Here is a 56,710-nt window from a genome sequence, read left to right on the forward strand (position 1 = left end):
GGCTAACACCGAAGTGACGCTGCATGTCGGCTTCGGCGGGGGGCCGTCCGAACATGTGCGAGTAGGTATAGATGAAAGCCAGATAATGGCCCTGCTTCTCGGTAAAGCGTGCGCCTGATTTTTGACTCATGGATCGATTCGTCCGGAGCCTCCGACAGGGAGGCGAACGATGAATGTACGGTACCGGGTTGAATTGAGCCAAGCCGAGCGAGAGGAACTGACGGCGATGCTGAGCGGCGGCAAGCATGCCGCTCGCAAACTCAAGCGGGCCCAGATTTTGCTGGCGGCCGACATCGGCAGCCGCGACGAGGAGATTGTCCGGACCGTCAGAGTAAGCGCCTCCACCGTCTATCGGACCAAACGCCGCTTGGTGGAAGGCAATCTCGATCGGGCCTTGAGTGAGGAGCCGCGTCCCGGTGCGGAGCGCAAGCTGACCGGCAAGGAGGAAGCCCTGCTGGTGGCGACCGCATGCGCCAAGCCGCCCGCTGGCCGGAGGCGCTGGACGCTGGCGCTGCTGGCCGACGTGATGGTCAAGCTCACCGATCATGACAGCCTGTCGGGCGAGACCGTGCGCCGCCGGCTGGCCGATAATGACCTCAAGCCGTGGCGCAGGGACATGTGGTGCATTCCCCATGTCGATGGCGAATACGTCGCCCGCATGGAAGATGTGCTCGATCTCTACGCTGAAGCGCCTGATCCCGAGCGGCCGCTGGTCTGCTTCGACGAAACCCCCGTCCAGCTCATCGGCGAAGTGCGCCAGCCGATCCCACCCGAGCCGGGAAAGCGCGAGCGTTACGATTACGAGTACCGCCGCAACGGCACCGTCAATCTCTTTGTCGCCCTCGATCCGCATCGGGCCTGGCGTAACGTCAAAGTCACCGAACGGCGCACCGCCGTGGATTATGCTCACTGCATGCGCGAACTCGTCGATGTCCATTACCCCAAGGCCGCCTGCATCCGTGTCGTGCAGGACAATCTGTCGATCCATGCCCCCGGCGCCCTCTACCAGGCCTTTGCCCCCGCCGAGGCCCGCCGCATCCTGCGCCGCCTCGAGTTCCACTACACCCCGAAACACGCCAGTTGGCTCAATATGGTCGAGATCGAGATCGGCGTGCTCCAAGGGCAGTGTCTCGGCCGCCGGATCGACGATCCAAAACGCCTTAGAAACGAGATCGCAGCATGGGAGCGGCAGCGAAACAAAACTCGCGCCCGTATCAACTGGATGTTCACAACGGACAAAGCTCGCACCAAACTGGGGCGCGCCTATCCAGGCATACCCAAAGAGTCAAAATCACTGTGACGAGCTACTAGTGGCATTGTAGCGATCGAGGTCTGCTTCGGTCACGGATGGCCGCTTGCAGCGTCCGGTAGCGAAACCTCCATAGAGGATCAACTTTGATACACGGTTTGGGTAGCGGTTTGCGAAAGCCACACTGACCGCGCAGCCTTGTGAATAGCCGAAGAGTGGAAAACGTTCCAACCCGGACGCATCAACAACAGCTTTTAGATCAATCACCCAAGCATCAAGCGACATTTCACTTACGTCCCAATCGGACAAGCCGCTTCCTCGTGCGTCGTAACGAACAAGAGTGTTTCGCCTCGCAAGCTCTACCAGCATGTGGCGGTAAATTGGCAATTCCCAATCGAGCTCCAGATGGCTAAGCCAGTTTGCGGTTTTTACCAAAGGCGGCCCGGTCCCAACTCGCGAGTAAGCCAGTCGCACACCGTCAATTGATCTACAATATTGTACCTGCTGGGCCGAGGGGACGCTCCGACTAGCGTCGACCGCCTCGTTAAGTACGGCAAAATAGATGTCCACCGGTCGCTCAATATTTTTCAGTTTTTGCAGACCCCGCGACGCAAAAGAGACATCGATCTTGCGATCCACCTGATCATAGACGACAGCTGATACGCAAATTCCACCAGGGTCACAAATACCTTCCAATCGCGCGGCGATGTTTACACCGTCCCCGAAAATGTCGTTGTCATCGAATATGATGTCACCAACGTGGATGCCTATACGAAATTCGATACGCCGATCCTGTGGCCCATTAGGATTATGCTCAGCCATGCTACGTTGGATTTCAACTGCACTGCGGATCGCATCGACTGAGCTGCCAAACTCAACCAACATACCGTCGCCGGTCGTCTTGACGATACGGCCTCGGTGAGAAGCTATAGACGGATCAACGATCACTTTTCTGACGGTCTTTAAGCCGGCGAGCGTCCCTTCCTCGTCAATTCCCATCAGGCGGCTGTACCCAGCAACATCCGCCGCCAGCACGGCCGCCAGCCGTCGTTCCATCCGTTCGCCCGTCAAGGACTTGCTCCCAGATTGGTGATTTCGGCATCAAAGCATATTGGGTTGGCGTCGGGCTAGGTCCCATATCGGCTGTGGGTCAAAAGCCGTCCACGGCGGCCGAGCCAAGGGACTTCCGGTTACTCTCGAAGAGCCGACCTTCCCGGTGGTCATGCAGACCGTCAGCTTAGGGGCCAAAAGCCGACTTCATTGACTTTCCCCGGCAGATCTAAGGCAGCATCGCCCCGTCCGGCCAAACTAGGGCAGCTATAATGTGAAACGCGGATCGGCTGAGAGCGCCGATCGGGCGACGTAGTCGAGTTCGCCCCGTGCAATCCCGATATCCATCAACTCTCTGTCGCTCAGATCGTCCAGCGCAGCACGCAGCCTCTCGCGTTTGCGCCACTCACGAAATGCATTCCAATATGCCTCGAGGGGACTGTAAAACTGCCGCCTTGCCGTTGCTGGTCCAAACTCACTGGTTCCGTGGATGGTGCTCATTGGAATGTCCAGGTTGGTCTATTTCTGCCAAGCGAGATTGCGGGCACATCCCCTGGCGCGCTTAACAGTTGGCTTACATTTCCCTTACGGGCAGCTTATTCTTGGGGTTTCAGAGGTGGCCGCGAGAGGGAATGCAGCTTGCGTTTTCTTTTTGAGGATTACGCATTGGATACCGACAGGCGCGAACTGCAGCGCGCAACGGAAGAGGTCGTTGTCGCACCCCAAGTATTCGACCTGATTGAATACCTGATCCGGAACAGGGAGCGCGTCGTCAGCAAAGACGACCTCGTCGGCGCCGTTTGGAAGGGTCGCGTCGTCTCGGATGCCGCGCTAACGACTCGCCTGAACGCCGCCCGGAGCGCAATCGGCGACACGGGCGAGAAACAGCACTTGATCAAAACATTGCCGCGCAAAGGTTTCCGCTTCGTTGGCGCAGTGAAGGAAGACCGGAGGCCCGCAAATGAGACGATTGGCCCAATTGAGCGAACCGGCGAAGCGCCGCCGCGCCTATCCATCGTCGTGCTACCCTTCGCGAACCTGAGCGGTGATCGTGAGCAGGACTATTTCGCGGACGGTATAACCGAGAGTCTGACCACGGACCTGTCGCGCATCGGTGGTTCATTCGTAATGGCACAGAACAGCGCCCTCTCATACAAGGGCAGAGCTGTCGATGTCCGCCAAGTCGGCCGCGAATTGAATGTTCGCTACGTGCTCGAAGGCTCAGTGCAACGCAGCGGCAAGCGACTTCGGATGAATGTTCAGCTGATCGATGCCAGGAGCGGCCAGCATCTTTGGGCCGATCGCTTCGAGAAGCCTGTCGTCGACCTGTTCGATATGCAGGACGAAATCGTGTCGAGGCTCGCCGGTGCATTAGGTGCCCAGCTCATCGAGGCTGAGGCGCGACGAGCCGAGCGTACGCTGCATCCCGATGCGATGGACTTGTACTTCCAGGGCCGGGCCTGGTTCATGAAGGGGATTAGCCTTGAATGCGTGACGCAAGCGCGGGGCTTCTTCGAACGCTCGCTGGAGTTCGATCCCGGCAACGTCGAAGCAATGATTGGTCTGGCAAATGTTGATACGGTAGTTGGAGGTAGCTTTACGACGGATGATGGGCCCGCGCGGCTTGCGGCGGCCGAGGCGATGATGAACAAGGTATTGTCGATTAGGCCGAACAGTGCCTCAGCCCACATGGCTCGGGGTTGGGTCCAGACCTTTACGAACCGGGCCGCCCAAGGCATCCGTGAGTTCGAACATGCGTTGGCGCTGGCTCCGAATTTGGTCCACGCTCATGCTGCCCTTGGTTTCGCCAAATCCTACATAGGTCGCGCTACCGAGACCGAAGGCCATATACTCGAAGCTTTACGGCTCTCTCCTCGCGACGTTTTCGCTTACCAGTGGGCGTGTTTTGCGGGCGTCGCCAAGCTGCTGCTTGGTTCAGACGTCGAAGCCGTCAGTTGGCTGCGACGAAGCACCGAGGCGAACCGTAACTTTCATCTCGCTCATATATCGCTCGCCGCTGCCTTGGCCTTGACCGGCGCGCTCGATGAGGCGCGAACTGCTGCGAGAACGGGACTTGCGCTCAACTCAGGTTTCACCATTCGTCGCTTGCTCGCAGCTCAACAAAGCGACAATCCAATTTACCTTGCCGGGCTGCAGCGCTTGTGTGAAGGCTGGCGCCTCGCTGGCGTGCCGGAAGGGTGATGAGCGCTTCGGGCCGACTTCGGTGCTTTACTGCCCTACGTCGGCTTTGGGGTCAAAGTGCGACATCTGGGCCTTCGGGGCCGGTATCAGTTGTACTCTCGTATCCGGACATCTCCGCGATGGCCCGGAGGTCAGGAACGATGACAGAAGCCGACATCTGAGCTGGCCTTCGGCACGTCTGCGTTGGTTGGCTGGACAATCGAACTACCCACCAAGCGAACGGAAACTCAATTCCTAGTTGCTTTCGAGCTCCTGTAGTCGACAACGGAGTTCGTTGTCGACAGTTGCTGCATAACGGCTGTCACTTTGATACCAGTCGGGAGCAAAGTCGGTGCATCGTAGTCTCATCTCGATCGCCTTGTGGCTATTCTTCTGCATGTCTACTGCAAGGCTGCTTCGAGAAAACGGACTGGAATAGGACGAGCTATCCTTTCGCGTGTGGGAGCGCGCGCTGAACGAGGATAAGACGACGACGCACATGCAAGAGGCGTTTGCGCGATTTCGGAATATTGGAAATGTATCCCTGAGTTGCCCGACGTGTCAAGTTGCCTTGCGAACGCCGGCAGCCGCCAGCTCCTTTGCATGGGGTTGTTTTCGATATTTTGGCCGCGCGCAGCTGCGGCGGTCGCTTGGGGGCGAAGGGGGTCTGCGGACAAGCCGATTGCTTATTCGGTCTTGTCGACGTTCCAGAACACCGGCGGCGCCGGGCCTTCCAGCACGCCGGTGAGCGATTTGCGCCAGGCGCTCGGCAAGCGGAACTGGCCGAGCGGGATATAGATCACCTGCTCGTAGGCTTGCTTTTGAATCTCGACCGCGACCTTCTTCTGCTCTTCAGGGGAGGTGGCGCGCGCATAGGCGTCGCGCATCTGCTCGAGCTTGGCGTCTTCGGGCCAGCCGAACCAGGCCCGCTTGCCGTTCGCGGCGATCTGGTTGTTGACGATCGGGTTCATCACCTCGGTCGCGCCGGTGAAGGTGAAGAACAGGTTCCAGCCGCCTTCCTTGGGCGGCTTCTGGCTGGCGCGGCGGCTCACCACGGTCTGCCAGTCCGTCACCTGCGCGTCGACGTTGAAGCCGGCCGCGCGCAACAGCTGCGCCGCGACCGTCGGCGGCCCTTTCAGCGTCTGCACGTCGCCGGGGATCATGATCACGACGGGCGTGCCGTCGTAGCCCGAGGCGGCCAGCGCCTTCTTCGCCTCGGCCATGCCGTTGCCCTTGATCAGCGTCTCGGCGCCGGCGTCGCTGGCGAGCGGCGTGTCGCAGGCGAAATAGGAGCCGCAGATCTCGTAATATTTCGCGTTGCCGACGGTGGCGTCGAGCACGTCCTTCTGGTTCATCGCCAGGAATGCGGCGCGGCGGACCTTGGCGTTGTCGAATGGCGGGTGCAGGAAATTCATCCGGCCCTCGATCTGGAAGCCGAACTTGTTCAGCACGGCCACGGTGAGGTCGGAGTTCGCCTCGAGCACCGGCAGCAGGTCGACCGACGGCTGTTCCAGGAAGTCGATCTCGCCGGATTGCAGCGCGTTGATCGCGGTCTGCGCGTCGGGCATCGTGACCCATTCGACGCGATCGACCTTCGCGACCTTGCCGCCCGACAGCCAATCCGGCTTGTCCTTGCGCGGCACGTAGTCGGCGTTGCGCTCATAGACGGCCTTCACGCCCGGCTGGAATTCCGCCTGTATGAATTTAAACGGCCCGCAACCGATCTGCTCGGCGATCTGCTTGCCCGGCGCCGTCTCCGCGAGCCGCTTCGGCATCATGAAGGCGACATAGGAGGAAGGCTTTGCCAGCGACTCCAGCACGAGGCCGTACGGCTCCTTGAGCTTGAGCACGATCGTCTTCGGCCCGCTCGCCTCGAGGGAAGCGGTGAATTCGGCCAGCTTCTGCGCCATGCCGTCGACGGCGGTCCAGCGCTTCAGCGAGGCGATGCAGTCCTCCGCGGTGACGGGCGCGCCGTCATGCCATTTCAGGCCGTCGCGCAGCGTGAAGGTGTAGGTGAGCTTGTCGTCCGAGATCGTCCAGTCCGCCATTTGCGGGCGGACCTTGAAGCTTGAATCGATGCCGAGCAGCGTGTCGTAGACCATGTAGCCATGGTCGCGGGTGATGTAGGCGGTGGTGAAACCGGGATCGATGATGCGCAGGTCCGAATGCATCACTGCGGTGATGGTCTTGCCCTTGCCCGCGGCAAAGGCGCGTGATGACAGGATGGCAGGCGCTGCGATGGCCGGCGGCACGCCTGCCGCAAGCTTGAGGAGCGTTCTGCGCGAGAATTCGACCATTCGCCGTCTCCCGATCTGTCATTGCGCCGGCATGCTTCACCAATCCGATGTTGAAAGCAAGCAAGAGCCGCGCCATCGCGTTTGGTCCGGTTGCGAGGTTGCGCAGCCGTGTGCGCTCACTGCTTGAGCACGTCCCCGAGCAGGCGTTGGTTCCGGGCTTCGCCGCGCTCAGCACGTGCCGACGAGGTTGAGGAGGACTTAACCGGCTGCTGACACTTGTATCGCCTGGGTTAGCCGGGGTTGGACACCTTTCCGGTAGCTTGTTTGATGAATGTTCGGCGGTCGAACCGCCGCGTCCCTTTGAGAGGCAAGACGTTGAGAGGCAAGACGCCATGCGCCGCGGTCTGCTCGTTCTTCTCATGTTCGTCGGCGTGGCGGTGTCCGGTCAGGACGTACGCGCCGCGGAGTTCGGCACGCGATACAGCTACCAGCAGCTGCAGGACCTGACCGAGAAGGGTCCCAAGGGCGAAGCCCTCGCGCTAGGCTATGTGAGCCTCACGCACTCCTTCATCCTGCCCTACAAGATGACGGGCTACTATGCCCTGATGGTCAAGGGCTCCGGCAAAGACCTCAACGGCCGCCCGCTCAACGTTTACCACGAGCTCTCGCAGGAGAAGATCGAGCAGATGCAGCGTGCCGGCGCGCTGCCCAATCCGCTTCCCCCTTACCGGCGCACGATCTTCGAATACATGTTCGGCTATGTGTTGTGGTGGTGCATTCCGGCGGCGCTGCTCGTCATCGGGATGTTCTCGATGCTTGGGATCGGCTCCGGCAAACGCGGTCAGGCCTGACCGATCTGGTTGGCGGCCTCGTCGCGGCGGGTCGCGAGCGCGCCCCAAAGCAAAGGCCGCGCGCCGCCGCCGGCACCGCACAAGTCCGCATCCTGCATAGGAGCCTGCGCTTTCCACCGCACCTCGCAGGCTGTTCGGACCCCGATCCGCCGTGTAGGCTTGCGGTCTGCCGGCCAGCGATAAGGCCACATCCCGCAAATCCTAAGGGAACAAGCAGTCGAGGGAGACCGAAAGAACCGTCATGACCGATATCCGATACGTAGCACCGCGCACGCTTGACGAAGCGATTGGCGCATTTGCTGCCGCCGGGAGTGCCGCCCGCATTATGGCAGGGGGCACCGACTTATTGGTGCAAATGCGCTCCGGCCTGGTGCGGCCGGGACTGATCGTCGACATCAAGAAGATCGGCGAGATGACCGAAATTAGCGAAACCGCCGATGGCGGTTTCCGCGTGGGTGCGGCCGTCTCCGGCATGGAGCTCGCCGAGCACGCGCGCTTCGGCAAGGTGTGGCCCGGCGTGCTCGAGGCCGTGAACCTGATCGGCTCCAAGCAGGTGCAAGGCCGCGCCTCCGCCGGCGGCAATCTCTGCAACGGCTCGCCAGCGGGCGACAGCGTGCCGGCGATGATTGCGGCGGGTGCCGTCGTCACCGTGCAGGGTCCGAACGGCCGGCGGGACATGAAGGTTGAGGATGTGCCGGCCGGACCTGGCCGTACCAACCTCAAGCCGGGCGAGATCCTCGTCAGCTTCACCTTGCCGCCGCGGCCGAAAGGCTCGGGCGATGCGTATCTGCGGATGATCCCGCGCACCGAGATGGACATCGCGGTGGTCGGCATCGGCGTCAGCCTGACCTTGAAGGACGGCGTCTGCACCGCGGCCCGCGTCGGCCTCGGTGCAGTGGCACCGACCGCGCTGCTGGTTGAGCCTGCGGCGCAGGCGCTGATCGGCTCGAAGCTCGACGATGCCGCGCTCGAAGCCGCCGCTGCCGCATGCCGCGCCGCCTGCCGTCCGATCGACGACAAGCGCGGCACCATCGCCTACCGAACCAAAACCGCCGGCGTGCTGCTCAAGCGCACCGCCGCGATCGCCGCACAGCGCGCGGGAGGACACTAGCACCATGGCGAAACTGCACGTCACCACCTCAGTCAATGGCGAGCCGGTCGAATTCCTGTGCGAGCCGTACGAGACCATGCTCGACGCGCTGCGCGGGCAATTGGGGCTCACCGGCTCGAAGGAGGGCTGCGCGTCCGGCGATTGCGGCGCCTGCTCGATCACGCTCGACGGCCGCCTGGTCTGCTCCTGCCTGATGCTCGCGGCCGAGGCCGAGGGCCACGAGATCGGGACCATCGAGGGCATGGCCAGAGGCGAGAAGCTGCATCCGTTGCAGCAGAAGTTCCTCGAGCACGCCGCGCTTCAGTGCGGCATCTGCACCTCGGGCATGCTGGTCGCCTCCGAGGCGCTGCTCGCCAAAAATTCAAACCCGACCGAAGAGGAAGTCCGCTTCTGGCTCGCCGGCAATCTCTGCCGGTGCACCGGTTACGACAAGATCGTCCGCGCGGTGATGGAGACCGCTGCCGAAATGCGGGAGATGCGCCCATGAACGTCGTCAACAACAAATGGATCGGCCAGCGCACCATCAGGCCCGATGGCGTCGACAAGGTGACCGGCCGCGCGGCGTTTGCCGCCGACACCACCATGCCCGGCATGATCTGGGGCAAGGTGCTGCGCAGCCCGCATCCGCACGCCCGAATCAGGTCGATCAACACCGCCAAGGCCGAGGCGCTGCCCGGCGTCAAGGCGGTGGTCACCTCGCGCGACATCGTCGACTTCACGATCGAGAAGGGCGCCGTCATGCTCGGCATCCAGGACATGCGCTGGATGTGCCGCAACGTGATGGCGCGTGACAAGGCGCTGTTCCCCGGCCATCCCGTCGCCGCCGTCGCCGCGACCACGGAGGCGATCGCGGCCGAAGCCTGCAAGCTGATCGAGGTCGACTACGAGGTGCTGCCCTGGGCGATCGAGATCGACGACGCGCTGAAGGCGGATGCGCCGATCCTGCACGAGTTCAACAAATTCGACGGCAAGCCCTCGAACATCATGGGCCGCCTCGAATCCAAGAAGGGCGACATCGCGCAGGGCTTCAAGGATGCTGAAGTCATCATCGAGCGTTCCTTCACCACACGCCCGGTGCATCAGGGCTATATCGAGCCGCATGCCTGCCTGATCTCGGTTGCGGCCGACGGCAAGACCACGATCTGGTCGTCGAGCCAGGGCCAATTCATGGTGCGCGCGATGACCTCGATGCTGACCGGCATCCCGCAGAGCGACATCCGCGCCATCCCCGCCGAGATCGGCGGCGGTTTTGGCGGCAAGACCATCGTCTATCTCGAGCCGCTCGCCACCCTGCTCGCCAAAAAATCCGGCCGCCCGGTGAAGATGGTGATGACCCGCGAGGAGGTGATGCGCGCCACCGGGCCGACCTCGGGCTCGAAGAGCACGGTGAAGATCGGCGCGAAGAAGGACGGCACCATCGTCGCCGCCCATGGCAGCTTCTATCTGCAGGCCGGCGCCTTCCCGGGTTCGCCGATCCGCGGTGCGGTCGGGTGCAGCTTCGCGCCCTACGACATCCCGCATGTGCTGTCGGAGGGGTTCGACGTCTGCTCCAACCGCTCCAAGGTCGCGGCCTATCGCGCGCCCGGCGCGCCGATCGGCGCCTATGCGGTGGAATGCGTGCTCGACGAGCTTGCCGAGGCGCTCAAGATGGACCCCTTGGCGCTGCGGCTGAAGAACGCGGCGAAGGAAGGCACCAAGGCGGCGCACGGCCCGGTGTTCCCACGCATCGGCTATATCGAGACGCTGGAAGCCGCCAGGAACCATCCGCATTATGCCGCGCCGCTCGGCAAGCTGCAGGGCAGGGGCGTCGCTTCCGGCTTCTGGTTCAATGCCGGCGGTGAATCCTCCGCGCAGGTCAACATCACCGAGGACGGCAACGTCGTCGTCACGACAGGGCACCCCGATATCGGCGGCTCGCGCGCCGGCATCGCCAATATCTGCGCCGAGTTGCTCGGCATCGACTACAAGCGCGTCTCCGTCATCATCGGCGACACCCAGACGGTCGGATTCTCCAACCTCACCGGCGGCAGCCGCGTGCTGTTCGCCTCCTCGATGGTGGTGACGCAGGCCGCCGACAAGGTGATCGCGACCTTGCGCGAGCGCGCGGCGAAGGTCTGGGAGATCGACCCTGAAGCCGTGAAGTGGGAGAACGGCGCCGCGCATCCGGTGAGCCCGAATGCCGGCCAGTTCGAGCCGCTGACGCTCGCCGACCTCGCCGAGAAGGCGCCGTCGCAGGGCGGTCCGATCGGCGCCAGCGTGCAGCTCAACACCCAGGGCGCCGAGGGCGGCTTCGGCACCCATATCTGCGACGTCGAGGTCGATGTCGATCTCGGCATCGTCCGCGTCATTCGCTACACCGCCGTGCAGGATGTCGGCCGCGCCGTGCATCCGAGCTATGTCGAGGGCCAGCTGCAGGGCGGCGTCGCGCAGGGCATCGGCTGGGCGCTGAACGAGGAATACATCTACAACAAGGACGGCAAGGTCGATAATCCGGGCTTCCTCGATTATCGCATGCCGGTCTGCTCCGACCTGCCGATGCTCGACTGCGCGCTGGTCGAGGTGCCGAACCCGAAGCATCCGCAGGGCGTCAAGGGCGTCGGCGAGGTGCCGCTGGTGCCTGTGATGGCCGCGGTCGCCAACGCCGTCCACAACGCGCTCGGCAAACGCTTCTACAGCCTGCCGATGTCGCCGCCGAAGGTGTCGGAGGCGCTGGACGCACCGACGCAGCAGGCCGCGGAGTAGGGAGCGTAGGGCGGGTTACGCCAACGCAAACCCGCCCTACGGTTCTACTACGGTCGCCGCGTAGCCCGGATGAGCGAAGCGATATCCGGGGGAGACCGGCCCCGCATGTCGCTGCGCTCATGCGGGCTACTCGTTGCCATCGCCGCCGCAAAGGGCGATTGACGTAACCGGCATTGCCTCGGCAAGATCGATCGGACGCATCAGGCTCACCGTGAACGGCTGAGATGACCCACCCCGACGAGCTGTCCGCCTACATGATCTTCGGCCGCAGCGATTGGGCGGCCTTGCGCGCAAGCACGTCGCTGACGCTCTCGGACGCCGATCTCGCGGCGTTGCGCGGCTTGAACGAGCCGATCAATTCCGCCGAAGTCAGCGACGTGTATCTGCCGCTGACGCGCTTGTTGAACCTGCATTTCGCGGCGGCGCGCAACCTCGCGCACGTCAAGGCGGAGTTTCTCGGCCGCCCGGCACGCCGTTCGCCCTACATCGTTGCATTGGCCGGCAGCGTCGGCGTCGGCAAGAGCACCTTTGCCCGCGTGCTATGTGCGCTGCTGGCCCGCTGGGCCGATCATCCGCGGGTCGAGCTGGTGACGACCGACGGCTTCCTGCATGCCAACGGCGTTCTCGAAGAGCGCGGGCTGATGCGGCGCAAGGGTTTTCCCGAGAGCTACGACCTGCCGCGCATGCTGCGATTTCTCGCGGCGGCGAAGGCGGGCGAACGCGAGCTCGAGTTGCCGGTCTATTCGCATCTGATCGGCGATATCGTGCCGTCGGAACGCCAGGTCATCCAGCAGCCGGACATCCTGGTCTTCGAGGGCCTCAACGTGCTGCTGGCGCGCGGCACGGCGCCGGTGGTGGTGTCGGATTTCTTCGACTTCTCGATCTATCTCGATGCCGATGAGGCCGACATCCAGTCCTGGTATGTCGAACGCTTCCTCAGGTTGCAGCCGACAGCGTTCCGGAATCCCGCCTCCTATTTCCACCACTACAGGGACCTGCCGCCGGGTGACGCGCGCGAGGTCGCGGAGCGGCTGTGGCGCGAGCATCATCGCGCCAATCTCAGGGAGAACATCTTGCCGACGCGGACGCGGGCCGACGTCGTGCTGCGCAAGCGCGCCGATCACTCGATCGGCGAGGTCTGGCTGCGCGAGACGTAGATGTAGCCCGGATGAGCGAAGCGATATCCGGGGGAGGCTGATCCCGCTGTTGCGGAGCCCGTCATCGGGCGCGCATTCGTGCGACCCGTTGGCTCATGCGGGCTACAGAGCAGTTCCGCTTACCGCAGCTCCTTCCCCAGCTGCGCAAGCACCGTCTCGCAGGTCATCAGATCCAGATGCCCGCCGCCGGCGTTCTTGAAGAAGGTGATGTCGCTATCCGACAGCCGCCCGGCGACCTTGCCGCCGGCGAGGTCGTAGTGGTCGCCGAGCACGTCGCTCTCGGTGATCGCGCCGCTCGCGATCGGTTGCAGGATGTCGCCGACGCCGTCGAAGGCGGATTCGCGGCGGTCGACGAAGATGCGCGAACGCCGCGCCGCCTCGTCGTCGGACTCGCGGGTCTCCGGGGTGAAGCCGCCGACCAGATCGAGATGGGTGCCGGGCCTTAAATTGGCGCCCTTGACCAGCGGCTCGCGCGAGCGGGTGCAGGTGGTGATGATGTCGGCCTCGCGTGTCGCGGCGTCGAGATCGGTGACGGCCTCGGCCGCGATGCCGTCGCCTTCCAGTAGCGCGGCGAGCTCTTGGGCGCGTTCCACCGTCCGGTTCCAGACCCGCACCCGTTTCAGCTGCGGCCGCACGGTGCGGTGGCCGCGCACCAGCCAGCGCGCCATCTCGCCGGCGCCGACCACCAGCAGCGTCTCGGCATCCGGCCGCGCCAGGTGTTTTGCGCCAAGGGCGGAGTCCGCGGCGGTCTTCCAATGGGTGATCTCGGCGGCGTCCATCACCGCGAGCGGACGCCCGTCATTGCCGTCGAACAGCACGCAGACCGCCTGCACCGCCGGCAGCTTGCCGTGGGCGAGGTTGCCGGGAAAGCTGGTGTAGAGCTTGGTCATCATGAAGCGGCCGGCATCGACCGCGCTGCGCGTCACCAACTGCTGGCCCTTGTCGTCGCCGAGATAACCGTCGTGGACCGCGATCTTCGGCCGCCGGTGCGCGGCCTCGATCGCCTCGATCAGGACCGGAAAGCTCAGGACGCGGTTGACCTCGCTGTCGTCGACGATATGCACGTGGTATCTCCTCTGGAGCGCCCCTCGCGCTCTCGCCGGGCGTCCCCCCAAACCTGTGCGGACTGGATAGCGCGTGGGGACGGCTAGTCAACCGGACATGCACCGCCGGTCGTCCCTTGCTATCCTGCGGACCTGATTCTCTCGCAGGTTTTCGCAAGCCGTGGTTGCATTCGTCGTCGCCGTCCTGATCTTCATCCTGCTCGGCGGCGCCGCGCTTGCGACCATGGCGATCCATGCCCGGCTCGCCGATCATCACCGCAGCGACGAAACCAATACCTCGGTACGCCTGGTCGCGACGCTGTTCGTCACCATGCCGTCGCTGCTGCTCGGCCTGATGATGAACAGCGCCGCCAACACCTATGTGGCGGTCGACCGCAATCTGCATGTCTTCGCCACCGACATCATCCTGCTCGATCGCAGCCTGCGGCCACTCGGGCCGAGCGCCGACGAGCCGCGCAAGCGGCTGCTCGCCTATGTCGAGCAAGTGCTCAAGGATGTTCCGATCTCAAGGGCAAGCGCGGTGTCGGAGCGCCTGCTCGACGAGGTCGGCACCAGTCTCCGCGAACTGCGGTTCGACGACGAGCAGAAGGTGGCGCTGTGGAACGACGCGCGCTCGGTCTATCGGCAGGCAGTGCAGCAGCGCTGGACCTTTGTCGAGCAGTCCGACGGCTCGTTTCCGTCGCCGCTGATCTGCATCCTGGTCGGGTGGCTGACGCTGATGTTCGCCACCCTCGGCTTTCGCGCGCCGCGCAACGCAGTGGTGATCTCGACCACTGTCGCCGCCGCGGCGTTGATCTCGGCCGCGATCTATCTGATCCTCGAAATGAGCACGCCGTTCTCCGGCCCGATCCAGCTCTCCGACCGCCCGCTGGTGCGCGCGGTCGAGGAAATCAGGCGGTAGCACATTCGGTGTTGTAGATGGGGTAACGGGCCGGCCGCCCGCTCGCTACGGCGCAATTTGGAAGCGCGCTCGCGAGCTTCCTGTTGGTTGGAAGGCGGTCGTCCCTCAAACTGATGGTGTTCAACGGAGTCGGGCAAGCCCGCTCCAAGCATCATTAAGGGACGACCATGTACCACTATGCAGGAATTTGACGTGTCTTTGGAATGCTCGAGCGTTTGCCTTGTCGATGGGACAGGCAAGATTTTGCGCGAGACGAAGGTTGCGAGCGAGCCGGCGGCGCTGATCGCCTGGTTCCGGTCGCTGGGTCTGGTACTGGAACGGATCGGGCTGGAGGCAGGCCCCTTGTCGCAATGGCTGTATGCGGGTCTGCGAGACGCAGGGCTTGCGGTCGAGCTGCTGGAAACGCGGCACGTTCGCGAAGCCTTCAAGTCGATGCCGGTGAAGACGGACCGCAACGATGCCCGCCGGATCGCGCAGTTGATGCGGCTCGGCTGGTTCCGGCCGGTGCACTGCAAGTCGGTCGCGGCGCAGGAGACCCGCGCCATCCTGACGGCGCGCAAGCTGCTGCAATCCAAGCTTCGCGATGTCGAGAACAGCCTGCGCGGCATACTTCGCGGTTTTGGCCTGAAGGTCAGTGCGACCACCGAGCGCACGTTCGCCGGACGCATCCGCGAGCTCGTGACCGGCCATCCCGGACTGGAGTTGGTCGCGGCGGCGCTGCTCCAAGCCCATGCGGTGCTGCTGCGGGAGTTCAAGAGCCTGGACAAGCACACCCAGAAGCTCGCCAGGACGCATCCATCCGCCAAGCTCCTGATGACAACGCCGTCCGTTGGTCCGATCGTGGCGCTCACCTATGCCGCGGCGATCGACGACCCGAAGCGCTTCCGCTCCTCGAAGGCCACGGGAGCCCACTTTGGGCTCACCCCGAAGAAGTACCAGTCCGGTGAGACCGACTACACCGGCCGCATCAGCAAGATCGGGGATGCCTCCGTGCGCGAGGCACTCTACCAGGCAGCTCACGTCATGCTGACCAAGCCGGTCAAGAATTGCTCGGCATTGAAGAGCTGGGCGATGCGGATCGCCCGGCGCGCAGGCATGCGCAAGGCCAAGGTAGCGCTGGCTCGCAAGCTCGCCGTGATCCTGCATCGCATGCTCGCCGACACCAAACCGTTCAACCCGATGACCAAGGCCATCTAGCCAGGAGCAGCAATCGGTTCCGGGCGGGCCACGACACCAGGCTCTCCCCGAGCGAAGTCCCTCCGCTGGGACGATGGATCCGGTCAGGCCGCCATCCGGGAAGTGGCTCACGACCACGCAATCCGTAGATTGGCCGGCCGGCTCCTCAATGTACCCCATCAGGCGACGGCCTTCGCGTCGATCCCGTACAGAAGCAAGTGCCCGGCGAGTGGATGACGCGAAAAGGGATTGACTAACCAAGGCCCGTTACAGAAGCCCGGATGAGCCAACGGGTCGCGCGAACGCGCGCCCGATGACAGGCTCCGCGATATCCGGGGCGGCTCCCGCATGTCGCTCCGCTCATGCGGGCTACGGGACGGTATCGGCACGCGCCTGCGGCTTTATTCCCCTCGCATTGATCGCCATCCCGAAAATTCTTCGCGCGCCGTCAGCGGAATAGTGCGCGCCCTTCGGCGTCCTTACGCATGCAAGCCATTTGCATTCGAACAGGAGACATCATGAAGACATCGATCTCGCTCGCGCTCGCCACCGCCGTGTCGCTTGCGTTCGCCTCGGCGGCCTTTGCCGCGCCGCCGACCAAGACCGGAACCACCGCGAAGGGCTCGGTCCTCACCGACGCCAAGGGCATGACGCTCTACACCTTCGACAAGGATTCCGAAGGCAAGTCGGCCTGCAACGGCCCGTGCGCGACGAATTGGCCGGTCTTGAAGGCTGACGCCAGCGACAAGGCTGAAGGCGGCTACACCATCATCTCGCGTGACGATGGCTCCAAGCAGTGGGCCTACAAGGGCAAGCCGCTCTATACCTTCGCCAAGGACCAGAAGGCCGGCGACATCACCGGCGACGGTTTCCTGAACGGCGCCTGGCATCTCGCGCAGCCCTGAGGGCTTGCAGGCGGATTGAGCGTAGGCGGGTTAGCGCCAGCGCAACCCGCCATTTCTCCGCACGCGAAACATGCGGCGGGTTAGTTTGAGGCTAACCCACCCGTCGATCGTGCCTGAGGCGACGATCGCGCCTCACGCCCTGCGCTTCAGCGCCATGCCCATGCTGATCCAGCTCACGCCGGCGCAGATCAGGTCGACGCTGAGGAAGATGCCGAGCACGTAGAGGCTCGAGACCGGCCAGCGCGCCAGGATCATGGCGCCGAGCACCAGCGTGATCAGGCCGGAGATCGCGACCATTCCCCACGGCGCTTCCGAGTTCATGCCGAACGCGAGGAAGATGCGGACGATGCCCGACACCACCAGCGCGATGCCGAGGAACAGCGTCAGCGTCGCCGCGGCGAGCAGCGGGTTCTCGAAGGTGATGAAGCCCGCCACGACATAGAGCGCGCCGAGCAGCAGCCAGAACAGGAATTTGCCCCAGGTCTTGAACTGGAACGCGTTGATGATCTCGGCGACGCCGGCGACGATCATCATGGCGCCGACGAACAGCACGCTGACGACGGTGGCGAAGAAGACGCTGCCGAAGGCGAGCACGCCGGCGATCAGGTAGATCACCCCGAGGGCGACGATCCAGCCCCACTTGGCGCGGAGGTTGGAAAGCCCGGATCCGAGGCTGTGAGGAGGTGTGGCGGGTGAGCTGGACGCAGTGGACATCGTATCGCTCCCGAATACTTGATGAAACCATGCTACCATAGGTCAAGGCCCGGACAAGGGCGGGTGCGCAGCTGGCACGAAATGCATGCTGGCACCAAAGGCGCCGCGACACGTTTATTCAATTCGTCCGGCGTGTTGCCGCGCAGCATTCGTCGGTTTTGAGATGGCCGGCCCGCATCGGACGATGGACTGTCCGAACCGCAGCGCAAGCGGTCCGGATCGCGCATCCACAGAGGAGGTCGACATGCCCGCCACGCACGACAAGGATCACGTCTACAAAATCCTGGAACTGGTCGGATCATCGGACAAGAGCATCGAGGCGGCAATCGAGAACGCCGTGAGCCGCGCGTCAAAGACGATCCGGGAAATGAAGTGGTTCGAGGTGGTGCAGACGCGGGGCCATATCGAGGACGGCAAGATCCGGCACTATCAGGTGGCGCTGCGGGTCGGCTTTACGCTGGAGTAGGGCGATCAGGTCGCTTGCGCCTTGCAGCCTGCAGGATTACTCGGGACCCATGGGTGCGATCGGCATCCGGCTTTCCCTGCGCCCTCTGTCATCAGAGCGGCGAAACGAAATGCAAAACTCGCGCTGCAGAGGCCGCGAGAATGCCGGTGTATGACTCACCGGCCGCGCAACACATTCGCTGTCGTCCCGGCCTAGAGCATTTTCCACATGATGTGGATCATCTGGTGTATCCAGCATGCCTAAAGTAGTTGGCACACATCTGCGGCGCAAACGACTTGACGAGTTTGCCGATGAGTTTGAGCAGGGCTTGGACCGTGCGGGTGGCGCCTTTGCGCAGCGCAGCTTTCAACCGGGAGAAGGCCTGTTCGATTGGATTGAGGTCGGGCGAGTAGGCCGGCAGATAACGCACGCGGGCGCCGACAGCCTCGATCGCCTCGCGGACACCGGCGATCTTGTGAGTGCGCAAGTTGTCCATGAAGACGATGTCGCCCTTGCGCAAGGTCGGCGCCAGGACTTGCTCGACATAAGCCAGGAACGAGGGCCCATCCATTGCACCGTCGATGACATAGGGCGCCGTGAGGCCATCGATGCGCAGCGCGGCGACAAGCGTCAGCGTCTTCCAGTGACCATGGGGCACGCCAGAGACGAGGCGCTCACCGCGAGGAGAGCGCCCATAGTGCCGGACCATCTTCGTCGTGACCGCAGTCTCGTCGATAAAGATGAGGCGCGGTGCACGCAGCTTGGGCTGCTCGGCTTTCAGCGCGGCACGCTCGGCAGCGACGTCAGGTCGATCCTGCTCGGCGGCGTGCAGTGTTTTTTTTGAAGGTGATGCTGTGACGGTCGAAGAAACGCCAGATCGAACCGATGCCGGCCTTTTGCTTTCTCTGAGAGCGCAGACGCGCGCGGATCTCCTCGAGCGTCAGGTCCGGCTCCGCGGCGATCAGCTCGATCAGCCACTGCTTGTGCTGCTCCAACGGCGAGCGGCTGTGCCCGGTGCCGGGCTTGGCCTCAACGTTTCCGGTCTTCCTCCAACGATCCATCCATCGGATCGTAGTCGAAGCGCCGAGATTGAGAATGCGCGCAGCCTCACGTGCGCTTTCGCCGGACTCAACAAGCTCAACCGCACGCACCCTGAGGTCCTTGGAGTATCCCTTCGCCATCGCATGCCCCGCATGTTGTCGCGGGCAACACCGAATCTGATTTGCGTGCCCGTGGGAATCCCCTTTGACTGTTCCGATTCACCTCAACTGGAAACCGCTCTAGTGCGCAATAGCGCACGGGGGGCCGGGACCCATAAGCACCGAAGGTGATTATTGCGCGACGCTGGGGCCACAGCCTTCCTTGCCAATCCAATCCTGTGGTTATGGGCCGGGCCTTCGCCGGGACGACGAATGGAAAGTGTCGTGCCCATCACCGTCGCGACAGCGGCGCGGGGGGCGGCGGGGCGGTGGCGCCGGCGGCGAGCGAGCGCTGCACCATCATGGTGTCGGACCAGCGGCCATAGCGATAGGCGACACCGGGCAAATGCCCGACGCGGGCGAAGCCGAAGCGGTCGTGCAGCGCGAGCGAGGCGGCGTTGTCGCTGTCGATGTAGCCGATCATCTGGCGGAAGCCGGCGGCGGCGCAGGTGTCGATCAGCTCCTGCAGCAGCCGGCCGCCAACGCGCTGGCCGGTGAAGCGGTGATGCACATAGATCGAATGCTTCACCGTGTAGTGGTAGGCCGGACGCTTGCGAAACAGCACGACATAGGCATAGCCGACCACCTCGCTGTCGCAGATCGCGACGAGGTGGGGCAGGCGGGTGTTGCGCAGATTCTTGCGGCGGTCGCGCAGATCGTCGGGCTCCGGCGTGCCGCTGTCGTCGACGCTTTCCTCGACGCCGCGGCGGATATGGTGGCGGTAGATCGACAGCATGGCGTCGACGTCGCTGTCGCGGGACGGGCGGACGGTGATCTTGTGATCATTCTCCATTGTGTTGCGTCCGTTCGCCTATTCGGACACGACATAGGTGTAGAAGCGGACACGGCCGGAGTCGTCGATCTCCTTGTAGATGCCCTGGACCTCGACCTCGAAGCCCGGGAACGCATTGAAGCTCGCCTCGAACATCTTCAGGTAATCGATCATTGGCTTGCTGCGTTCCGACAGCCGCTCGCCGGGCACGATGGTGGCGATGCCGGGCGGGTAGACCACGAACGGCGTCGCGGCGACGCGGCCGAAGATCTGGTCGATCGGCAGATAGTCGACATCGTTGCGGATGAGATATTGTGCGGCCTCGCGCGGCGACATCGCGATCTCGGGCAGGTGCTCGGGCAGGAATTGCCTGGCCTGCAGCGTGCTGACGCCGCCGTCGCGGAAGAAGCGGTGCATGTCGCCGCAGAGGTCGCGCAGCCGCACCCCGGTGTAGCGTTGCGGGCGGCGGCGGAAGAATTCGGGGATGACATCCTCGATCAGCGCGTTGTCGTCGTGCAGCTTCTTGAAGGCGACGAGCCCCGACACCAGTGTGCCGGCCTTGCTGGCCTCGACGCCGGGCGTCAGCAGGAACAGCAGCGAGTTGAGGTCGTTCTTCTCGGCGACGATCTGGTTCTCGCGCAGATATTGCGCCACCACCGGCGCGGGGATGCCGTGATCGGCATAGGCGCCGGTGGCGTGATCGAAGCCCGGCGTCAGCAATGTGAGCTTGTTCGGGTCGGTCATCGCGAAGCCCGCGGTCAGCTCGGGAAAGCCGTGCCAGGTCTCGCCGGGACTGAGCTGCCAGTAGGACGGATTGGTCGCGAGCTGATCGGTCGAGATCGTCTCCCAGGCGACATTGTGCACGCCGTTCTCGCGCGCGACGTCGGGGATCATGACGCGGTCCGGCACGAACGGCTCGAAGAACCAGCGCCGCTCGGGGCGCGTCTCCTTCTCCTCGAACTCGCGCTTCACGGCGCGGATCTTCTTGCGCAGCTCGATGCCGAGCCGGATCGTGTCGTCCCACAGGACTTCGCCGGAGCGGCCCTTCATCATCTGCGCGCCGACATCGAGCGAGGCGAACAGCGGGTAGAACGGCGACGTCGAGGCGTGCTGCATGAAGCTTTCGTTGAAGCGGCGATGCTCGACCCGGCGCTTCTGGCCCTTGATGTGGCGGTCGCGGATGTGGATCTGCGAGGCCTGCGAGAAGCTCGCGAGCTGCTTGTGGGTCGATTGGGTCGCAATGATGCCGGGGGCCTCGGGGCCGAGATCGGACAGTCCCATGGCGAAGCGGCCGGCATAGATCGGGTGGAATTTCATGAAGCCGGCCCAGGCCTCGTCGAACAGGATGTAGTCGCAGAGATGGCCGATCCGCTTGAGGATCATCTCGGCCGAGTGGATGGTGCCGTCATAGGTGCACTGCTCGACCACGGCGACGCGGAACGGACGCTCCTTCTTCCAGGCGTTCTCGTCCTTGACCAGCGGGTGCTTGCGCATGTGGTCGCGCAGCGCGCCCTCGTCGAGCAGGTCCCAGCGCATCGGCCCGATCAGGCCCCAGGCGTTGCGCACCGTCGGCACGTAGACCGGGATGCCGCCGCCGATCAAAAGCGCGCCGTGATGCGCGGCCTTGTGGTTGTTGCGGTCGAACAGCACGAGGTCGCCGTCGGTGACCAGCGAGCCGAGCGCGACCTTGTTGGAGGTCGAGGTGCCGTTGAGCACGAAATAGGTCTTTTCAGCGCCGAAGATCCGGGCCGCCTCCTTCTGCGCCCGCAGCGCCGGCCCCTCATGGGTGAGGAGGTCGCCGAGGTCGAGCACGGAATTGTCGAGGTCGTCGCGGAACACGGCTTCGCCAAGGTGTTCGACGAACACCCGTCCGATTGGGCTGCGGCTGTAGAACACGCCGCCATTATGGCCCGGGCAGGTCCAGAGCTGGTTGCCTTCCTCGGCATAGTGGACCAGCGCGCCGAAGAACGGCGTCTTCAAATTCTCGGCATATTGCTTCAGCCTGGAGATCAGGTTCTTGGCGATGAAGGGCGGGGTTTCCTCGGACAGGAACACGTAGCCGTCGATGAAGTCGAGCACCTCGACCGGCAGGTCCTCGAACCGCTTGCGCCGGATCAACAGGATGATCGGGAAGTCGAGGCCGCGCCGGCGCATCAGGTTGATCAGCGCCGCAGTCTTGCCCTCAAGGCCCTTCTTGCCCCAATCGACCACCATGCAGCCGATCGCGGCATCGGTCTGCACCGCGATCTCGGCATCTTCCAGCTTGCGGGCGCGAACCACCTCGAAGCCGGAGCGCTCGATCTCGGCGATGATCTGGTTGAAGCGGATGCCCTCGAGGTCGTCGGCCTCGAACACCGGCGCAGCGAACAGGAAGTTGAAGCGTTTGAAATAATCCATGCGTGTCCCCGAACTGGTCCGGCGCTGACGTGTCGGCACAATTCATGACAGGCAGATGACAATGGGGCGGATGGAGGATCGAATACGTTGTTGGAAACGCAATCCCTCACTGCACGGCGTCAGCCCGTGGGTATTCGAGCTGCATGGCGACGAAGTCCGCCGTATCACGGCCATAGCGTGTTTCGATCCCGGCAAGCGCCCGGTCGAGCGCCTGCGCGGGCGGCGCGGTGCCGACCGCGGGCAGCAGACGATCTGCGGACCAATCCGGCGCTACGACCTGCGGATAGACGCGCAGGCCGTTGCGGGTCGTGACGACGTCGTCGGTCGCGGCGAAGGTCACGGCATGCGAGCGGTAGGTGCGCGACCAGCTGTCGGCGACCAGCGCCAGCGAGACCTCGTCGACGCCGGGGGCAAGCGCGAGGCCGAGCTGTTCCCGGTTCCAGAACGCCAGCGTGTTCCGGATGGCGGTCAGCGCGAAGGGACGCGTGAACTTGAAGGCGTTGCTGTCATGCCGCGCGTCCCAGCCGGGCAGGCCGATCTCGCGCGCGACGGCCTCAGCCCTGGTACGGCCGGCGATCGCCTCGATCAGGGTCAGCGACATCGGCATCGAGGCCGAAATCCCGGTAGTCGTCGCGACGCCGCGATCGACCACGATGCGGCGGTCGGCGACGTATTGGATGGCGGGATGTTTGTTGCGCCAGTTCTTCAGGTAAAACCAGTGCGTGGTGGCGCGCCTGCCGTCGAGCAGGCCGGTCGAGGCGAGCACCTTGGCGCCGGCGCAGACGGCGACGATCACGGCGCCTTTCTCCGCCTGCTGCCGGATCCATTGCATGACCGCCGGATCGTCGTCGCGGCTCATCGCCGGCACGATGACGTAGTCGGCGCCGTCGCCATGTGCGGCATCGAATGCGGCGATGATCGCATCAGGCTCGACCTTCAGCACCGGGAACAGCGCGACCGGACCGGGTCCCGTCGCCAGCGTGACGACATCGGCGACATCGGCGCGCTTGAGGATGCCGTAGGGCATCAGATAGTCGGTGGTCTCGGTCATGTCGTTGATGCCGAGCATCGCGATCAGCGGTCGCGCCCGCTTCGGCGGCTTCAGCGCCGCGAGCATCGCGTCGTGCTCTTGCGTCGCGATCGGCGGCGGAACGCGGAACGCCGATGCGGCGGGCAGGGTGAAGAGCCAGATGCCGCCAATGATTGGAACCAGCGCGGCAACGGCGATGCCGCTCCACGCGAGAAGCCGCCAGGTCATGATGATCGATCTCAACGTATCCGCGTGCGTCGCCCGGCACGCAAGCTACTCGCCGGTCACGTCAACCAAAACGGCGAAATTCCCGCAAAAACGGACACGCGAACAAAGCGGCTCACAGGCATAGCCCGGACGAGCGACAGCGACATCCGGGGCGGTCCTTCCCCGCATGTCGCTCCGCTCATGCGGGCGACGCGACGCGCTCAGTAGACGAGGTTCGTACCCGGCGGCTTTTCCAGTGCCGCCGCCAGCGTCCGATACTCTTCGCATTCGGTGCCACAGATCTTGGCGATCCGCTGCAGATGATACTGCGCCTGGTCGCGGTTTCCCTGTTCGATCTGCCACAGGCCGTAGTAGTTCCACGTCAGGACGTGGTTCGGATCGGCCTTGAGCGCACGTTCGTACCAGACCTGCGATTGCTTGTAGTCGCCGAGCTTGCGATAGGAATAGCCGATCAGGTTCGCGACGTTCGGCTGATCATCGCGGCCGAGTGCGTGCAACTGATCGATCGCGGCGGCGTAGTCGTTGCGTTCGTAGATTGTCGCATAGGCCGCGCGATAGCCGTCGCGGAATGCCGGGTCTTCGAAGCCGGACTGCTTGAAGGGCTTCTTGACCTTGTGCGTGGTCTTTCTGTCCTTTTGCTGGGGATAGGACGGCGCGGGAGTGCCGTAGCTCGACCCGTATGGGTCGCCACCACCACCACCGCCGCCACCTCCGCCAGCCGCGACGGCGGTCTGCGGTGGGAACAGAATGATCGGCGCTGTCAGGAATGCCGCAAGCATCATCGGTGACTTGATCATGTACGCCTCCGATTGACAAGGACAGTTATTGACCTGAAGCACTAACTCCCGATCGCGGGAGACATTCCGCGCGTTTTGAGAAATTGTTTGCCGAAGCGGCAATCGCACTGTCTCTTCGGGACGTCGCGCTTTCACGTGCACGCCGGCTGAGTGTTTTGTTCGCGCCATCGGACATCGGAGTCGAAACTAACGTCGGTGTTAGAATCGCACGCAAATGCTCAATGGCCATCTTGACCCGCGGCAAGGAGGACGATCGATGATGAAAAAGGACCTCGCCGAGATCTACCAGAATTACATTGCCTGTTTGAATCGCCAGGACTGGCCGCAACTCGGTCAGTTCGTTGACGAGGATGTGTGCCACAACGGCCGGCGGCACGGGTTATCCGGCTATCGCGAGATGCTGGAAGGGGACTTTCGCGACATCCCTGACCTTCGCTTCAACATCGAACTGCTGGTGTCGGATGCGTCCCATGTCGCGAGCCGGCTGGCATTCGACTGTTCGCCGAACGGCACGTTCCTCGGTCTCGGCGTCAACGGCAAGCGCGTGTCGTTTGCCGAGAACGTGTTCTATGAATTCCGCGACGGGAAGATCGTGCAGGTCTGGTCGGTGATCGACAAGGTTGCGATCGAGGCCCAGCTGTAGCGCGGAGCCTGGATGAGCGTGACGCCGCTACTTCCGCTCCGGATGCCAGGCGCCGTCCCAATCGGCCGCCGGCGGATCTTGCCTGAACGCTGCGACGCGCGCCTTCATGGCGATCGACGGGCCGTCGCCCGGCGCCGCCGTCAGCGCCGCGGTGAAGGCCTGCTCGGCGTCATCCCAGCGGCGCTCGCGATAGGCGGCGAGACCGTCCGCGTAACGCTGCCGCAACTCGGTCTGCGCCGGCGTCAGTTCGTCCTTCTTGCCGAGGATCTCGAACACGGCGACCGGCTGGGTCTGCCCCATCACGACGAGGCGGTCGATCTCGCGCAGCTCGATGGTTGCGGCGCAGGCCGCGGCGGTGGCCTCCGAGATCAGGCTGCGGCTGCCGTAGAACTTGTTGGCGCCTTCCAGCCGCGAGGCGAGGTTCACGGTGTCGCCGAGCACGGTGTAGCTCATCATGAACTCGGAGCCGATGCTGCCGACCAGGGCCTCGCCGGTGGCGATCCCGATCCGGATGTCGCAATCGGCCGGAATCACGCGGACGCCGAGCAGTTCGGGCAGATCCTTGCGCAGCTGGTTGACCTGGCCGATCATGTCGATGGCGGCAAGCGCGGCCAGATGGGTCTGCTCGGCCTCCTCGACGAAGGGCGCGCCCCAATAGGCCATGATGGCGTCGCCGATATATTTGTCGATGATGCCGTGATGCGCATGGACCGGCGCCGACATCGTCGACAGGTAGAGGTTCATGATCTTGACGAGGCCGCTCGGCGTCACGCCCTCGCTCAGGCTGGTGAAGCCCTTCATGTCGCAGAACATCACCGTCATGACGCGGCGCTGTCCTTCGGTCGCGGCGATCGCCGGCTGTTCGAGCAGGCCCTCGGCGATCCGCGGATTGATGTAACGGCCAAACGTCTCGCGGATGCGCTGGTTGTGCCGCAGCGTCTCGATCATGCGGTTGAAGGCGGCCGACAGCTGGCCGATCTCGTCCTGGGTCGTGATGGTGATGGCGCCGTCGAGGCGGCCCGCCTCGACCTCGCGGGTGCTTTCGAGCAGGCGCATCACCGGACGCGTGATGCCGCTGCCGACCAGCATCGCGAACACGAAGCCGAGGATCGCGGCAATGGCGGTCACGACGCCGGAGATGATGATCGCCCGCTGCTGGGCACTCATCACCTTCGCGGCGGCGGAAGCGACCTGCGCCAGCATGTCGGCACGGATGCCCTCGATCCTGGTGTTGAAGTCGTCGCGCAGGGCGTCGGCGCGCAGCGTGGTCGCTTTCGCCGCCGCAAAGTCCTTGGCGTCGATTTGCTCGAGCAGCGTCTTGTTCTCTGCGTTCAGGCGCATCAAGAGGTCGTTGACGGCATTGTCGATGCGGTCATCGAGGCGTCCGAGCGCGGCGTTGTCGGATGGCGTCGAGGGATCGGCGATGATCGCATCGATCAGCGTGCGCGCGGCGTCGGCCTCGCGCTTGATCAGGGGCTCGATCTCGTCGAAGGCCTTGCGCGCGCTTTCGTAGCCGGAGTCTTCGGCCGGCGCCTGCATCTTCGCCATCATCATCCGGCGCATGGCGAGCGACCGCTCCAGCGCGCGGATGTTGACGCGGGCGAGGTGGCCATAGGCGGGGATGTAGCGGTTGGTGAGCTCGTCGAGGAGATGGCCGACCTGGCCCGCCATCACCATCGACAGCAGCGACGTGACCACCGCGAGGATGATGAGTCCCGCGGCAATGCCGACGATCTTCTGCCTGATCGAATTCCGAAACATGCCCAACCCGGCCGCAGCTGCAATGAGCGGGTCCACCCCGCCGTGGCGGCCAGACAGCTAATAGAGTTCCGCGGGGCGCGGTGCAAGCGACCGGCGCCTGCCATCCCATCCCGAGGCGGGCGCCGGCGGCTAGCGCAGGCCTTCGTAGACCATCAGGCCGCGCGCGATGGCGAGCTTGCGCAGGGTCCGCGGCACGAACCGCTCCTGGGGATGCAGGTAACGCCACGAGGTCAGCACCAGGTCGTGCAGCCGGCCGACGTCGTCCTCGAACGGGGCGAGCAGGCCGGTGAGGCTCGCCGGCATGTGGACGCGGCTCGTGAAGGGCAGCAGCAGCAGCTCGAGATGCGCCTTGGCGCCGCTCTCGGTCGTGGCGGTGATGCCGGCGATGGCCGGCAGGGTCTCTTCGACGACGCAGGTGATAATGTCTTCGATCTCGCCGCGGCTCGCACCGGTGAACAGGGCGGAAAAGCTCCGGTTCTTGAGGTCGCAACCGAGCAGGGCGGAGGTGCGGGTGCCGGCGACGCGGAACGGAAATCGGGTCTCGCCGTCATAGGACAGCACGAAGATGTCGGACAGTAGTTCGCGTACCGCGGACGGCTCGAACTCACTCCGGTCAGGTGCACGTGCGGTGCCGCGCTTCGCATTCCAATATGCGAAGAACTCGCGGCTCGAGCTGTGTTTCATCTAAACCTTGCCCGGCACCTGTCTCGGCGGGACACATCTGTCCCGGTTTTGCTCAGGCGCCTTCCCTTCTCTGTTGTGCAGGGAAGGCTGTGCAGCGTCCATGCCGTGGCCGCGCTTTGGGCGGCTTATCGGCAGCTTTGTGTTGTTAACGTAAATTTAACTATGTCCTTGGCCCCCGCGGAACCAGTGGGTAGGGTGCGCGTTCCCGTTCGCGCCGGCTGCCCCAAGCGCCGGCGCCTTTGGTACACAGGTGGCGTCAAACAGTTTGGTCACCGTGCGGGGAGGGGTGGGGATTTTCTCCCGATCCCTCCGGGGCACGACAAGACCAGCAGATCAGGGAGGGCGTTCTCAGCGCCCTCCCTTTTCTTTTGTCCCGATTCCGCACTGCGCGACACCCGGTGTCCGATTTTGGGATTGTGCACTTGCACAGGGGTACGAAAGCCGCCTATCTCTGATCCACCGCCGCATCGAGGTCGCCGACCCCTTGGACTCCCATCCCGAATCCCCGCTCGCGCCGCCGCCGGAGGCGCCGCGCGAGCCGATCCTGACCCTGCCGCCGGCGCTCACCGCCTACATCCTGCTGATCGCGGTGATTCATCTGCGGGTGCTGCTGCCGCCGGAGCTGGAGAACTGGACCATCGACGTCTTCGGCTTCATCCCGAAGCGCTACGATTCGACGCTGCTCGACATCACCTTTCCGGGCGGCGAAGGCGCCAAGGTCTGGACCTTCGTCACCTATTCGCTGCTGCACGCCAACCTCACCCATATCGGCTTCAACGTGCTGTGGTTGCTGCCGTTCGGCAGCGCGCTGGCGCGGCGCTTCGGCGCGCTGCGTTTCTTTGTTTTCATGGCGGTGACGGCGGCCGCCGGGGCGCTTGCGCATCTGTTGACCCATGAGCACGCGATCGCGCCGATGATCGGAGCGTCGGCTTCGGTGTCGGGGACGATGGCGGCGGCGATCCGCTTTGCCTTCGTGAAGGGCAGCTTCCTGTCGTTCAGCCGTGGCGATGCCGAGGCGGCGGCCAAGGTGCCTGCGCTGTCGCTGTGGCGGGCGCTGCGCAACGGACGGGTGCTCGCCTTCCTGGCGATATGGTTCGGCGTCAACATCCTGTTCGGCGCCACCTCGCTGTCGCTCGGCGGCGAGGGCGCGAGCGTCGCCTGGCAGGCGCATATCGGCGGCTTCCTTGCCGGACTGCTGCTGTTCTCGTTGTTCGATCCGGTGCCGCGCACGCGGGACGATGCTGCAGATGCGTCGTCGGTGGATCAGTCGGGGCGCGTCTGATCGCCGCTTGCGGCCTGGATCGAATTCCTCCATCATCTTTGTGACGCAGAAACAAAGCGGGCCGACAAATCGAGCCCTGCTACTCGCCGCGCCCCGGAACCGAAATCGGCGCGGAACTGTTGATTGAAGACTCTGGCGAACAGGCTCGGCTCCGCTCAAGCGGGGCGCGAGCGGATTCAGGGAGGCCGACAATGACGGTACGTTCCATTCTCGATGCAAAAGGCCATCAGGTCATGAGCGTCGCGCCCGGCGCGAAGCTCTCGGCCGCGGTCAAGCTGCTCGGCGAGCGTAGGATCGGCGCGGTGCTGGTGATGGAGCAGAGCCGCATGGAGGGCATCCTGTCGGAGCGCGACATCGTGCGCGTGCTCTCTGAGCGCGGCGCGGGCGCGCTGGACGAACCGGTCAGCGCGGTCATGACCAAGAAGGTCGTGAGCTGCCGCGAGTCCGATACGGTCAGCGGCATCATGGAGATGATGACCACGGGAAAATTCCGCCATCTTCCTGTCGTCGAGGACGGCAAGGTGGTCGGGCTGATCTCGATCGGCGACATCGTCAAGCGGCGCGTCGAGGAATATGAGCGCGAGCAGGAGGCGCTGCGCGACTACATCAAGACCGCCTGAGCGCTACTTCCCGGTGCTGCCCGCGCCGCTCGACGGCGGCGCCAGGATGTCGATCGCTTCCTCGATTGCGCTGATGGAGCGTTCGGCGGCGCGTATCCCCGTGCGCGATCAGGTCGTCGGCGCGGTGGAAGTCGAACCAGCCGATCTGACCGACCCGCGGCGAGATCAGCATATCAGGCGGATCGCCGGCAAGGCGTGCGCGGGTGATGCGGTCCTGCATGATGTTGAAGGCGTCGACCATGACGCTCGAGATGCCGGGCCGGCTGGCGCTGCCGAAAAACTCCCGCTTCACGGTACGTTCGGCGGAGAAGAAGCGGCCAAACCGGCGCTTCGGCGGCTCCGGCTCGAGTTCGGCCTCGGCGGTCACCGCAACCGTCACCTCCGGCGCGGCGGACGGGCCGTGATTGTAGATCGTGGTCGAGTGCGCGAACACGTCGCTGGAGAGGTTCGCCGCAATGACGATCTCGGCGCCGAGCGCGCGCGCGGCCGAGACCGGCACCGGATTGACCAGCGCGCCGTCGACCAACCAGCGGTCGCCGATCAGGACCGGCGCGAAGATGCCGGGCAGGGCGTAGGAGGCGCGCATGGCGTCGACCACGCGACCCTGGGTCAGCCAGATCTCGTGCCCGGTGCGCACTTCGGTGGCGACGCTGGCGAACTTGACCGTGAGGTCCTCGATCATGACCTGGCCCAACGCAGCCTCGATCTCGGCGGCCAGCTTGGCGCCGCGGATCAGGCCGGAGCCGTTGAGGCGGATGTCGAGGTAGCCGAACACGCTGCGCGGCTGCAGGCCGCGCGCCCATTGCTCCAGCGTCTCGATATGGCCGGCCGCATAGGCGCCACCGACCACGGAGCCGATCGAGGTGCCGACCACCACATTGGGGACGATGCCGTGGGCCAGCAGGGTCTTGATGATGCCGATATGGGCAAAGCCGCGCGCGGCGCCGCCGCCGAGCGCAAGCCCGATGACCGGCCGGCGAACCGTTCCCAGGCCTACCTTGTCGGGGCCGTCGGAGCTCTTGTGGCCTCGGCCCATCCAGCTATCCAACACGACAAATCTCCTGCCAGCGCGAGACTAGGCTGCGCAGCATGGCTGCGCCAGCGTCGTCCGTCTTCATGGTTAGTCCCACAGGCACGATTCATGCCCCGGGTAGTCCGCGGTAGGCAGGGAATGTGACTGGACCGCGACGATAGGGCTAACATCGGCTTGATCGCGCGGTTCCAAATGGCGGACACCGCCCACCCGGACTGTGACAAAGCCTTGGACGCCCCCTGGATCCCCTTGGACGAAGGCTTGAATTTGCCGCGTTTTCGTTGAAAAGCATGATGATGACTTCGAGGGGCAACGGCATCGGCGGATGCGGACGGGGCATGCGGCTCCTTCCGCTGTTGACGCTTGCGGCATTTTTGCTCGCCCTGATCCCCGGTTCCGTATCTGCACAGTTCTTCAGCGACCGGCCGCCGCCGATTCCGCCCGCCTCGGTCCCGGAGGTGCCGTCCGGTCCGGCGCTCAACCTGGCGCCGCCATCGGGCGGCGGTTCAGGGCCCGTTCTGCCCGGTCCGCTGAACCAGCCGACCATCGTCCAGCCCTCGATTGCGACCGTGCCGCCCGTGGTGGCAGCGCCGCCGGCCGGCTCCCCGGCCGCGGGGCAGGCGGTGCTGTCGCTGACGGCGCGGTACGGCAAGGACCTGCCGGTCATCAATGCCGGGCTGGTGTGGCGGGTGTTCGCCGACAAACCTGACGACAACGGCACCTACAAGCTGGTCCGCGAAGAGCGCGGGGCGACGCCCAACGTGGTGCTGCCGCCCGGCAACTATGTCGTCCATGTCGCGCTCGGCCTCGTCAGCGCAGTGCGCGCCGTCAGCCTGAAGTCGGAGACCGACCGCGAGTCCTTCGTGCTGCCGGCCGGGGGCCTGCGGATCGAGGGTCGGGTCGGCAGCAGCAAGATCCCCGCCAACCAGATCTCGTTTGCGATCTACAAGGGCAGCCAGTTCGACGGTTCGGACCGTGGACCGATGGTGCCGAACGTTGCCGCCGGCGACGTCGCGCTGCTGCCCGAGGGCACCTACTACATCGTCTCCAACTATGGCGACGCCAACTCGGTGGTGCGCTCCGACATTCGCGTCGGGGCGGGCAAGCTGACCGACGTCACCGTCACCCATCGCGCCGCTGTCATCACCCTCAAGCTGGTCAGCGAGCGGGGCGGCGAGGCGCTTGCCAACACCGCCTGGTCGGTGATCACGCCGGGCGGCGACGTGATCAAGGAATCGATCGGCGCGTTCCCGCGCGTCGTGCTCTCCGAGGGCGAGTATCGCGCGATCGCCAAGAACGAAGGCAAGGTGTTCGAGCGCCCCTTCAATGTCGTCAACGGTGTCGATGGCGAAGTCGAGGTCGTGGCGCGCTGACGTCCGGCCGGTCCTGCATTTCATGCAGCTGTCATAGTCTCTAATGTGAACTAACCATCGCGCGAATTTGAGCCGTCATCATCGCTCGCGGCGATACCGGGCCTGCCTATTTTTACATGACGTTAAGCCGCGGCATGACTTGGATGCCGTGGGGACTAGTGTTTGCGTGGGGCGCGCCATGGTCATGGCCAACAAGAAATCAGCTAAAGCATCGGCCAAATTCAATTCCGAGATGTTCGCCGACGTACCGGTTCTGCAACGCAAGTGGCAGGCCGCGGTCCGTCCCGGCGAAAAGCTGCCGCACTATGAAGACGTGATGCTCGGCAGTCTCGGCCGGCTCGCGGATCATATCGTGCTGCTGCGGAGCGTCGATGGCATGCTCAGCGTCTCGCACGCCGGCCGCTATGTCCAGACATGGCTGAACGACGAGCGCTGGGACATTCCGCTCAGCGCCCTGCCGCCGGATTGCGCCACCGCGTTGACCGAAGCCGCCGCAAACGCGCGCGAGAACTGCCGGCCCTATCTGGCGTCGGCGCATTGCGTCCGCGACGGGCTGGTGCGGACCTTCGACGTGCTGGCGCTACCGACGCGGTCGCGCTGGGGCGGTATCCTGGTCGGCGTCTATGTCAACGAGCGCAATGCGCAGTACAATCTGCTCGATACGATTTTCTCGGCCACCGACGAGGGCGTGCTGTCGCTCGCCGCGATCCGCGATGCGCGCGGCGAGCCGGCCGACTTCCAGATCGTGCATCTCAACCAGGGCGCCGCAAGGCTGCTGATGCAGCCTGCGACCGAATTGCTGTGGCGCCGGCTCAGCGCCGGCGGCAATCCGCTTGCGGCGTCAGCGGTGATGAGCCGTCTGCGTGGATTTGTCGGCGGCGGCCCGGGCGGGCAGTTCGAGATCGACAGCGGCGATCGCTGCCTGCGGCTCGGCGTCACGGCGTTCGGCGACATGCTGTCGCTGACCGTCTCCGACGTCACCGCGCTGAAGCAGCGCGAGCAGTCGTTCCGCCTGCTGTTCGAGAACAACCCGATGCCGATGTGGGTGTTCGACGCCGGCACGATGGAATTCCTCAGCGTCAACGACGCCGCCGTTCAGCACTATGGATACAGCCGGGAAAAGTTTCTCGGCATGACGCTGCGCCAGATCTGGCCGGTGGATGAGTGGAGCGTGCACAGCGCCGCCTTGCGCGAGATCGGCGACGTCTATCAATCGAGCCGCGACTGGCGGCACATCAGGGCCGATGGCAGCGAGATCCACGTGCTGACCTTCGGGCGCAAGGTGGCGTTCGAGGGCCGCGACGGCTATCTGGTCGCGGTGGTCGACATCACCGAGCGCCGCGCCGCCGAAGCGCGGATCGCGCATATGGCGCACCATGACGGTCTCACCAATTTGCCGAACCGCGATTTCTACCAGGAGCGCCTGCGCGAGGCGCTGGAGCGCGGCCGCAGCGGCAACAAGCGCGTCGCGGTGATGTGCATCGACCTCGACCTGTTCAAGAACGTCAACGACTCCTTCGGGCATCCGATGGGCGACCGGCTGCTCAAGCTGGTGGCGGAGCGGCTGCGCGAGGTGGTCCGCGACGACAATGTGGCGGCCCGCCTCGGCGGCGACGAATTCGCGATCGTGCTTGCGGCCGACGTTTCGCCGAACGAGGCGAGCGCTTTCGCCGAACGGTTGATCGAAGCGCTGAGCGCGCCCTACAACATCGACGGGCTCGAGGTCGTGGTCGGCGCCAGCGTCGGCATCGCGCTGTCACCGGGTGACGGCACGACGTCGGAAGAATTGATGCGCAATGCCGACATGGCGCTGTACCGCGCCAAGTCCGAGGGCGGCGGCGTGCACCACTTCTTCGAACCGGAGATGGATCAGCAGGCGCAGAAGCGCCGCGACATGGAGCGCGATCTGCGCGCGGCCTTCAGCAACGGCGAGTTCGAGCTGCACTACCAGCCGCTGGTCGATATCGCGGCCGACCGCATCTCTGGCTTCGAGTCGCTGCTGCGCTGGCGGCACCCGCAGAAGGGCATGGTCTCACCTGCGGAGTTCATCCCGGTTGCCGAAGACATCGGCCTGATCGTCGCGCTCGGCGAATGGGTGCTGCGCGAAGCCTGCTCGGAGGCGATCAAGTGGCCCGCCGACGTCAAGGTCGCCGTCAATCTGTCGCCGGTGCAGTTCCGCAGCCGCAATCTGGTCCAGGCCGTGATTTCGGCGCTGGCGCATTCCGGCCTCTCGGCGCGGCGGCTCGAGCTCGAGATCACCGAGTCGGTGTTCCTGGCGGAAACCGAGGCCAACCTCGCGATCCTGCATCAGCTGCGCGAGCTGGGCGTCAGCATCTCGATGGACGATTTCGGCACCGGCTATTCCTCGCTGAGCTATCTGCGCAGCTTCCCGTTCGACAAGATCAAGATCGACCGCTCCTTCGTGAAGGATCTGGCGCGGCGCTCCGATTGCCTCGCGATCGTGCGCGCGATCTCGGGCCTTGGCCGCAGCCTCAGGATCACCACGACCGCGGAAGGGGTCGAGACGACAGACCAGCTCGACTGGTTGCGCGCCGAAGGTTGCAACGAGGTGCAGGGATTTCTGTTCAGCGCGGCGCGGCCGGCCGGCGAGATCGCGGCCTTGCTGAGCGGCTTTGCGGAGCGTGCGTCGAAGGCGGCGTAGTCGACATGCCCGACAATGGCGAGGGCTTTTGTAGCCCGGGTGAGCAAAGCGACACCCGGGACGAGTGTCCCGCATATCGCTCCGCTCATGCGGGCTACAAGGCTGTACCCTAGAACCGCGTCACGATATCCGACAGGGCCGGGCGCGGGCGGTCCTCGCTCGGCCTGGTCGGGGTGCCGATGTGAATGAGCCCGGCGAGCTTCTCGTCCGGCTTCAGGCCGAGGCCGTCGAGCACGTCGCGGTCGAAGGCAAACCAGCCGGTCAGCCAGCAGGCGCCGTAGCCGAGCGCGGTCGCCGCGGTAACGATGTTCATCGCGCTGGCGCCCGCCGACAATTCCTGCTCCCACGGCGGCACCTTCGGGTGCGGTTTGGTGAAGGAGACCACGCCGATCACCAGCGGCGCGTCGGTCAGGCGCTTCTTCTCGACCTCGATGTCGGAGGCCGGCGCCCCGGGATTCTTCCGGGCGAAGACCTTTGCGATCACGTCGCCGGCCCGCGCGCGGGCATCGCCCTCGAACACGATGAAGCGCCAGGGCGCGAGTTTGCCGTGGTCAGGCACGCGTGCGCCGATCGTCAAAATGGTCTCGAGCTCGGCCGCGGACGGGCCCGGGCCGGTCATCTCGCGCGGTTTCATCGAGCGGCGCGTCTTCAGGAGTTCAATGGCATCGGGCACGGAAATGTCCTTCAAGGGGAGTCGTGCCCCCAAGATGGGGACACGACCAAGCCAATGAAAGCCAGTTTAGACCGATTGTGAAGATCAGGCGACGGATCGCGCCCGCTTCACGTCGGGCGGCGTCGCCTCATCCACCAGCGCGGCGATCGCCTCATCGGTCGGCATCACGGTCTGCCGCTCGCTGCCGAGGCGGCGGACCGAGACCGAGTGGGTCTCGGCTTCCTTCTTGCCGACGACGAGCAGGGCCGGGATCTTGGCCAGCGAGTGCTCGCGGACCTTGTAGTTGATCTTCTCGTTGCGCAGGTCGATCTCGACCCGGAGCCCGGCGCGGCGCGCGGCGGCCGCCACCACCTTGGCGTACTCGTCGCCTTCGGAGGTGATGGTCGTGACGACGAGCTGGGTCGGCGCCAGCCAGAGCGGGAAGTTGCCGGCATAGTGCTCGATCAGGATGCCGATGAAGCGCTCCATCGAACCGCAGATCGCGCGGTGCACCATGACGGGTGCCTTCTTCGAGCCATCATGATCGATGTAGAACGCGCCGAACCGTTCCGGCAGGTTGAAGTCGACCTGGGTCGTGCCGCACTGCCAGTCGCGGCCGATCGCGTCGCGCAGCACATACTCGAACTTCGGTCCGTAGAACGCGCCTTCGCCCGGATTGATCTCGGTCCGGATGCGGTTGCTGCCCTTGGCCTTGATCTCCGACAGCACCGTCGCCATCACGCGCTCGGCGTGATCCCACATCTCGTCGGTGCCGACGCGCTTCTCCGGCCGCGTCGAGAGCTTGACCGTGAGCTCGCCGTCGAAACCGAAATCGGCGTAGGTCGACAGGATCAGGTCGTTGATCTTGAGGCACTCGTCGGCGAGCTGCTGCTCGGTGCAGAACACATGGGCGTCGTCCTGGGTGAAGCCGCGCACCCGCATCAGGCCGTGCATCGCGCCCGACGGCTCGTAGCGATGCACGACGCCGAACTCGGCGAGCCGCAACGGCAGGTCGCGGTAGCTCTTCAGCCCGTGCTTGAAGATCTGCACATGGCCCGGGCAGTTCATCGGCTTCAGCGCGAACCAGCGCTTGTCCTCGGCCTCGTCGCCGGCGGACTGCGCCGCGAACATGTTCTCGCGGTACCAGTCCCAATGGCCCGAGGTCTCCCACAGCGCCTTGTCGAGGATCTGCGGAGCGTTGACCTCGTTGTAGTCGCCGAGCAGCCGGCGCCGCATATAGGCGATCAGCTGCTGGAAGATGGTCCAGCCCTTGGGGTGCCAGAACACCACGCCCGGGCCTTCCTCCTGGAAGTGGAACAGGTCGAGCTCGCGGCCGAGCTTGCGGTGGTCGCGCTTCTCGGCTTCCTCGATCTGCTTGAGATAGGCGTCGAGGTCTTCCTGCCTGGCGAATGCCGTGCCGTAGATGCGGGTCAGCATCGGATTGTTGGAATCGCCGCGCCAATACGCGCCCGCCACCTTCATCAGCTTGAAGGCGTTGCCGATCTTGCCGGTCGAGGTCATGTGCGGGCCGCGGCAGAGGTCGAACCAGTCGCCCTGGAAGTAGATCTTGATCGGCTCGTTGCCGGGAATGGCGTCGACCAGCTCGACCTTGAAGGCCTCGCCCTTGTCGCGGAACACCTGCTTGGTCTTCTCGCGATCCCAGACTTCCTTGGTGAACGGCTTGTCGCGCGCGACGATCTCGCGCATCCGCTTCTCGATCGCGGCAAAATCTTCCGGGGTGAACGGCTCGTTGCGGAAGAAGTCGTAGTAGAAGCCGTTCTCGATCACCGGGCCGATCGTGACCTGGGTGCCCGGCCACAGCGACTGCACGGCCTCCGCCAGCACATGCGCGGCATCGTGCCGGATCAGTTCCAGCGCGCGCGGGTCTTCGCGGCCGATCAGCTCGATCTTGGCGTCGGCCTCGATCGGATCATTGAGGTCGGCAAGCGTGCCGTCGAGCGCCATCGCGACGGTGCGCTTGGCGAGCGAGGGCGAAATGCCTTTGGCGATGTCGAGACCGGTGGTCCCTCTCGGGAAATCGCGCCTCGCTCCATCAGGGAAGGTGAGGGCGATCTTGTTCACGGGTTCTGCGGGTTTGAGGTTAGAGAGGCTGTACTGGAATCCGGATTCGGATTTGGGTGGCGTTTCTGCCATGGTGACTCCTGTAGCTCACTCCTGCGAACGAGCGCAGGTAAGCGGAAAGCAGCGGTATAGCAGGGGATTTGACGCCTGCAATCCGGCAATATCAAGAAAATGGGCCACCGGCCGCACGGATTTGAACAAGGCTCGGCTGCAGGCGACGCCACGGATCGTTGCGACGCTGCCGATCATCGTCTAACGTCCGGCGTCCGTTTTCCGCCATCGCGCGATCCGCAAGGTTCATGTTTTCCCGTCTCCTGTTTTTCGTGGCGTTGCTTCTGATCCCGGGCGTGTTGCGGGCGGAAGAAACACCGGTCCGGAAGGCCGGATTTGCGAAGAAGCTGACCATCTATCTCGCCCATGGGCCAGCGAACGCCTGCGGCGCCGGCTGCGATCGCTGGATCGCGATCGAAGGCGAGATCGATCGGGAAGCCGCTCAGCGGATTCGCACCTTCCTGTTTGCCGTCAAGGACAGGCAGCTTCCGATCTACCTTCATTCGCCGGGCGGAAACGTCGAGCAGTCCTATGGGATCGCGCGGTTCCTGCGCGCGCACAAGGCAATCGCCCGAGTCGGCCGTACCATCGTGCCGGCCTGTTCCACCGGCACGCAGATCGACGCCGCATGCCTGAAGATCAAGGCTGCCAAGGGCGAGGTCGAGGCCGAGCTCGCCACGCGCAACGCGATGTGCGTGTCGGCCTGCGCCTATCTGTTCCTGGGCGCGACCAGCCGCGAAGTGGCGCCCGATTCGGTGCTCGCGGTGCATAACTCCAAGCTGATGTTCGTCGTCCACGGGCATCCGCCTGCGCAGGTCGTCGCGGACTTCAGGCGGCGCGAGATGGTAAGCGCCGATCGCGACCGCAATGTATTCCTCGCGGCGATGGGCATCAGCCATGAGCTCAGCGACCTCATCAAGTCCGTGAAGTTCGAGGACCTGCACGTGCTGACGCGGCCGGAGCTCTATCGATTCGGCATCGATACGCGGCCGCTGCCGGAAACCCTGTGGGCGGTGGAGAAGGAGACACGGCCCTATGTTCGCAAGATCGTGCAGCAGAAAAGGGCCGACGGCAGCGCGTTCCGCATGATGGAGTGGCGGCTGTTCTGCGAGAGCAAGGATCGCGGGCGGCTGATGTTCGTGCGCGAGTTCGAGGAGGGGGCAGCCGGCAAGACCACGGTGCTGATGATGGCCGGCGCGACCAAGACCGTTGCATTCGGCCGGTCGGCGCGGTTCGGCAAATACGAGGTCTGGAGCGAGGCGGTGACCTCGGACATCGTCAAGGCGATGCTCGCGGCCCCGCATCTGCAGATCGGCGAAAGCCCGCCGGCAACCGACGCCAAGCCTGACGCCAAGTCCGACGTCAAGTCTGACACCAAGTCCGGCCTTGCGACATTCGATATCGGCACCATCGGGCTGGAGCAGGGCTGGACGCAGCTTCTGGCATCATGCCCGGCGGCGACCACCGGTCCGAAGCCTGCGAGCCCATTGCCGGCCGCCGCGTCGCCGAGCGTCAGCGCGGTGCCGGCGGCGTCACCGTCGCCATGAACGCAAGAGGCGCCGTTCGATCAGGTGCCATGCATTTAGATGCAGTTGCATCGATCTCGGAGTCTGCTAACACCGCGGCGTGAAACGCTTCGCCCCCACCGCATTGATGCTCGGCAACATCGTCACCGGCTGCTCGGTGCTGGCGCCGGCCGGCATGCTGGCGGAGTTGTCCGACGGACTCGGCGTCACGATCCACACGGCGGGTCTCCTGATCACCTTCGGCGCGATCGTGCTGTGCGTGGGCTCGCCGGTGACGGCGTGGCTGACCAGCCGGATCGAGCGGCGGGCGCTGCTGACGGCGACGCTGCTGGTGCTGACGCTGACCAATGCGGCATCCGCCTTCGTGCCGAACTACGACAGCCTCCTGATCATTCGGCTGGTGATGCTCGCGGTCGGCGTGCTCTACACGCCGCAGGCGGCGGGCACCGCGGCACTGATCGTGCCGGTGGAGAAGCGCGGCAGCACGATTGCCTACATCTTTCTCGGCTGGTCGCTCGCCGCCGCGATCGGGCTGCCGCTGATCACCTTCATCGCAAGCCGCTACGGCTTTCGCGCGACCTATGGCGCGATCGCGCTGACCGGGCTCGTCAGCTCCCTGCTGCTGTGGTGGCGGCTGCCAGGCGGATTGCACGGCGCGCCGGTTGATCTCCGAACCTGGGTCGATCTCGGCCGCAATCCGATGGTCATTCTGCTGCTGTCGATCACGACGCTGCAGATGTCCGGCCAGTTCGTGGTGTTCACCTTCATGGGGCCGCTGCTCGCCAAACTGACTGGCGCCAATGCGGACGCCGTCGGGATCGTGTTCGCGCTCTACGGCATCTTCGGGTTCGTCGGCATCGTGATCGCAACGCGCGTGGTGGATTCCTGGGGCGCCTGGAAGACCTCGGTCCTGTTCACCGTGCTGCTGCTCGCAGGCGTCGCCGGCTGGGCGCTGAGCGCCGGCGCCTACGCCCTGATGGCCGCCTCCGTCGCGGTGTGGGGCCTTGGCTTTGCATCGACCAATTCGATGCAGCAGGTACGCCTGGTCGGTGCGGCGCCGGCGCTCGCTTCGGCGTCGGTCTCGCTCAATACCTCGGTGCTGTATATCGGCCAGGCCATCGGCTCCGCGATCGGCGGCTTGCTGTTCGCCCGCGAATGGCTGCACAGCGCAGGCTACGTGGCTACGGCCTTCGTCGCGGCGGCGCTCGCGGTCGTGGTCGTCACGCGGCCGCGACGGACGGCCGCCACCGCCGCAGCCGAGTGAACGGTTGGCTTTCACGTTTGTGTTCGCGAGAGCATCCCAACAACGATCCGCGTGCGGAACATCAGGGAGCTCGACTGCGCGTCACCACCTCACGCTTTGGCTGGGCACGATGAACGCCGTCGTGCTCGGCTTGTTCGGATTGTGGGTGAAGTAGCCGTAGGCGGCGACGATCACGACGATCACGACGAGCAAGGCAAGCACGGCCAGCAAGTCGATCTGCCGGGGATCATGACCGTTGTGGCTGATTTTCCAGCGCATTGTTGTTTCCTCCCCAAAGGGGGCAATGAAACAATGCGCCAACTATCGCCACAGTTCCGCCGGGCAGCAATGCGCGCTGCGCTTGGACGTGCCGCAGCAACCGATCAATTGTCGTTGACGCCGCCGCGTCAACCGTTGTTGGCGCCGCGTCAGCCTTCGTTGACGCCGCGCCAGCGGCCATAGCGCCAGGGCAGGTACCAGCGTGCCCCGCGCGGCTTCGTGAGCGGGACATTATCGATCCCGGATGTTCCCCAGGGCTGGCAGCGCAGCAGCCGCGCCAGCGTCATCCAGCCGCCGCCCCACAGGCCGAAGCGTTCGATCGCCTCGTCGCCATAGACCGAGCAGGTCGGCAGATGCCGGCAGTTGTAGCCGACCAGCGGCGACAGCGTGTGCCGGTAGATCCAGATCAAAGCGCGGCCGAGGTTGCGCGGCAAGCGGCGCATGGTGCTGGCACAGTCCATGCATCGTGGATGGTGTGTCGTTGAATGGTCTGTCGGCGGCATACGCAAGTATGTACGTAGTCTTGCGGGGGTTCCAAGCCAAGGAACTGTTTTCTTGCAGATATTTACGCCACAGTTCGTTATTATTGCACAGCACCGATGGCGCTGCAGCAAGGGCTCTATGGACGGTCCGGGTCAGCAACGCTACCGTTCCCATAACGCGCCGCTGACAGAATCGTGGCGCATTGCCATGGGGCCATTGCCACCGCTCGCATCACCAAGGGCTTGGGGGAAGGAACCAAATTGAGGCTCGTCAAGTCGCTCTCGTTGCGCAGTTGGGCGCTTACCGGCGCCGTTGCTCTTTGCTTCGCGGTTTCCGGCACCGCCGCCATGGCGGGCGGTTCCGCGCAGGCCAATTCGACCCTCGAAGAGCGCAAGCTGCCGATGAAGTTCAGCTGGATTGCCTGCCAGCCGAATTGCCGCGGCTGGGTGTCCGCGGTCGGCATCATCACGGCCGATAGTCCCAGGGAATTCGACGAGTTCGCGCGCGGCCGCCAGCTCAACGGCGCCACCATCGTGCTCGATTCCAGCGGCGGCTCGGTCAACGACGCGATCGCGCTCGGCCGCCGCTTCCGCGGTCTCGGCGTGCTGACCACGGTCGGCACCAGCGTCATCAATCAGGCCGCGCAGGGCGGCCGCGCGAGCGTTCTGCCCGATGCTTATTGCGAGTCGATGTGCGTGTTCCTGCTGTTGTCGGGCAAGACGCGCTACGTTCCGCCGGCCGCCCATGTTCGCGTACATCAGATCTGGATGGGCGATCGCGCCGACGACGCCAAGGCGGCGAGCTACACCGCGCAGGACCTGATGATCGTCGAGCGCGATATCGGCCGTCTTGCCAAATACACCTTCGATATGGGCGGCGCGGGTGATCTGCTGGCGCTCTCGCTCAGCGTGCCGCCGTGGGAGGACCTGCACGAATTGTCGGCGGCCGAATTGCGGCTGACCAATCTCATCACCACCGATGCGGTTGCCGACGTGCTGCCGCGGCAGGACAACAGCAAGGACAACGCTATTCCCGTCGCCGAGGCGAAGCCGAAGAACAACGATCGCTTCGTGAGCAGCGCGATGGAGGGCGAGACGTCGCAGGCGAGAGCGACCAAGACCGCCGAGGTCGTAGTGCCGACCGGCGGCAGCGCAGCGCCGGCGCCGGTCCAGCCCGCGCAGTAAGAACGCACATTGTCGCGTCGTTCCGGGACGCGTAAGCGGACCACGGATGCGCAATTGTGCATCGGGGAACCTCGAGATTCCGGGTTCGATGCTGCGCATCGCCCCGGAATGACCTGACATGCAATTTTACGCCGGCTGCTTCGCCTTGGCCTCGATCTGGCCGATCGCATCGACCACGGCATCGAAGGTCAGCAGGGTCGAGGCATGGCGGGCCTTGTAGTCGCGCACCGGCTCGAGCAGCGCGATATCGGCCCATTTGCCGCCCTGCGGGGGCTGGCCGTTTTCCTTCAGCATCTTGCGGACCGTCTCGCGCAATTCGCGCAGCTCGTCCGCGGTCGAGCCCACCACCCGGCTCGCCATGATCGAGGAGGAGGCCTGGCCGAGCGCGCAGGCCTTCACGTCATGGGCGAAATCCGTCACCACGGGACCGTCCATCTTGAGGTCGACCTTGACGGTCGAACCGCACAATTTGGAGTGGGCGGTGGCGCTGGCGTCCGGGTCGGCCAGCCGTCCGAGGCGCGGAATATTGCCGGCCAACTCGATGATCCGCTTGTTGTAAATGTCGTTCAGCATGGGGACAGATGCCTGGTTCCGGCGGTGCCGGGCGCTCTTGGCGGCTGGGTTGCACCGTCCTATATATGGACGGCAACGCCGGAAACATAGCCCGGCCATGCAGCCACCGCGGCCCACCTCCGCCGCGGCGGTGCTACAATTGTGGGACTCAGGCGCCCGGCGGTCGAACCATCCGCCCCGTCTGCCCGGTGACACATCCGGACCAAGGTCAAATCCGAGGGCCGGTCGAACGGAGAAGACATGGACGCCTTGATCAAATCGATTCGTCCCAACAAGCCGGCCGACGCGAAGCCCGGCGAGCTCGACCCCTCAGAATTCATGACGGCGGCCGTCCGAGCCGACCAGCCGCGCCCGTCGCGGGCGGAGGCGGAGGACGCCGTGAAGACGCTGCTCGCCTATATCGGCGAGAACACCGGCCGCGAGGGACTGCTCGACACGCCGCGCCGGGTCGTCGAGGCCTATGACGAGCTCTATCAGGGCTACCACCAGTGCCCGGCCGAGGTGCTGAACCGCACCTTCGGCGAGACCGCCGGCTACGACGATTTCGTCCTCGTCCGCGACATCGAATTCACCTCGCAGTGCGAGCATCACATGATGCCGTTCTACGGCAAGGCGCATATTGCCTATACGCCGGTGGAGCGCGTCGTCGGCCTCTCCAAGCTGGCGCGGCTGACCGATATCTTCGCCCGCCGTCTGCAGACCCAGGAGCATCTCACCGCGCAGGTCGCGGCTGCGATCGACGAGGTGCTGAAGCCCCGCGGCGTTGCCGTGCTGATCGAGGCGGAGCATACCTGCATGTCGGTGCGCGGCGTTGCCAAGCATGGTGCATCGACCTTCACCAGCCGCTTCACCGGCATGTTCCGCGACAATCCGGCGGAGCAGCAGCGTTTCCTGTCCCTGGTGCGAGGACCGAACCGGTAACCTCGCATTTTCCTGAGCGAGGTTTTGCGTGTCCGCAGCGACCCACGATCACGACCGCGAGGAGGGGCTGGCCTTCCAGCCCAAATTCGACGCGGCAGGCCTTGTGACCTGCGTCGCGACCGATGCCGCGACCGGCGATGTGCTGATGGTCGCGCACATGAATGACGAGGCCCTGCGCAAGACGATCGCGACCGGCGAAGGCTGGTACTTCAGCCGCTCGCGCAATGCGCTGTGGCGCAAGGGCGAGAGCTCGGGCCAGACCCAGCGCGTGGTCGAGATCCGGATGGATTGCGATCAGGACGCGGTGTGGATCAAGGTCGAGCAGATCGGCGCCGCCTGCCACACCGGACGGCGCTCCTGCTTCTATCGCGCGGTGAAGGACGAGGGCGGGCATGTCAGCCTGTCCTTTGTCGACGCCGAGAAGCTGTTCGATCCGGCGCAGGTCTATCGCAAATAGATCATTGATCTGAATCAAGTGCAGCGCTGCGAAGTCGTGTACTTCGTGGCCCCTGTTACGCCATGCGCAAGCCGTTGCGCATGGTCGTCACTGGGGGTGAACTGTGGCGCATCGCCTGATACCGCTTGTTGGGTTTTTTGCCTGGGCTGTGTGGCCGATCGGCGAGGCGCAATCGCAAACCACCGAGCGTGCGCCCGATACGATGGCCGCGCGCGTCCTTGCCTGTGCGCCGTGTCACGGCGCCGAAGGCGAGGGCACCAGCGACGCCTATTTCCCGCGGCTGGCCGGCAAGCCGGCAGGCTATCTCTACAACCAGCTCATCGCATTCCGGGATGGACGGCGGAAATATCCGCCGATGAACTACCTGCTGGAGTTTCAGACCGACGATTACCTGAAGAAGATCGCCGAATATTTCGCCTCGCTCAGGCCGGCATTTCCGCCGCCGGTCCCGCCGGTCGACAGCAAGGAGATTCTGGCGCGCGGCGAGACGATCGTGAAGAACGGCGATCCGCAGCACGGAGTTCCGCCCTGTTCGGCCTGTCATGGTCCTACATTGGGGGGCATGGAGCCCGGCATTCCCGGCCTGCTTGGCCTGCGCGCCGCCTATATCAGCGGCCAGCTCGGCGGCTGGCGCTACGGCACGCGGACCGCGTTCGCTCCCGATTGCATGCAGATCGTCGCGAGCCTGCTGACGGAGGACGACGTGAAGGCGGTGGCAGCCTACCTGGCGTCGCGTCCGGCGCCGGCGGATCCATCCTTCGCGCCGCGAGGCAGCCTTCCGATGCCGCTCGAATGCGGCAGCGAACCGCATTGAAGGGATCGTGCCGATGTCGCGAACCTTAACAGGACTGCTTGCCGGACTGACGCTGGCACTGTCGCCGATTGGGGCATCGGCGCAGCAGAAGGCGGCCGATCCGGCCGTGCTCGCCAAGGGCGAGTATCTCGCACGCGCCGGCGATTGCATCGCCTGCCACACCGCGCGCGAAGGCAAGACCTTCGCCGGCGGGCTGCCGATGAAGACGCCATTCGGCACGCTCTACACGTCGAACATCACGCCCGACCCGCAGACCGGGATCGGCACATGGACGTCGGATCAGTTCTACCAGATGATGCACAATGGCCGCTTCCCCGATGGCGGCCTGGTCTATCCGGCGATGCCGTTCGCCTCCTATACCAAGGTGACGCGCGAGGACAGCGACGCGATCTACGCCTATTTGCGCACGGTGCCGCCGGTCAGGCAGCTCAACAAGCCGCATGACCTGACATTCCCGTTCAACAACCGCTCGCTGATCATTGGCTGGCGCACGCTGTTCTTCAGGGAAGGCGAGTTCAAGCCTGATCCGACGAAGTCGGCGGAGTGGAACAGAGGTAACTATCTGGTCGAGGGGCTAGGGCATTGCGGGATGTGTCATACCCCGATCAATGCGCTCGGCGGCAGCAAGCAGTCGCAGGCCTTCGAGGGCGGCCTGATCCCGATGCAGAACTGGTACGCGCCGTCGCTGACCTCCAACAAGGAGACGGGGCTCGGCGACTGGACGATCGAGGAGATCGTCGACTATCTGCGCAAGGGCGTGTCCGCCAAGGGCGCCGTGTACGGACCGATGGCCGAGGTCGTCTACAACAGCCTGCAATATCTCAATGATGATGATGCGCGCGCGATGGCGGTCTACCTGAAGGGCCTTGCGCAGGGCGGTCCTCCGGAGAAGGCGTCGACTTCGCTGCCGTCGGCCGAGAGCAGTCTGCTGCTGTCCTTTGGCAAGTCGATCTATGACCGCGACTGCGCAAGCTGTCATGGCGCGACCGGGCAGGGCATGCCGCCGGATTATCCGCCGCTTGCCGGCAATCAGTCGATCCAGATGGTCTCCGCGGTGAACCCGATCCGGATGGTGCTCAATGGCGGGTATCCGCCGGGCACGTCGGGCAATCCGATGCCCCACGGCATGCCGCCGTTCGCGCAGAAGCTGTCGGATGACGAGGTCGCGGCTGTCGTGACCTACATCCGAACGGCTTGGGGCAATCGCGGCGAGCCGGTGTCGGCGCGGCAGGCCAACGAACTGCGGGCAGCAACGCTGAACTAAAGCATGATCCGGAAAAGTGCGAAGCGGTTTTCCGAAACGATCATGCTCAAACAAAGGAGCTAAAGCGCGATGACTAGTCAACCTCGTCTCGTCGCGCGTTAAGGGGAGCGCGATCATGATCAACTCGTCTTCGCCGCAACCGCCGGCATCGGGCTCGGAAGACGATGATGTCGAGACCATCGTACGCGCCGGTCCAGGCGGCGCGGTCGCGGTCGCGGGCATTGCGACGGCCGTCGTGGTCGGGTTGTGGTTTGCATTCTATCTGCTGGTCTTCCTGCCGCGGAGCGTTCCCTGATGGCGAGCGAGACTGACCACAGCCTCGGCGAGGCCGTTGCCGCACGGATCGAGCGGCGCTGGGCGACGCTGTCAATCGTCATTGTCGGCGTCCTGGTCGGCATGGCGGCCTATATCGGCATCCATCAGGCGACGATGCCGCAGGGCCGGGTCGAAACCGCCGATCCCAAGACGCTGCATCTGTCGGGCGAATTCGTCGAAAGCAATCTCGGCAGCGAAATGCAAGCCGACGGATCGGTCACCGTGCGCGCGATTGGCCAGCAATATTCCTTCACACCGCAATGCATCGTGGTGCCCGCGGAGACGCCGATCACCTTCCGCGCCACCAGCGCCGATGTCGTCCACGGTTTCCTGATCGAGGGCACCAACATCAACACGATGCTGGTGCCGGGCTACGTCACCGACCTGCCGGTGCGCTTCAAGGCGCCGGGCGATCACGTGATGCCGTGCCAGGAATTCTGCGGCATCGGCCACCAGGGCATGTGGGGCAAGGTCAAGGTGGTCGACAAGGCTGCGTTCCGTGACATGGCGGCAGCGAAGCGGAGGCTGACCTGTGTTGATTAACAAGCGGCTGATCGCGGTGCATTTCTGGCTTGCCTTCATCGTGTTCGGCGTCGCGCTGGTGCTCGGCGCCTGGCAGATGTTCGTCCGCAGCCCGTTGAACGCCTGGCATTTCAATCCGGAATTCTATTATCGCTCGGTCACCGCCCATGGCTCGGCGATGGGATACGTATTCCCGACACTGATCGCGATGGGATTCGGTTACGCGATCACCGAAGCCTCGCTCGAGAAAGAGCTGGTTGGACGGCGCTGGGCCTGGGTGGGCTTCTTCCTGGTCGCCGTCGGCGCCGTTGTCGCGATGATCCCGGTGTCGCTCGGGCTCGCCTCGGTGCTCTACACCTTCTATCCGCCGATGGTCGGCAATCCCTTCTATTACATCGGCGTCGTCATGGTCGTGGTCGGCTCATGGATCTGGGTCGCGCTGATGGTGACCAATTTCGTGATCTGGAAGCGCGAGAACCCGGGCAAGCCGGTGCCGCTTGCGATGTATGCCAATGTTGCGGGCTCACTGCTCTGGGGCTGGACCGCGGTCGGCGCGGCGCTTGAGATCCTGTTCCAGATCCTGCCCGTGGCGCTTGGGCTGAAGTCGACGATCGATGCGGGGCTGGCCCGTGTCTTCTTCTCCTGGACGCTGCACGCCATCGTCTATTTCTGGCTGATCCCGACCTACATCGCCTATTACACGATCTTCCCGCGGGCGATCGGCGGCCGGCTCTTTAGCGACCCGATGGCGCGGATTTCGTTCATCCTGTTCGTCGTGGTGGCGATGCCGATCGGCGTGCATCACCTGTTTGCCGATCCGCAGGTCGGCGCCGGATTCAAGTTCATGCACTCCGTGTTCACCGGCCTCGTCGCGCTGCCGACGCTGCTCACGGTGTTCACGATCTGCGCCTCGGCGGAGATTGCCAGCCGCCTGCGCGGTGGCCGCGGCGCATTCGGCTGGATCGGCGCGCTGCCATGGTCCAATCCGATCATGCTGGCGACGGCGCTGTCGCTGGTCATGCTCGGCTTCGGCGGCGCCGGCGGTCTGATCAACATGAGCTATCAGCTCGACGCCACCGTGCACAACACGCAGTGGATCACCGGCCATTTCCACCTGATCTTCGGTGGCGCCATCGTGATCATGTATTTTGCCATCGCCTATGATCTGTGGCCGCATCTGACCGACCGTGCGCTGGACAGTTTTGGCCTGATGCGCACGCAGCTCTGGCTGTGGTTCATCGGTATGATCGTGACCACCTTCCCGTGGCACTATGTCGGTATTCTCGGCATGCCGCGCCGCATGGCGTATTACGACTATGCCAACCCGGCGATCTCGCCACAGGCCTTGTCGGTCACGATGTCGGCGATCGGCGGGCTCATTCTTCTGATATCGGGCCTGCTGTTCCTGCTGGTGCTGATCCGCGGGCAGTTCGGTGCGCGAGGCGAGGCGGGTGCGTACCGCTTCGCGGTGCCGTTGCACATGCCCGCGCGGATTCCGGTCGCGCTCAACTCATTCGGTCTGTGGCTCGCGTTGATGGTCGGTCTCACCGTGGTGAACTATGGTTTCCCGATTGCGCAGTTGATGGCGCTGAACGAGACCAGCGTGCCTGCGGTCTATGTCGGAGCCGGCCGATGAGCGACCAGCCGCTGTTCTCGCTGCGCAATCCGTGGTTCGGCGCCAGCGTCGGCATCACGGCCGCGATCGCCGTGTTGTCGGCCGTCGCCGGCCTGATCTGGTTGCCGTTGGCGCAGCCCAATTTGAAGCTTGCGGGGGTCTGGGATGCGATCTGCAGCGCGGCCGGCGTTCCGCGTGCCGCCGTGCAGGAGCCCGGCATCAAGCCGGATTTCAAGACGTCCAATGTCATCATGACGTCGGAGATGCTGACCAAGGCAGATCAGGTCTCGATCGGGCGGGGCGCAACGCTGGCGCAGCGCTGCGCGATCTGCCACGGACCGCAGGGCGTCAGCGACGCTCATTCACCGAACCTCGCCGGGCAATTTGCCGCGGTGACGTACAAGGAGCTGAATGACTTCAAGACCGGCGCGCGGGTCAGCGTGGTGATGAGCCCGTTCGCAGCGGCGATGAGCGATCAGGACATGAAGGATGTCGCGGCCTATTACGCCTATCTGCCGCGGGTGCCTTCGAACAATCTGGATACCGCGCGTCCCGCGCCGGCGATCGTGGTGACGGGCGCCCCGATGCGCAACATCGCGCCTTGCGGCTCCTGCCACGGCGATGTCGACAACAAGGCGGGAAGCCCCTGGCTGGGCGGCCAGTCGGCAGTCTACATCAAGGCACAGCTCGAGGCCTTTGCATCCGGGGCCCGCCGCAACGACATCAGCCAGCAGATGCGCAACATCGCGCGCCAGATGACGGCCGAGGAGATCGACCAGGTCGCGCACTACTACGAGGCCCAGCCCTGAATCGGCGCTATTAACGCGCCATTAACCATAATTACGGCACCTTGACGGGACATGGGTGCCGATTGCCGGCGCCCGGCAAGGCACCCGGACAGATGGCGGTCGACCTCTTCAATGCGACGGCTTCGGCAGGTGTCGATTCCTCGCGCCTGAAGGTGGCGAGCTCGATCAAGCAGGCGGCCGCGACCACCGGCACGAGCTTCGAATATCTGCTCACCACCGCGAAGATGGAATCCAATTTCAATCCGCGGGCCGGCGCCACGACCTCGTCGGCGCATGGACTTTATCAATTCATCGACCAAACCTGGCTCGGCACCGTCAAGGAGGCCGGAAGCCAGCTCGGCTATGGCCAGTATGCCGACGCCATCACCAGGAATTCCGACGGCAGCTATTCGGTCAGCGATCCCTCGGCGCGCGCCGCGGTCATGAAGCTGCGCGACGATCCGGACGCGGCGTCCTCGATGGCGGCGGTGCTGACGCAGTCCAACAGCTTCAAGCTTACCGGCAAGCTCGGCCGCCGTCCGACCGATGCCGAACTCTACATGGCCCACTTCATGGGCGTTGGCGGCGCCGGCAAGCTGATCTCGAGTGCCGAGGACAGCGCGAGCGCCAATGCGGCCGCGATGTTTCCGAAGGCGGCAGCCGCCAACCAGTCGATCTTCTACGACAGGGCGGGCAGCGCGCGCAGCGTCAGCCAGGTCTATTCGGTGCTGACCACGCGATACGCCGTGGCCGCGAACTCCAAGGATACGCGCACCGCCTTCGCCGCGGCGGGCGGCGACACCATGTCGCCTTACGCGATCGCAGGCGCCGCGCCGACCGCAGCGCTGACCATGGACACCGCGTCCTATCTCTCGACCTTCACCGACTCCCGGTCGGCGACGCCCGTCGCTGCGACCTCGGCCGTCGCATCGGCGCAGCCGGCGCCGACCTTCCGCTCGCTCTACCAGGCCGGCGACCGCTCGGAGCCGATCTCGCCGGCGGTGCAGGAGCTGTGGGGCAATTCCTCCTCGCTGACCGCGTCGGCGACGCCGAAGGTCCGCGCGCCCGGGCGGCTTGACCTGTTCAGCGATCCGAGCGGCTCCTACAGCAACGGCTAGCGCTGCCCTGCTGCGCGCGCGAAGCTGCACGCCGTTGCCGTCTTAACGAAACGTCAATAATCCCAAACGTTTATGGTGAACCCTTTATTAAGCGTCATGGTTTATTTTTCCTTGTAGTGGCGTCGTATGCCGATGCCGTTTCGTTGCGTAAGCCGGAAGGACCATGATCGTTCGGCAGTTTATTAGTTGGATTAGGACCGCTCCAGCAGGTGAGCGAGCAGAGGCGACACGGGCGTTGGCCCGGGCCTGGCTCATCTCGGATCTCACCGAGGACGACCGCATCGCAGCCGAAGGCGCGCTGCTGATGCTGCTCGACGACCCGTCGCCGCTGGTGCGGCAGGCGATGGCCGAGGTGTTCGCGCGCAGCGTGGACGCGCCTGCCGCAATCGTGCAGGCGCTGTCGGCCGACCAGCCGGCGATCGCGCTGCCGGTGCTGGAGCATTCACCGCTCCTGATCGATGCCGACCTCGTCGACATCGTCGCCACTGGCTCCGACGAGATGCAGTGCGCGATCGCGCGCCGCACCAATCTGCCGGCCTCCGTCGCCGCCGCGATTGCCGAGGTCGGCTCGGCGGCCGCCGCGCTCGAGCTGATCGAAAATCCTTACGCCGGCCTCGCGCCGTTCTCCTGGGATCGCATCGTCGAACGCCACGGCCATCTCGCCGCCATCAGGGAATCGATGCTGCAGCTGGAAGACCTGCCGTCGGCAACGCGGCTGGCGCTGGTCGCAAAGCTCTCCGACACGCTGGCGCAGTTCGTCGTCACGCGAAACTGGCTCGGTGCCGATCGCGCCGACCGGATTGCCGGCGAGGCCAGGGAACGCTCCACGGTGAACATCGCCGCGCGCGCCTTCGGCGACGACATGCAGAACCTGATCACGCATCTGCGCGCCACCGGGCAATTGACCGCCGGGTTGATCCTGCGTGCGCTGCTGTCGGGCAATCTCGATCTGTTCGGGGCGGCGCTCGCTGAACTCTCCGGACTGCCCTATGGCCGCGTCTCCGCGTTGTTGAACGACCGCGGCGGCAACGGCCTGCAGGCGCTGCTGCGCCGCGCCGGCTTGCCGGAATCCACCTACGCCGCGTTCCGCGTCGCGCTCGAGGCCAGCCACGAGGTCGGCTATGTCGACAGCGGTGACGGCGCGGCGCGGCTGCATCGCCGCATGGTGGAGCGGGTGCTGACGCATTGCGAGACCGATCATTCGGCGGCCGAGCCGCTCCTGATCCTGCTGCGCCGCTTTGCGACCGAATCGGCCCGCGAGGACGCACGGATGTTCTGCGAGGAGCTCGCCGCGGAAGACGCCATCGCGGTGCTGCCCTACGACGACGATCTCATCGCGGCCTGAGGGCCGCGCTTCCTTCCCATCGATGGATGCTTGAGTGGGCTGCGCAACGCGAGCAGCCGGCCGCGCGGCTATTCGCCGGGCACGATGCTCGGCGCGAGGATCGCCTCGAGGTGTTCGGGACGGTCGCGGTTGGCGTGGGTCAGGAATTCATCGGCGATGCCGCGGAGCTGCTTGCTCAGCACGCCGGCGACGACCGCGGTGTCGAGCTTGGTGCGGTTGCGCACGATCGCCTGCACGGCGTTGATGTGGTGGGCGATCAGCTGCGGCGGCACGGCGCCGAGATCCGGCGCGTGCTCGATGATGCGGCACAGGCTCTCCGCGGCTGCGGCGGCCGACGGATAGCCGAATGTCGCGGCATCGCCCTTGATGTCATGCGCGGCGCGGAACAGCTCCTCGCGCGTCTTGTCGCTGAAGCCCTCGCGCAGCACGGTGGCGTGCGCGGCGGAGAGGCGGTCGGCCTCGATCGTCATCCACTCCTTGAACTCGCCCGACAGCCCGGCGAGCGCCTTTTCGGCGCGGCCGACCGGATCGTCGAGATCGCTCTCGGGGACGCGCAGCAGCATCTTGCGCAGCGGATTGGGCTGCGTGATCACGTGGTGCGTGCCGAAACTCTTGACTTCGATCGTCCCGGGTTTGTCTTTCGCCATGGCGGTATCCTAGATGGCCGAGCGCGCCTTTTCGAGCAGCGACGGCTGTTGCAGCACCTCGACCTCGCCGCTACCGCGGCGTTCGGGGCCGATATAGGTGTTGGTGGTGTTGCGGCGGCGGTCGGGGCCGAAATAGGTCTTGGTCTTGATGAACGGGCGCGGGTTGGCGACCACGTTCATGATGCGCTGGTAGAGGCCCTTGGCCGAGATCGGCTTGGCCAAAAATTCGGTGACGCCGGCATCGCGCGCCACCGTGACGCGACGCTTCTCGGAATGTCCGGTCAGCATGATGATCGGCGCGTAGGGATTACCCTTGGATTCCGGCTGCCGGATCATCTGCGCAAGTTCGAGCCCGTCGAAGATCGGCATCGACCAGTCGGTGATGACGATGTCGGGCACGTAGTGCGTGTACATCTCGAGCGCGGTGGCGCCGTCCTCGGCCTCATACACCTCGCGCGCGCCGAACGAATGCAAAAGCGTCCGCAGGATGCGGCGCATGTGCGGATTGTCGTCGCAAATCAAAAATCGCAGCTTGTTGAAATCGATGCGATACATGGTCCGGCCCTGATAGGGCATACCGGGCCAATGCGGTATTACCCGACGTTAACCATATCCCGCCCGGGGTTAATGATTGGTTGCCGGGCAAGGAGGCAGACGCCGTCAGTAGCCGAACTGCTCGCGCAGGATGCGTTCTTCCAGCGAGTGGCCGGGGTCGAACAGCATCCGCATCGCGATCGTCTTGTCGGACAGCACCTCGACCCGGCGGACGTCGCGGACCTCGTCATGGTCGGCGACCGCGGCGACCGGGCGCTTCTCGCCCTCGATCACCTCGATCACCACGAAGGCGGAATTCGGCAGCAGCGCGCCGCGCCAGCGCCGCGGCCGGAACGCGCTGATCGGGGTCAGCGCCAACAGCGCCGCGTTGATCGGCAGGATCGGCCCCTGGGCGGAGAGGTTGTAGGCGGTCGATCCGGCCGGCGTCGCCACCAGGATGCCGTCGGCCATCAGCTCGGGCATCCGCTCGTGCTCGTCGATCAGGATGCGCAGCTTGGCGACCTGGTAGGTCTGCCGGAACAGCGCGACCTCGTTGATGGCGTGATGCAGATGCACGGCGCCGTGGATGTCGGTCGCGCGCATCAGCAGCGGATTGATCAGCGACTCCCGCGCGGCGGCAAGCCGGGTGCGCAGATCATGCGTCGAATATTCGTTCATCAGGAACCCGACGGTGCCGCGGTGCATGCCGTAGATCGGCTTGCCGCTGCGCATGTTGGCGTGCAGCGTCTGCAGCATCAAACCGTCGCCGCCGAGCGCGACCACGACGTCGGCATCCGCGGGTAGATGGTTGCCGTACATTTCCGTCAGCTGCTCGAGCGCCGACTGCGCTTCCACGCTCGCGCTGGCGACGAAGGCGATCTTGTCATACCGCTTGGAGCTGGCCATTCGCTCACGAACTCGTTTGGCACGGAACACGCCGCGCTCGTCTATACATCCCGGGCGGCCTTGTCGAGATGGTCCGGGAACGGACCGCATGCCACGCCGGCGCCGCCAAACTAGCGCAGTTTGTTGCTGGATTGCGTAAATCGGGGCGCAGGGAGTGAACGATATGGCTAACAGTCTTGCGACACGGCTCGCCGCGGCGTTGCTGGTGGCCTGTCTTGCGACCGTGGCGCGAGCCGACGATGACGTCCCGCAGCCATCGCCGTCGCCGAGCGCGCAGGCCCCAAGCGGCCAAAACCCAAGCGGCCAGAGCCCAGGTGGCCAGAACCCGAGCGGCCAGAAGGGGCGGGCAGGACGCGGCGGCGAGGCCGGCTCCGGCGCCAACGCTGCGGCCAGCGGCTCGACCGCCGAGCAGCACCGCCTGCCGCCGGACTCCACGACCAAGCAATCGGTCGCGCTGCCTTCCCGCACGCTGAACTTCAGCGCGACCGCGGGCTCGATCCGTGTGTTCGACGACAAGGGCGAGCCGCTCGCCGACATCGCCTATACATCCTACCAACTCGACGGTGCCGAGAAGGCGAATCGGCCGGTAACCTTCCTGTTCAACGGCGGTCCGGGCTCCGCGTCGGCCTGGCTGCAATTGGGCAATGTCGGGCCGTGGCGGCTGCCGTTCGACGGCGCGGTGTCCTCGGCCGCGCCCGAGCTGCAGGCCAATGCCGATACCTGGCTCGATTTCACCGATCTCGTCTTCATCGACCCTGTCGGCACCGGCTACAGCCGCTTTGTCACCACCTCGGAGGAGGCGCGCAAGCGCTTCTTCACCGTCGACGGCGACGCCAATTCGGTCGCGCTGGTGATCCGCCGCTGGCTGGAGAAATACGACCGGCTGACCTCGCCGAAATATCTCGTCGGCGAAAGCTATGGCGGCATTCGCGGGCCCAAGGTGGTGCGCAATCTGCAAATGCAGCAGGGCGTCGGCGTCCGCGGCCTGGTGCTGATCTCGCCGGTGCTCGATTTCCGCGAATATACCGGCTCCAGCCTCCTGCAATATGTCGCAAGCCTGCCGACCATGGCGGCGGTCGCGCGACAGGCAAAGGGCCCGGTGACGCGTGAGGATCTCGCCGACGTCGAGAGCTACGCGCGCGGCGATTTCCTGCTCGACCTCGTCAAGGGGCAGGCCGACACCGAGGCCACCACGCGGCTCGCCGACAAGGTCGCTAGCCTGACCGGCATCGATCAGGTGGTGAGCCGCAGGCTCGCCGGCCGTTTCGACATCGGCGAATTCCGCCGCGAGTTCGATCGCAAGAACGGCAAGGTGACCGGCCGCTACGACGCCTCCATCGAGGGCTTCGATCCTTATCCGGATTCCAGCTATTTCCGTTTCAACGATCCGTCCGGCGATCCGCTGATGGCGCCCTTGACCAGCGCCGCCGTCGACCTCACCACGCGCAAGCTGAACTGGCGGCCGGACGGCTCCTATCATCTGCTCAGCGAAAGCGTGAACAAGGCCTGGGAGTTCGGTCACGGCATCAGTCCGGCGGAGTCGGTGACGCAGCTTCGCCAGGCGCTGGCGCTCGACCCCAACCTGAAACTCCTGGTCGGCCACGGCCTGTTCGATCTCGCCACGCCGTACTTCGCCTCGAAGATCATCCTCGATCAGTTGCCGGCCTTCGCGGGCCCGGGCCGCACCAGGCTCGCGGTCTATCCCGGCGGCCACATGTTCTACTCCCGCGACGGCTCGCGCCAGGCGTTCCGCAAGGAGGTCGAGGCGCTGATGAGGTAAGGGGATGTGGCGGTGTGGATTGCGCCGTCGCTGCAAATACGGTCGTCGTCCTGGCGAAAGCCAGGACCTATAACCACCAAGTTCGATTGTGAACGGGATCGCGGCCCCGGCGTCGCGCAACAAATTCCGTTTGGGGTAATGGGTCCTGGCTTTCGCCCATAGGCGCTAAAATAGGATTTGCGCCTTGGATTCGCTTGTGATTCCAAGATGGAATGGCACACGAATCGCTTGTGAACAAAGATTGGGCGCGCGTTGTCGCCCGACTTGGCGGAGCCGAGGCTCTGAACATTAGCGCGCGCAAGACGAAGGCGTTTGTCCGTCCGCGGGAGATCAGCAATGCGGTCGACTTGCTGCGCCTGATCTTGGCTTATTGCCTTGGTGAGAAAGGGCTGCGGTTGACGGCGGCATGGGCCACGTCGGTTGGGCTTGTCGATATCTCCAACGTGGCTCTGTTGTATCGCTTACGTCAGTGCGGAGATTGGCTGGCAATCTTGGTCGAGCAGGCGCTTGCCGCCGCGGCGCCGAAGGCGAGCCGCGGTCGTCTGATCCGTATTGTTGACGCCACGACGGTCCCCAAGGCTGGGACGAGCGGCAGGAACAAGAACGCAGTGTGGCGTATCCATAGCGCGTTCGATCTTCCGCAGGAGCGCTTTGGTCACTTCGAGCTGACCGATCAGCGAGCGGGCGAGACGCTGGATCGGATACCGGCGGTTGCCGGTGAGATCCGTCTTGCCGATCGCGCCTATCTGCAACCGGAGCGCATGGCGCATCTCGTCGATGCCGATGCAGACTTCGTGATCCGGGCCGGCTGGAAGAGCGCGCGCTGGCTCGATGCCGAAGGTAATCTTGTTGACCTCACTGCCGAACTGCGCAACGCCTCGGCGCGTGGCCTGATCGATCGGCCGATTTGGATAAAGCGCAAGTCAGGTGCGCCGCCGCTCGCAGTGCGTCTGGTTGCCGCGAAGAAGCCGGCGCAAGCTGCTGCGGCTGCGCGACGCAAGGCGCGCCGGACTGCACAAAAGGGAGGTCATCAGCTCTCCAGGCAAACACTTGACGCCGCAGATTGGGTGATCCTGGTGACCTCACTCAGGCCAGAGGACTTCACGACTGCAGATATCCTCGCCCTCTATCGGCTGCGATGGCGCATTGAGCTCGGCTTCAAGCGGCTGAAAAGCCTGATTGGCCTGAAGGGACCTCCCGGAACCGACGAGCGGTCCGCCAGACCCCATATCCTCGCTCATCTGCTGATCATTCTATTGCTCGAGCCGCTCGTCGACGAACTCGAAGACTCTCCCCGCTTGGCCGACGCCGCCTGACCCACCCAGTGACGTGGCGTCTGCTGCGCCA

The 56,710-nt window shown here is 64.7% G+C and carries 51 protein-coding genes and 2 pseudogenes (1 of these 53 running past the window's edge); 31 read left to right on the forward strand and 22 right to left on the reverse strand.

What is annotated here, in order from left to right; genetic code table 11:
* Positions 1-130 carry the beginning of a LexA family protein gene (locus ACVWZM_RS36300; protein WP_076829365.1) on the reverse strand. 152 nt of this gene lie to the left of the window's left edge, so the window shows 130 of its 282 coding nt (coding positions 1-130); the start codon lies at positions 128-130; the stop codon falls past the left edge of the window.
* 39 nt (positions 131-169) lie between these two features.
* Here ACVWZM_RS36300 and ACVWZM_RS36305 point away from each other — a divergent pair, with 39 nt between their 5' ends.
* Positions 170-1,300 carry an IS630 family transposase gene (locus ACVWZM_RS36305; RefSeq protein ID WP_076829362.1) on the forward strand — a complete coding sequence of 377 codons (1,131 nt, stop codon included), beginning with the start codon at positions 170-172 and terminating at the stop codon, positions 1,298-1,300.
* Here ACVWZM_RS36305 and ACVWZM_RS36310 read toward each other — a convergent pair.
* Together ACVWZM_RS36310 and ACVWZM_RS36315 are read right to left on the reverse strand one after the other, a co-directional pair.
* On the reverse strand, positions 1,292-2,305 hold the full coding sequence (locus ACVWZM_RS36310) for an alpha/beta fold hydrolase (protein ID WP_456855789.1): 1,014 nt from the start codon (positions 2,303-2,305) through the stop codon (positions 1,292-1,294). The two genes, ACVWZM_RS36305 and ACVWZM_RS36310, sit on opposite strands and share 9 nt — an antisense overlap.
* Before the next feature lie 261 nt (positions 2,306-2,566).
* Positions 2,567-2,800, reverse strand: a complete 234-nt coding sequence (locus ACVWZM_RS36315; RefSeq protein ID WP_076831674.1) for a DUF1127 domain-containing protein — start codon at positions 2,798-2,800, stop codon at positions 2,567-2,569.
* Between the two features lie 138 nt (positions 2,801-2,938).
* Between ACVWZM_RS36315 and ACVWZM_RS36320 the strand changes: the two genes are divergently transcribed.
* Positions 2,939-4,501, forward strand: a complete 1,563-nt coding sequence (locus ACVWZM_RS36320; protein WP_456855790.1) for a winged helix-turn-helix domain-containing protein — start codon at positions 2,939-2,941, stop codon at positions 4,499-4,501.
* Positions 4,502-5,166: 665 nt separating this feature from the next.
* On the opposite strand, the gene ACVWZM_RS36325 is transcribed toward ACVWZM_RS36320, so the two are convergent.
* Complete coding sequence (locus tag ACVWZM_RS36325; RefSeq protein ID WP_456855791.1) at positions 5,167-6,777, reverse strand: ABC transporter substrate-binding protein; 1,611 nt, start codon at positions 6,775-6,777, stop codon at positions 5,167-5,169.
* 332 nt (positions 6,778-7,109) lie between these two features.
* Between ACVWZM_RS36325 and ACVWZM_RS36330 the strand changes: the two genes are divergently transcribed.
* From ACVWZM_RS36330 to coaA, 5 genes are all read left to right on the forward strand, one after another.
* On the forward strand, positions 7,110-7,568 hold the full coding sequence (locus ACVWZM_RS36330) for a hypothetical protein (protein WP_456855792.1): 459 nt from the start codon (positions 7,110-7,112) through the stop codon (positions 7,566-7,568).
* Positions 7,569-7,818: 250 nt separating this feature from the next.
* On the forward strand, positions 7,819-8,679 hold the full coding sequence (locus tag ACVWZM_RS36335; RefSeq protein ID WP_456856827.1) for an FAD binding domain-containing protein: 861 nt from the start codon (positions 7,819-7,821) through the stop codon (positions 8,677-8,679).
* A 4-nt stretch (positions 8,680-8,683) separates the two neighbouring features.
* On the forward strand, positions 8,684-9,166 hold the full coding sequence (locus ACVWZM_RS36340; protein ID WP_456855793.1) for a (2Fe-2S)-binding protein: 483 nt from the start codon (positions 8,684-8,686) through the stop codon (positions 9,164-9,166).
* On the forward strand, positions 9,163-11,421 hold the full coding sequence (locus ACVWZM_RS36345; protein WP_456855794.1) for a xanthine dehydrogenase family protein molybdopterin-binding subunit: 2,259 nt from the start codon (positions 9,163-9,165) through the stop codon (positions 11,419-11,421). The genes ACVWZM_RS36340 and ACVWZM_RS36345 overlap by 4 nt, the downstream gene beginning before the upstream one ends.
* A 224-nt stretch (positions 11,422-11,645) precedes the next feature.
* Positions 11,646-12,578 carry a type I pantothenate kinase gene (gene coaA / locus ACVWZM_RS36350; protein ID WP_076831663.1) on the forward strand — a complete coding sequence of 311 codons (933 nt, stop codon included), beginning with the start codon at positions 11,646-11,648 and terminating at the stop codon, positions 12,576-12,578.
* 119 nt (positions 12,579-12,697) lie between these two features.
* Here the strand turns inward: coaA and ACVWZM_RS36355 are convergent, their stop codons facing one another.
* Positions 12,698-13,642, reverse strand: coding sequence for an ornithine cyclodeaminase family protein (locus tag ACVWZM_RS36355; protein ID WP_456814542.1), 945 nt, complete (start codon positions 13,640-13,642; stop codon positions 12,698-12,700).
* 160 nt (positions 13,643-13,802) lie between these two features.
* Between ACVWZM_RS36355 and ACVWZM_RS36360 the strand changes: the two genes are divergently transcribed.
* From ACVWZM_RS36360 to ACVWZM_RS36370, 3 genes and pseudogenes are all read left to right on the forward strand, one after another.
* Positions 13,803-14,543 (forward strand): bestrophin-like domain, encoded by a 741-nt coding sequence (locus tag ACVWZM_RS36360; RefSeq protein WP_456814541.1) that lies wholly within the window; start codon positions 13,803-13,805, stop codon positions 14,541-14,543.
* Positions 14,544-14,710: 167 nt separating this feature from the next.
* Positions 14,711-15,740, forward strand: a pseudogene (locus tag ACVWZM_RS36365) (IS110 family RNA-guided transposase).
* A gap of 497 nt (positions 15,741-16,237) precedes the next feature.
* Positions 16,238-16,624: a COG4315 family predicted lipoprotein gene (locus tag ACVWZM_RS36370; RefSeq protein ID WP_210262721.1), complete on the forward strand. Its 387-nt coding sequence runs from the start codon at positions 16,238-16,240 to the stop codon at positions 16,622-16,624.
* 132 nt (positions 16,625-16,756) lie between these two features.
* Here ACVWZM_RS36370 and ACVWZM_RS36375 read toward each other — a convergent pair whose 3' ends face one another.
* A complete protein-coding gene (locus tag ACVWZM_RS36375; RefSeq protein ID WP_057017581.1) occupies positions 16,757-17,338 on the reverse strand; it encodes an HdeD family acid-resistance protein in 582 nt (193 codons plus the stop codon).
* 244 nt (positions 17,339-17,582) lie between these two features.
* On the opposite strand from ACVWZM_RS36375, the gene ACVWZM_RS36380 reads away from it, so the two are divergent.
* The gene (locus tag ACVWZM_RS36380) at positions 17,583-17,804 is read left to right on the forward strand and encodes a dodecin (protein WP_026192947.1); all 222 of its coding nucleotides are present in this window, start codon (positions 17,583-17,585) and stop codon (positions 17,802-17,804) included.
* Positions 17,805-18,021: 217 nt separating this feature from the next.
* On the opposite strand, the gene ACVWZM_RS36385 is transcribed toward ACVWZM_RS36380, so the two are convergent.
* The 5 genes from ACVWZM_RS36385 to ACVWZM_RS36405 all read right to left on the reverse strand — a co-directional run bounded on the left by ACVWZM_RS36385 (position 18,022) and on the right by ACVWZM_RS36405 (position 24,206).
* Positions 18,022-18,964, reverse strand: a protein-coding gene (locus tag ACVWZM_RS36385; protein WP_141343507.1) for an IS630 family transposase whose coding sequence is annotated in 2 segments (ribosomal slippage) — positions 18,022-18,624 and positions 18,626-18,964 — 942 coding nt in all. Because the reading frame shifts where the segments join, the coding sequence is not laid out codon by codon here.
* A 250-nt stretch (positions 18,965-19,214) separates the two neighbouring features.
* Positions 19,215-19,775 (reverse strand): N-acetyltransferase family protein, encoded by a 561-nt coding sequence (locus ACVWZM_RS36390; RefSeq protein WP_456855795.1) that lies wholly within the window; start codon positions 19,773-19,775, stop codon positions 19,215-19,217.
* 18 nt (positions 19,776-19,793) lie between these two features.
* Positions 19,794-22,151 (reverse strand): Orn/Lys/Arg family decarboxylase, encoded by a 2,358-nt coding sequence (locus ACVWZM_RS36395; RefSeq protein ID WP_456855796.1) that lies wholly within the window; start codon positions 22,149-22,151, stop codon positions 19,794-19,796.
* A 106-nt stretch (positions 22,152-22,257) separates the two neighbouring features.
* Positions 22,258-23,409 carry a DJ-1/PfpI family protein gene (locus tag ACVWZM_RS36400; protein WP_456814538.1) on the reverse strand — a complete coding sequence of 384 codons (1,152 nt, stop codon included), beginning with the start codon at positions 23,407-23,409 and terminating at the stop codon, positions 22,258-22,260.
* Between the two features lie 200 nt (positions 23,410-23,609).
* Complete coding sequence (locus ACVWZM_RS36405; protein ID WP_456814537.1) at positions 23,610-24,206, reverse strand: tetratricopeptide repeat protein; 597 nt, start codon at positions 24,204-24,206, stop codon at positions 23,610-23,612.
* Between the two features lie 256 nt (positions 24,207-24,462).
* On the opposite strand from ACVWZM_RS36405, the gene ACVWZM_RS36410 reads away from it, so the two are divergent.
* Entirely contained in the window at positions 24,463-24,849 is a 387-nt protein-coding gene (locus ACVWZM_RS36410) for an ester cyclase (RefSeq protein WP_456855797.1), read from the forward strand.
* 27 nt (positions 24,850-24,876) lie between these two features.
* Here the strand turns inward: ACVWZM_RS36410 and ACVWZM_RS36415 are convergent, their stop codons facing one another.
* Together ACVWZM_RS36415 and ACVWZM_RS36420 are read right to left on the reverse strand one after the other, a co-directional pair.
* Positions 24,877-26,610 carry an adenylate/guanylate cyclase domain-containing protein gene (locus ACVWZM_RS36415; RefSeq protein WP_456814535.1) on the reverse strand — a complete coding sequence of 578 codons (1,734 nt, stop codon included), beginning with the start codon at positions 26,608-26,610 and terminating at the stop codon, positions 24,877-24,879.
* A gap of 129 nt (positions 26,611-26,739) precedes the next feature.
* A complete protein-coding gene (locus ACVWZM_RS36420) occupies positions 26,740-27,294 on the reverse strand; it encodes a PAS domain-containing protein (RefSeq protein ID WP_057019672.1) in 555 nt (184 codons plus the stop codon).
* Between the two features lie 484 nt (positions 27,295-27,778).
* Here ACVWZM_RS36420 and ACVWZM_RS36425 point away from each other — a divergent pair, with 484 nt between their 5' ends.
* Both ACVWZM_RS36425 and ACVWZM_RS36430 read left to right on the forward strand, forming a co-directional pair.
* The gene (locus ACVWZM_RS36425) at positions 27,779-28,576 is read left to right on the forward strand and encodes a rhomboid family intramembrane serine protease (protein WP_057019671.1); all 798 of its coding nucleotides are present in this window, start codon (positions 27,779-27,781) and stop codon (positions 28,574-28,576) included.
* A 191-nt stretch (positions 28,577-28,767) separates the two neighbouring features.
* The gene (locus tag ACVWZM_RS36430) at positions 28,768-29,196 is read left to right on the forward strand and encodes a CBS domain-containing protein (protein WP_057019670.1); all 429 of its coding nucleotides are present in this window, start codon (positions 28,768-28,770) and stop codon (positions 29,194-29,196) included.
* A 3-nt stretch (positions 29,197-29,199) separates the two neighbouring features.
* Here ACVWZM_RS36430 and ACVWZM_RS36435 read toward each other — a convergent pair.
* Positions 29,200-30,232: pseudogene (locus ACVWZM_RS36435) on the reverse strand (patatin-like phospholipase family protein).
* 293 nt (positions 30,233-30,525) lie between these two features.
* Here ACVWZM_RS36435 and ACVWZM_RS36440 point away from each other — a divergent pair.
* Entirely contained in the window at positions 30,526-31,602 is a 1,077-nt protein-coding gene (locus ACVWZM_RS36440) for a hypothetical protein (RefSeq protein ID WP_028342693.1), read from the forward strand.
* A gap of 178 nt (positions 31,603-31,780) precedes the next feature.
* Positions 31,781-34,264, forward strand: coding sequence for a putative bifunctional diguanylate cyclase/phosphodiesterase (locus ACVWZM_RS36445; RefSeq protein WP_456855798.1), 2,484 nt, complete (start codon positions 31,781-31,783; stop codon positions 34,262-34,264).
* Positions 34,265-34,373: 109 nt separating this feature from the next.
* Here the strand turns inward: ACVWZM_RS36445 and ACVWZM_RS36450 are convergent, their stop codons facing one another.
* On the reverse strand, positions 34,374-34,937 hold the full coding sequence (locus ACVWZM_RS36450) for a nitroreductase family protein (RefSeq protein ID WP_057019692.1): 564 nt from the start codon (positions 34,935-34,937) through the stop codon (positions 34,374-34,376).
* An 84-nt stretch (positions 34,938-35,021) separates the two neighbouring features.
* Complete coding sequence (thrS, locus tag ACVWZM_RS36455) at positions 35,022-37,070, reverse strand: threonine--tRNA ligase (RefSeq protein WP_076831632.1); 2,049 nt, start codon at positions 37,068-37,070, stop codon at positions 35,022-35,024.
* 227 nt (positions 37,071-37,297) lie between these two features.
* Between thrS and ACVWZM_RS36460 the strand changes: the two genes are divergently transcribed.
* Together ACVWZM_RS36460 and ACVWZM_RS36465 are read left to right on the forward strand one after the other, a co-directional pair.
* A complete protein-coding gene (locus ACVWZM_RS36460) occupies positions 37,298-38,596 on the forward strand; it encodes an ATP-dependent Clp protease proteolytic subunit (RefSeq protein ID WP_456855799.1) in 1,299 nt (432 codons plus the stop codon).
* A gap of 106 nt (positions 38,597-38,702) precedes the next feature.
* Positions 38,703-39,839, forward strand: coding sequence for an MFS transporter (locus tag ACVWZM_RS36465; RefSeq protein ID WP_316398067.1), 1,137 nt, complete (start codon positions 38,703-38,705; stop codon positions 39,837-39,839).
* An 81-nt stretch (positions 39,840-39,920) separates the two neighbouring features.
* Here ACVWZM_RS36465 and ACVWZM_RS36470 read toward each other — a convergent pair whose 3' ends face one another.
* On the reverse strand, positions 39,921-40,097 hold the full coding sequence (locus ACVWZM_RS36470; protein ID WP_456855800.1) for a hypothetical protein: 177 nt from the start codon (positions 40,095-40,097) through the stop codon (positions 39,921-39,923).
* A gap of 149 nt (positions 40,098-40,246) precedes the next feature.
* Positions 40,247-40,558: a membrane protein insertion efficiency factor YidD gene (yidD, locus tag ACVWZM_RS36475; protein ID WP_057019665.1), complete on the reverse strand. Its 312-nt coding sequence runs from the start codon at positions 40,556-40,558 to the stop codon at positions 40,247-40,249.
* A gap of 282 nt (positions 40,559-40,840) precedes the next feature.
* Here yidD and ACVWZM_RS36480 point away from each other — a divergent pair, with 282 nt between their 5' ends.
* On the forward strand, positions 40,841-41,764 hold the full coding sequence (locus tag ACVWZM_RS36480) for a hypothetical protein (RefSeq protein WP_456855801.1): 924 nt from the start codon (positions 40,841-40,843) through the stop codon (positions 41,762-41,764).
* A 126-nt stretch (positions 41,765-41,890) separates the two neighbouring features.
* On the opposite strand, the gene ACVWZM_RS36485 is transcribed toward ACVWZM_RS36480, so the two are convergent.
* Positions 41,891-42,337 (reverse strand): iron-sulfur cluster assembly scaffold protein, encoded by a 447-nt coding sequence (locus ACVWZM_RS36485; protein ID WP_057019663.1) that lies wholly within the window; start codon positions 42,335-42,337, stop codon positions 41,891-41,893.
* 240 nt (positions 42,338-42,577) lie between these two features.
* Between ACVWZM_RS36485 and folE the strand changes: the two genes are divergently transcribed.
* The 10 genes from folE (at position 42,578) to ACVWZM_RS36535 (ending at position 51,496) form a co-directional block, all read left to right on the forward strand.
* The gene (gene folE, locus ACVWZM_RS36490; protein WP_016843918.1) at positions 42,578-43,258 is read left to right on the forward strand and encodes a GTP cyclohydrolase I FolE; all 681 of its coding nucleotides are present in this window, start codon (positions 42,578-42,580) and stop codon (positions 43,256-43,258) included.
* A 28-nt stretch (positions 43,259-43,286) separates the two neighbouring features.
* A complete protein-coding gene (gene hisI, locus ACVWZM_RS36495; protein WP_057019662.1) occupies positions 43,287-43,715 on the forward strand; it encodes a phosphoribosyl-AMP cyclohydrolase in 429 nt (142 codons plus the stop codon).
* Positions 43,716-43,863: 148 nt separating this feature from the next.
* Entirely contained in the window at positions 43,864-44,529 is a 666-nt protein-coding gene (locus ACVWZM_RS36500; RefSeq protein ID WP_456856829.1) for a c-type cytochrome, read from the forward strand.
* A gap of 13 nt (positions 44,530-44,542) precedes the next feature.
* Positions 44,543-45,793 (forward strand): c-type cytochrome, encoded by a 1,251-nt coding sequence (locus ACVWZM_RS36505; RefSeq protein WP_456855802.1) that lies wholly within the window; start codon positions 44,543-44,545, stop codon positions 45,791-45,793.
* Between the two features lie 115 nt (positions 45,794-45,908).
* Positions 45,909-46,088, forward strand: a complete 180-nt coding sequence (locus tag ACVWZM_RS36510) for a hypothetical protein (protein ID WP_016843914.1) — start codon at positions 45,909-45,911, stop codon at positions 46,086-46,088.
* Positions 46,088-46,651 carry a cupredoxin domain-containing protein gene (locus tag ACVWZM_RS36515; protein ID WP_092082230.1) on the forward strand — a complete coding sequence of 188 codons (564 nt, stop codon included), beginning with the start codon at positions 46,088-46,090 and terminating at the stop codon, positions 46,649-46,651. The genes ACVWZM_RS36510 and ACVWZM_RS36515 overlap by 1 nt, the downstream gene beginning before the upstream one ends.
* Positions 46,641-48,266, forward strand: a complete 1,626-nt coding sequence (locus ACVWZM_RS36520) for a cbb3-type cytochrome c oxidase subunit I (RefSeq protein ID WP_057019659.1) — start codon at positions 46,641-46,643, stop codon at positions 48,264-48,266. The genes ACVWZM_RS36515 and ACVWZM_RS36520 overlap by 11 nt, the downstream gene beginning before the upstream one ends.
* Positions 48,263-49,054 carry a c-type cytochrome gene (locus tag ACVWZM_RS36525; protein WP_076831613.1) on the forward strand — a complete coding sequence of 264 codons (792 nt, stop codon included), beginning with the start codon at positions 48,263-48,265 and terminating at the stop codon, positions 49,052-49,054. The genes ACVWZM_RS36520 and ACVWZM_RS36525 overlap by 4 nt, the downstream gene beginning before the upstream one ends.
* A 92-nt stretch (positions 49,055-49,146) precedes the next feature.
* Positions 49,147-50,151 (forward strand): transglycosylase SLT domain-containing protein, encoded by a 1,005-nt coding sequence (locus ACVWZM_RS36530; RefSeq protein ID WP_456855803.1) that lies wholly within the window; start codon positions 49,147-49,149, stop codon positions 50,149-50,151.
* A 163-nt stretch (positions 50,152-50,314) separates the two neighbouring features.
* Positions 50,315-51,496 (forward strand): DUF2336 domain-containing protein, encoded by a 1,182-nt coding sequence (locus ACVWZM_RS36535; protein WP_456855804.1) that lies wholly within the window; start codon positions 50,315-50,317, stop codon positions 51,494-51,496.
* A gap of 68 nt (positions 51,497-51,564) precedes the next feature.
* On the opposite strand, the gene ACVWZM_RS36540 is transcribed toward ACVWZM_RS36535, so the two are convergent.
* The 3 genes from ACVWZM_RS36540 to ACVWZM_RS36550 all read right to left on the reverse strand — a co-directional run bounded on the left by ACVWZM_RS36540 (position 51,565) and on the right by ACVWZM_RS36550 (position 53,583).
* A complete protein-coding gene (locus ACVWZM_RS36540; protein WP_016843908.1) occupies positions 51,565-52,143 on the reverse strand; it encodes an Hpt domain-containing protein in 579 nt (192 codons plus the stop codon).
* 9 nt (positions 52,144-52,152) lie between these two features.
* Positions 52,153-52,698 carry a response regulator gene (locus ACVWZM_RS36545; RefSeq protein WP_028336173.1) on the reverse strand — a complete coding sequence of 182 codons (546 nt, stop codon included), beginning with the start codon at positions 52,696-52,698 and terminating at the stop codon, positions 52,153-52,155.
* Positions 52,699-52,803: 105 nt separating this feature from the next.
* The gene (locus ACVWZM_RS36550; RefSeq protein WP_028336174.1) at positions 52,804-53,583 is read right to left on the reverse strand and encodes an NAD kinase; all 780 of its coding nucleotides are present in this window, start codon (positions 53,581-53,583) and stop codon (positions 52,804-52,806) included.
* 163 nt (positions 53,584-53,746) lie between these two features.
* On the opposite strand from ACVWZM_RS36550, the gene ACVWZM_RS36555 reads away from it, so the two are divergent.
* Both ACVWZM_RS36555 and ACVWZM_RS36560 read left to right on the forward strand, forming a co-directional pair.
* Positions 53,747-55,363, forward strand: a complete 1,617-nt coding sequence (locus ACVWZM_RS36555) for a S10 family peptidase (protein ID WP_057019655.1) — start codon at positions 53,747-53,749, stop codon at positions 55,361-55,363.
* Between the two features lie 230 nt (positions 55,364-55,593).
* Positions 55,594-56,679, forward strand: a complete 1,086-nt coding sequence (locus tag ACVWZM_RS36560; RefSeq protein WP_253604643.1) for an IS4 family transposase — start codon at positions 55,594-55,596, stop codon at positions 56,677-56,679.
* Positions 56,680-56,710 lie beyond the last annotated feature (31 nt).

This window comes from Bradyrhizobium sp. USDA 4501 (genome assembly GCF_054062115.1).

Excerpts from the sequence above, each read along its gene's own strand:
- ACVWZM_RS36540 (WP_016843908.1), bottom strand. The coding sequence starts at position 52,143 with ATGGCGAAAGACAAACCCGGGACGATCGAAGTCAAGAGTTTCGGCACG.
- ACVWZM_RS36315 (WP_076831674.1), bottom strand. The coding sequence starts at position 2,800 with ATGAGCACCATCCACGGAACCAGTGAGTTTGGACCAGCAACGGCAAGG.
- ACVWZM_RS36515 (WP_092082230.1), top strand. The coding sequence starts at position 46,088 with ATGGCGAGCGAGACTGACCACAGCCTCGGCGAGGCCGTTGCCGCACGG.
- ACVWZM_RS36545 (WP_028336173.1), bottom strand. The coding sequence starts at position 52,698 with ATGTATCGCATCGATTTCAACAAGCTGCGATTTTTGATTTGCGACGAC.
- thrS (WP_076831632.1), bottom strand. The coding sequence starts at position 37,070 with ATGGCAGAAACGCCACCCAAATCCGAATCCGGATTCCAGTACAGCCTC.
- ACVWZM_RS36485 (WP_057019663.1), bottom strand. The coding sequence starts at position 42,337 with ATGCTGAACGACATTTACAACAAGCGGATCATCGAGTTGGCCGGCAAT.
- ACVWZM_RS36510 (WP_016843914.1), top strand. The coding sequence starts at position 45,909 with ATGATCAACTCGTCTTCGCCGCAACCGCCGGCATCGGGCTCGGAAGAC.
- ACVWZM_RS36410 (WP_456855797.1), top strand. The coding sequence starts at position 24,463 with ATGATGAAAAAGGACCTCGCCGAGATCTACCAGAATTACATTGCCTGT.
- ACVWZM_RS36470 (WP_456855800.1), bottom strand. The coding sequence starts at position 40,097 with ATGCGCTGGAAAATCAGCCACAACGGTCATGATCCCCGGCAGATCGAC.
- ACVWZM_RS36395 (WP_456855796.1), bottom strand. The coding sequence starts at position 22,151 with ATGGATTATTTCAAACGCTTCAACTTCCTGTTCGCTGCGCCGGTGTTC.
- ACVWZM_RS36530 (WP_456855803.1), top strand. The coding sequence starts at position 49,147 with ATGGCGGTCGACCTCTTCAATGCGACGGCTTCGGCAGGTGTCGATTCC.
- ACVWZM_RS36460 (WP_456855799.1), top strand. The coding sequence starts at position 37,298 with ATGTTTTCCCGTCTCCTGTTTTTCGTGGCGTTGCTTCTGATCCCGGGC.
- ACVWZM_RS36400 (WP_456814538.1), bottom strand. The coding sequence starts at position 23,409 with ATGACCTGGCGGCTTCTCGCGTGGAGCGGCATCGCCGTTGCCGCGCTG.
- ACVWZM_RS36380 (WP_026192947.1), top strand. The coding sequence starts at position 17,583 with ATGCCCGCCACGCACGACAAGGATCACGTCTACAAAATCCTGGAACTG.
- ACVWZM_RS36390 (WP_456855795.1), bottom strand. The coding sequence starts at position 19,775 with ATGGAGAATGATCACAAGATCACCGTCCGCCCGTCCCGCGACAGCGAC.
- ACVWZM_RS36310 (WP_456855789.1), bottom strand. The coding sequence starts at position 2,305 with ATGGAACGACGGCTGGCGGCCGTGCTGGCGGCGGATGTTGCTGGGTAC.
- ACVWZM_RS36430 (WP_057019670.1), top strand. The coding sequence starts at position 28,768 with ATGACGGTACGTTCCATTCTCGATGCAAAAGGCCATCAGGTCATGAGC.
- ACVWZM_RS36370 (WP_210262721.1), top strand. The coding sequence starts at position 16,238 with ATGAAGACATCGATCTCGCTCGCGCTCGCCACCGCCGTGTCGCTTGCG.
- ACVWZM_RS36465 (WP_316398067.1), top strand. The coding sequence starts at position 38,703 with ATGCTCGGCAACATCGTCACCGGCTGCTCGGTGCTGGCGCCGGCCGGC.
- ACVWZM_RS36505 (WP_456855802.1), top strand. The coding sequence starts at position 44,543 with ATGTCGCGAACCTTAACAGGACTGCTTGCCGGACTGACGCTGGCACTG.
- ACVWZM_RS36440 (WP_028342693.1), top strand. The coding sequence starts at position 30,526 with ATGACTTCGAGGGGCAACGGCATCGGCGGATGCGGACGGGGCATGCGG.
- ACVWZM_RS36340 (WP_456855793.1), top strand. The coding sequence starts at position 8,684 with ATGGCGAAACTGCACGTCACCACCTCAGTCAATGGCGAGCCGGTCGAA.
- ACVWZM_RS36305 (WP_076829362.1), top strand. The coding sequence starts at position 170 with ATGAATGTACGGTACCGGGTTGAATTGAGCCAAGCCGAGCGAGAGGAA.
- ACVWZM_RS36415 (WP_456814535.1), bottom strand. The coding sequence starts at position 26,610 with ATGTTTCGGAATTCGATCAGGCAGAAGATCGTCGGCATTGCCGCGGGA.
- yidD (WP_057019665.1), bottom strand. The coding sequence starts at position 40,558 with ATGGACTGTGCCAGCACCATGCGCCGCTTGCCGCGCAACCTCGGCCGC.
- ACVWZM_RS36325 (WP_456855791.1), bottom strand. The coding sequence starts at position 6,777 with ATGGTCGAATTCTCGCGCAGAACGCTCCTCAAGCTTGCGGCAGGCGTG.
- folE (WP_016843918.1), top strand. The coding sequence starts at position 42,578 with ATGGACGCCTTGATCAAATCGATTCGTCCCAACAAGCCGGCCGACGCG.
- ACVWZM_RS36375 (WP_057017581.1), bottom strand. The coding sequence starts at position 17,338 with ATGTCCACTGCGTCCAGCTCACCCGCCACACCTCCTCACAGCCTCGGA.
- coaA (WP_076831663.1), top strand. The coding sequence starts at position 11,646 with ATGACCCACCCCGACGAGCTGTCCGCCTACATGATCTTCGGCCGCAGC.
- ACVWZM_RS36420 (WP_057019672.1), bottom strand. The coding sequence starts at position 27,294 with ATGAAACACAGCTCGAGCCGCGAGTTCTTCGCATATTGGAATGCGAAG.
- ACVWZM_RS36525 (WP_076831613.1), top strand. The coding sequence starts at position 48,263 with ATGAGCGACCAGCCGCTGTTCTCGCTGCGCAATCCGTGGTTCGGCGCC.
- ACVWZM_RS36445 (WP_456855798.1), top strand. The coding sequence starts at position 31,781 with ATGGTCATGGCCAACAAGAAATCAGCTAAAGCATCGGCCAAATTCAAT.
- ACVWZM_RS36345 (WP_456855794.1), top strand. The coding sequence starts at position 9,163 with ATGAACGTCGTCAACAACAAATGGATCGGCCAGCGCACCATCAGGCCC.
- ACVWZM_RS36555 (WP_057019655.1), top strand. The coding sequence starts at position 53,747 with ATGGCTAACAGTCTTGCGACACGGCTCGCCGCGGCGTTGCTGGTGGCC.
- ACVWZM_RS36535 (WP_456855804.1), top strand. The coding sequence starts at position 50,315 with ATGATCGTTCGGCAGTTTATTAGTTGGATTAGGACCGCTCCAGCAGGT.
- ACVWZM_RS36405 (WP_456814537.1), bottom strand. The coding sequence starts at position 24,206 with ATGATCAAGTCACCGATGATGCTTGCGGCATTCCTGACAGCGCCGATC.
- ACVWZM_RS36330 (WP_456855792.1), top strand. The coding sequence starts at position 7,110 with ATGCGCCGCGGTCTGCTCGTTCTTCTCATGTTCGTCGGCGTGGCGGTG.
- ACVWZM_RS36550 (WP_028336174.1), bottom strand. The coding sequence starts at position 53,583 with ATGGCCAGCTCCAAGCGGTATGACAAGATCGCCTTCGTCGCCAGCGCG.